This window comes from Bacillus sp. 11C, from assembly GCF_055486375.1.
The window spans coordinates 1-56976 of sequence record NZ_JBUPVZ010000011.1 but is presented as its reverse complement, the minus strand read 5'-3'; the positions used below and the strand labels follow the sequence as shown (position 1 = coordinate 56976).

At 45.3% G+C, this 56976-nt stretch carries 58 protein-coding genes and 2 pseudogenes (1 of these 60 only partly in view); 28 read left to right on the top strand and 32 right to left on the bottom strand.

Annotated elements, in window-relative coordinates; translation table 11 throughout:
• Positions 1–240: the start of an SDR family oxidoreductase gene (locus tag ACY3LV_RS15385; protein WP_464864109.1), read on the bottom strand. The gene continues 618 nt to the left of window position 1, outside the view; 240 of the gene's 858 nt are visible here — the first part of the coding sequence; it begins with the start codon at positions 238–240; the stop codon falls past the left edge of the window.
• A 111-nt stretch (positions 241–351) separates the two neighbouring features.
• Between ACY3LV_RS15385 and ACY3LV_RS15380 the strand changes: the two genes are divergently transcribed.
• The 7 genes and pseudogenes from ACY3LV_RS15380 (at position 352) to phoE (ending at position 7206) form a co-directional block, all read left to right on the top strand.
• Entirely contained in the window at positions 352–1881 is a 1530-nt protein-coding gene (locus ACY3LV_RS15380) for an FAD-dependent oxidoreductase (RefSeq protein ID WP_464864108.1), read from the top strand.
• Between the two features lie 13 nt (positions 1882–1894).
• Positions 1895–2563: pseudogene (locus tag ACY3LV_RS15375) on the top strand (protoglobin domain-containing protein); the annotation flags it as partial.
• A gap of 240 nt (positions 2564–2803) precedes the next feature.
• Entirely contained in the window at positions 2804–3319 is a 516-nt protein-coding gene (locus tag ACY3LV_RS15370; protein WP_464864126.1) for a methyl-accepting chemotaxis protein, read from the top strand.
• A gap of 134 nt (positions 3320–3453) precedes the next feature.
• Positions 3454–4014: a biotin transporter BioY gene (locus tag ACY3LV_RS15365; RefSeq protein WP_087991277.1), complete on the top strand. Its 561-nt coding sequence runs from the start codon at positions 3454–3456 to the stop codon at positions 4012–4014.
• 4 nt (positions 4015–4018) lie between these two features.
• Positions 4019–5458, top strand: coding sequence for an acyl-CoA synthetase (locus tag ACY3LV_RS15360; RefSeq protein ID WP_464864107.1), 1440 nt, complete (start codon positions 4019–4021; stop codon positions 5456–5458).
• Position 5459: 1 nt separating this feature from the next.
• Entirely contained in the window at positions 5460–6554 is a 1095-nt protein-coding gene (locus tag ACY3LV_RS15355) for an acetyl-CoA C-acyltransferase (RefSeq protein ID WP_464864106.1), read from the top strand.
• Positions 6555–6624: 70 nt separating this feature from the next.
• Positions 6625–7206 carry a phosphatase PhoE gene (phoE, locus tag ACY3LV_RS15350; RefSeq protein ID WP_148964194.1) on the top strand — a complete coding sequence of 194 codons (582 nt, stop codon included), beginning with the start codon at positions 6625–6627 and terminating at the stop codon, positions 7204–7206.
• 31 nt (positions 7207–7237) lie between these two features.
• On the opposite strand, the gene ACY3LV_RS15345 is transcribed toward phoE, so the two are convergent.
• The 3 genes from ACY3LV_RS15345 to ACY3LV_RS15335 form a co-directional block, all read right to left on the bottom strand.
• The gene (locus tag ACY3LV_RS15345) at positions 7238–8209 is read right to left on the bottom strand and encodes an ABC transporter substrate-binding protein (protein ID WP_148964193.1); all 972 of its coding nucleotides are present in this window, start codon (positions 8207–8209) and stop codon (positions 7238–7240) included.
• A gap of 257 nt (positions 8210–8466) precedes the next feature.
• Positions 8467–9459 carry an NADPH:quinone oxidoreductase family protein gene (locus tag ACY3LV_RS15340; RefSeq protein WP_464864104.1) on the bottom strand — a complete coding sequence of 331 codons (993 nt, stop codon included), beginning with the start codon at positions 9457–9459 and terminating at the stop codon, positions 8467–8469.
• Between the two features lie 68 nt (positions 9460–9527).
• Entirely contained in the window at positions 9528–9977 is a 450-nt protein-coding gene (locus tag ACY3LV_RS15335) for a GNAT family N-acetyltransferase (protein WP_148964191.1), read from the bottom strand.
• A gap of 443 nt (positions 9978–10420) precedes the next feature.
• On the opposite strand from ACY3LV_RS15335, the gene aprE reads away from it, so the two are divergent.
• Positions 10421–11566, top strand: coding sequence for a subtilisin AprE (gene aprE, locus ACY3LV_RS15330; protein ID WP_464864103.1), 1146 nt, complete (start codon positions 10421–10423; stop codon positions 11564–11566).
• A gap of 52 nt (positions 11567–11618) precedes the next feature.
• Here the strand turns inward: aprE and ACY3LV_RS15325 are convergent, their stop codons facing one another.
• A complete protein-coding gene (locus tag ACY3LV_RS15325) occupies positions 11619–12881 on the bottom strand; it encodes a M48 family metallopeptidase (RefSeq protein ID WP_464864101.1) in 1263 nt (420 codons plus the stop codon).
• Positions 12882–13029: 148 nt separating this feature from the next.
• Here ACY3LV_RS15325 and ACY3LV_RS15320 point away from each other — a divergent pair, with 148 nt between their 5' ends.
• Positions 13030–13425 carry a YhfM domain-containing protein gene (locus tag ACY3LV_RS15320; protein ID WP_087991268.1) on the top strand — a complete coding sequence of 132 codons (396 nt, stop codon included), beginning with the start codon at positions 13030–13032 and terminating at the stop codon, positions 13423–13425.
• 39 nt (positions 13426–13464) lie between these two features.
• Here the strand turns inward: ACY3LV_RS15320 and lcfB are convergent, their stop codons facing one another.
• The 4 genes from lcfB to ACY3LV_RS15300 form a co-directional block, all read right to left on the bottom strand.
• Positions 13465–15006: a long-chain-fatty-acid--CoA ligase LcfB gene (gene lcfB / locus ACY3LV_RS15315; protein ID WP_464864099.1), complete on the bottom strand. Its 1542-nt coding sequence runs from the start codon at positions 15004–15006 to the stop codon at positions 13465–13467.
• Between the two features lie 117 nt (positions 15007–15123).
• On the bottom strand, positions 15124–15768 hold the full coding sequence (locus ACY3LV_RS15310; RefSeq protein WP_333561971.1) for an SDR family oxidoreductase: 645 nt from the start codon (positions 15766–15768) through the stop codon (positions 15124–15126).
• A gap of 64 nt (positions 15769–15832) precedes the next feature.
• The gene (lplJ, locus tag ACY3LV_RS15305; RefSeq protein ID WP_148964185.1) at positions 15833–16828 is read right to left on the bottom strand and encodes a lipoate--protein ligase LplJ; all 996 of its coding nucleotides are present in this window, start codon (positions 16826–16828) and stop codon (positions 15833–15835) included.
• Between the two features lie 12 nt (positions 16829–16840).
• Positions 16841–17575: an MBL fold metallo-hydrolase gene (locus ACY3LV_RS15300; RefSeq protein WP_464864098.1), complete on the bottom strand. Its 735-nt coding sequence runs from the start codon at positions 17573–17575 to the stop codon at positions 16841–16843.
• A 157-nt stretch (positions 17576–17732) separates the two neighbouring features.
• Between ACY3LV_RS15300 and yhfH the strand changes: the two genes are divergently transcribed.
• Positions 17733–17867: a protein YhfH gene (gene yhfH / locus ACY3LV_RS15295; RefSeq protein WP_333561974.1), complete on the top strand. Its 135-nt coding sequence runs from the start codon at positions 17733–17735 to the stop codon at positions 17865–17867.
• Positions 17868–18136: 269 nt separating this feature from the next.
• Positions 18137–19426, top strand: a complete 1290-nt coding sequence (gene gltT, locus ACY3LV_RS15290; RefSeq protein ID WP_148964182.1) for a glutamate/proton symporter GltT — start codon at positions 18137–18139, stop codon at positions 19424–19426.
• 36 nt (positions 19427–19462) lie between these two features.
• On the opposite strand, the gene ACY3LV_RS15285 is transcribed toward gltT, so the two are convergent.
• The gene (locus tag ACY3LV_RS15285; protein WP_148964181.1) at positions 19463–19870 is read right to left on the bottom strand and encodes an ASCH domain-containing protein; all 408 of its coding nucleotides are present in this window, start codon (positions 19868–19870) and stop codon (positions 19463–19465) included.
• Positions 19867–20922 (bottom strand): M42 family metallopeptidase, encoded by a 1056-nt coding sequence (locus ACY3LV_RS15280; RefSeq protein ID WP_148964180.1) that lies wholly within the window; start codon positions 20920–20922, stop codon positions 19867–19869. Before ACY3LV_RS15280 ends, ACY3LV_RS15285 begins: the two co-directional genes overlap by 4 nt.
• Positions 20923–21060: 138 nt before the next feature.
• Between ACY3LV_RS15280 and ACY3LV_RS15275 the strand changes: the two genes are divergently transcribed.
• Positions 21061–21246: a hypothetical protein gene (locus tag ACY3LV_RS15275; RefSeq protein ID WP_148964179.1), complete on the top strand. Its 186-nt coding sequence runs from the start codon at positions 21061–21063 to the stop codon at positions 21244–21246.
• A gap of 83 nt (positions 21247–21329) precedes the next feature.
• Here the strand turns inward: ACY3LV_RS15275 and ACY3LV_RS15270 are convergent, their stop codons facing one another.
• Positions 21330–22106 carry a YhfC family intramembrane metalloprotease gene (locus tag ACY3LV_RS15270; RefSeq protein WP_148964178.1) on the bottom strand — a complete coding sequence of 259 codons (777 nt, stop codon included), beginning with the start codon at positions 22104–22106 and terminating at the stop codon, positions 21330–21332.
• 129 nt (positions 22107–22235) lie between these two features.
• Here ACY3LV_RS15270 and fabHB point away from each other — a divergent pair, with 129 nt between their 5' ends.
• Positions 22236–23213: a beta-ketoacyl-ACP synthase III FabHB gene (gene fabHB / locus ACY3LV_RS15265; protein WP_464864096.1), complete on the top strand. Its 978-nt coding sequence runs from the start codon at positions 22236–22238 to the stop codon at positions 23211–23213.
• A 43-nt stretch (positions 23214–23256) separates the two neighbouring features.
• Here fabHB and ACY3LV_RS15260 read toward each other — a convergent pair whose 3' ends face one another.
• From ACY3LV_RS15260 to ACY3LV_RS15235, 6 genes are all read right to left on the bottom strand, one after another.
• Entirely contained in the window at positions 23257–25584 is a 2328-nt protein-coding gene (locus ACY3LV_RS15260; RefSeq protein WP_464864095.1) for a YhgE/Pip family protein, read from the bottom strand.
• A gap of 70 nt (positions 25585–25654) precedes the next feature.
• Positions 25655–26230 (bottom strand): TetR/AcrR family transcriptional regulator, encoded by a 576-nt coding sequence (locus ACY3LV_RS15255; RefSeq protein ID WP_148964175.1) that lies wholly within the window; start codon positions 26228–26230, stop codon positions 25655–25657.
• Positions 26231–26365: 135 nt separating this feature from the next.
• Entirely contained in the window at positions 26366–27778 is a 1413-nt protein-coding gene (gene hemY / locus ACY3LV_RS15250) for a protoporphyrinogen oxidase (protein WP_333518292.1), read from the bottom strand.
• A 14-nt stretch (positions 27779–27792) separates the two neighbouring features.
• Positions 27793–28725 (bottom strand): ferrochelatase, encoded by a 933-nt coding sequence (hemH, locus tag ACY3LV_RS15245; RefSeq protein WP_464864094.1) that lies wholly within the window; start codon positions 28723–28725, stop codon positions 27793–27795.
• A gap of 71 nt (positions 28726–28796) precedes the next feature.
• Positions 28797–29858, bottom strand: coding sequence for a uroporphyrinogen decarboxylase (hemE, locus tag ACY3LV_RS15240; protein ID WP_148964172.1), 1062 nt, complete (start codon positions 29856–29858; stop codon positions 28797–28799).
• A gap of 120 nt (positions 29859–29978) precedes the next feature.
• Positions 29979–32123, bottom strand: a complete 2145-nt coding sequence (locus tag ACY3LV_RS15235; RefSeq protein WP_464864093.1) for a transglycosylase domain-containing protein — start codon at positions 32121–32123, stop codon at positions 29979–29981.
• Between the two features lie 121 nt (positions 32124–32244).
• Here ACY3LV_RS15235 and hmoB point away from each other — a divergent pair, with 121 nt between their 5' ends.
• The 4 genes and pseudogenes from hmoB to sndC all read left to right on the top strand — a co-directional run bounded on the left by hmoB (position 32245) and on the right by sndC (position 35829).
• Positions 32245–32745: a heme-degrading oxygenase HmoB gene (hmoB, locus tag ACY3LV_RS15230; RefSeq protein WP_333561983.1), complete on the top strand. Its 501-nt coding sequence runs from the start codon at positions 32245–32247 to the stop codon at positions 32743–32745.
• Positions 32746–32788: 43 nt separating this feature from the next.
• Positions 32789–33109: pseudogene (locus ACY3LV_RS15225) on the top strand (hypothetical protein).
• Between the two features lie 68 nt (positions 33110–33177).
• Positions 33178–34569, top strand: a complete 1392-nt coding sequence (locus ACY3LV_RS15220) for a hypothetical protein (protein WP_464864092.1) — start codon at positions 33178–33180, stop codon at positions 34567–34569.
• Between the two features lie 69 nt (positions 34570–34638).
• Positions 34639–35829 carry an N-acetyl amino acid acetylase SndC gene (sndC, locus tag ACY3LV_RS15215; protein WP_464864091.1) on the top strand — a complete coding sequence of 397 codons (1191 nt, stop codon included), beginning with the start codon at positions 34639–34641 and terminating at the stop codon, positions 35827–35829.
• 16 nt (positions 35830–35845) lie between these two features.
• Here the strand turns inward: sndC and ACY3LV_RS15210 are convergent, their stop codons facing one another.
• The 3 genes from ACY3LV_RS15210 to ecsA are packed head-to-tail and all read right to left on the bottom strand — an operon-like array spanning position 35846 to position 38540.
• Positions 35846–36556, bottom strand: a complete 711-nt coding sequence (locus ACY3LV_RS15210; RefSeq protein WP_464864089.1) for an EcsC family protein — start codon at positions 36554–36556, stop codon at positions 35846–35848.
• 21 nt (positions 36557–36577) lie between these two features.
• On the bottom strand, positions 36578–37804 hold the full coding sequence (gene ecsB, locus ACY3LV_RS15205; protein WP_464864087.1) for an ABC transporter permease EcsB: 1227 nt from the start codon (positions 37802–37804) through the stop codon (positions 36578–36580).
• Positions 37797–38540: an ABC transporter ATP-binding protein EcsA gene (gene ecsA / locus ACY3LV_RS15200; protein ID WP_333518300.1), complete on the bottom strand. Its 744-nt coding sequence runs from the start codon at positions 38538–38540 to the stop codon at positions 37797–37799. The genes ecsB and ecsA overlap by 8 nt, the downstream gene beginning before the upstream one ends.
• Positions 38541–39023: 483 nt before the next feature.
• Between ecsA and ACY3LV_RS15195 the strand changes: the two genes are divergently transcribed.
• From ACY3LV_RS15195 to trpP, 3 genes are all read left to right on the top strand, one after another.
• Complete coding sequence (locus ACY3LV_RS15195; protein WP_464864086.1) at positions 39024–39461, top strand: HIT family protein; 438 nt, start codon at positions 39024–39026, stop codon at positions 39459–39461.
• 148 nt (positions 39462–39609) lie between these two features.
• Positions 39610–40689, top strand: coding sequence for a phosphoserine transaminase (gene serC, locus ACY3LV_RS15190; protein ID WP_464864124.1), 1080 nt, complete (start codon positions 39610–39612; stop codon positions 40687–40689).
• 123 nt (positions 40690–40812) lie between these two features.
• Complete coding sequence (trpP, locus tag ACY3LV_RS15185; protein ID WP_087991243.1) at positions 40813–41331, top strand: tryptophan transporter TrpP; 519 nt, start codon at positions 40813–40815, stop codon at positions 41329–41331.
• A 73-nt stretch (positions 41332–41404) separates the two neighbouring features.
• Here trpP and ACY3LV_RS15180 read toward each other — a convergent pair whose 3' ends face one another.
• On the bottom strand, positions 41405–41596 hold the full coding sequence (locus tag ACY3LV_RS15180) for a hypothetical protein (protein ID WP_333561988.1): 192 nt from the start codon (positions 41594–41596) through the stop codon (positions 41405–41407).
• A gap of 130 nt (positions 41597–41726) precedes the next feature.
• Between ACY3LV_RS15180 and ACY3LV_RS15175 the strand changes: the two genes are divergently transcribed.
• Together ACY3LV_RS15175 and ACY3LV_RS15170 are read left to right on the top strand one after the other, a co-directional pair.
• Entirely contained in the window at positions 41727–42083 is a 357-nt protein-coding gene (locus ACY3LV_RS15175) for a YtxH domain-containing protein (RefSeq protein WP_148964162.1), read from the top strand.
• 178 nt (positions 42084–42261) lie between these two features.
• A complete protein-coding gene (locus tag ACY3LV_RS15170; protein WP_148964161.1) occupies positions 42262–42873 on the top strand; it encodes an HTH-type transcriptional regulator Hpr in 612 nt (203 codons plus the stop codon).
• Here ACY3LV_RS15170 and ACY3LV_RS15165 read toward each other — a convergent pair.
• Positions 42870–43211 (bottom strand): YhaI family protein, encoded by a 342-nt coding sequence (locus ACY3LV_RS15165; RefSeq protein WP_087991240.1) that lies wholly within the window; start codon positions 43209–43211, stop codon positions 42870–42872. The genes ACY3LV_RS15170 and ACY3LV_RS15165 overlap by 4 nt on opposite strands.
• Before the next feature lie 207 nt (positions 43212–43418).
• On the opposite strand from ACY3LV_RS15165, the gene ACY3LV_RS15160 reads away from it, so the two are divergent.
• A complete protein-coding gene (locus ACY3LV_RS15160) occupies positions 43419–43937 on the top strand; it encodes a DUF3267 domain-containing protein (protein ID WP_148964159.1) in 519 nt (172 codons plus the stop codon).
• Between the two features lie 341 nt (positions 43938–44278).
• Here the strand turns inward: ACY3LV_RS15160 and yhzE2 are convergent, their stop codons facing one another.
• The gene (gene yhzE2 / locus ACY3LV_RS15155; protein ID WP_032681524.1) at positions 44279–44365 is read right to left on the bottom strand and encodes a sporulation protein YhzE2; all 87 of its coding nucleotides are present in this window, start codon (positions 44363–44365) and stop codon (positions 44279–44281) included.
• A 124-nt stretch (positions 44366–44489) separates the two neighbouring features.
• Complete coding sequence (yhzE1, locus tag ACY3LV_RS15150) at positions 44490–44576, bottom strand: sporulation protein YhzE1 (RefSeq protein WP_003327753.1); 87 nt, start codon at positions 44574–44576, stop codon at positions 44490–44492.
• Between the two features lie 159 nt (positions 44577–44735).
• Between yhzE1 and ACY3LV_RS15145 the strand changes: the two genes are divergently transcribed.
• Positions 44736–45602 (top strand): peptidylprolyl isomerase, encoded by an 867-nt coding sequence (locus tag ACY3LV_RS15145; protein WP_333561990.1) that lies wholly within the window; start codon positions 44736–44738, stop codon positions 45600–45602.
• 40 nt (positions 45603–45642) lie between these two features.
• On the opposite strand, the gene yhaL is transcribed toward ACY3LV_RS15145, so the two are convergent.
• The 6 genes from yhaL to ACY3LV_RS15115 all read right to left on the bottom strand — a co-directional run bounded on the left by yhaL (position 45643) and on the right by ACY3LV_RS15115 (position 53388).
• Positions 45643–45855, bottom strand: a complete 213-nt coding sequence (gene yhaL / locus ACY3LV_RS15140; protein ID WP_148964157.1) for a sporulation protein YhaL — start codon at positions 45853–45855, stop codon at positions 45643–45645.
• A gap of 126 nt (positions 45856–45981) precedes the next feature.
• The gene (gene yhaM / locus ACY3LV_RS15135) at positions 45982–46926 is read right to left on the bottom strand and encodes a 3'-5' exoribonuclease YhaM (protein ID WP_333518307.1); all 945 of its coding nucleotides are present in this window, start codon (positions 46924–46926) and stop codon (positions 45982–45984) included.
• 78 nt (positions 46927–47004) lie between these two features.
• Positions 47005–49902, bottom strand: a complete 2898-nt coding sequence (locus tag ACY3LV_RS15130) for an ATP-binding protein (protein ID WP_333562013.1) — start codon at positions 49900–49902, stop codon at positions 47005–47007.
• Positions 49903–49906: 4 nt separating this feature from the next.
• The gene (locus ACY3LV_RS15125) at positions 49907–51133 is read right to left on the bottom strand and encodes a DNA repair exonuclease (protein ID WP_333561991.1); all 1227 of its coding nucleotides are present in this window, start codon (positions 51131–51133) and stop codon (positions 49907–49909) included.
• Positions 51134–51239: 106 nt separating this feature from the next.
• Positions 51240–52499 carry an ABC transporter permease gene (locus ACY3LV_RS15120; protein ID WP_148964145.1) on the bottom strand — a complete coding sequence of 420 codons (1260 nt, stop codon included), beginning with the start codon at positions 52497–52499 and terminating at the stop codon, positions 51240–51242.
• Positions 52492–53388, bottom strand: a complete 897-nt coding sequence (locus tag ACY3LV_RS15115) for an ABC transporter ATP-binding protein (RefSeq protein WP_148964144.1) — start codon at positions 53386–53388, stop codon at positions 52492–52494. Before ACY3LV_RS15115 ends, ACY3LV_RS15120 begins: the two co-directional genes overlap by 8 nt.
• A 133-nt stretch (positions 53389–53521) precedes the next feature.
• On the opposite strand from ACY3LV_RS15115, the gene ACY3LV_RS15110 reads away from it, so the two are divergent.
• Positions 53522–53707, top strand: a complete 186-nt coding sequence (locus ACY3LV_RS15110; protein ID WP_148964143.1) for a YhzD family protein — start codon at positions 53522–53524, stop codon at positions 53705–53707.
• A gap of 20 nt (positions 53708–53727) precedes the next feature.
• Here the strand turns inward: ACY3LV_RS15110 and ACY3LV_RS15105 are convergent, their stop codons facing one another.
• The gene (locus ACY3LV_RS15105; RefSeq protein ID WP_464864084.1) at positions 53728–54495 is read right to left on the bottom strand and encodes an enoyl-CoA hydratase; all 768 of its coding nucleotides are present in this window, start codon (positions 54493–54495) and stop codon (positions 53728–53730) included.
• Between the two features lie 177 nt (positions 54496–54672).
• Between ACY3LV_RS15105 and ACY3LV_RS15100 the strand changes: the two genes are divergently transcribed.
• The 3 genes from ACY3LV_RS15100 to khtU are packed head-to-tail and all read left to right on the top strand — an operon-like array spanning position 54673 to position 56769.
• Positions 54673–54990 carry a hypothetical protein gene (locus ACY3LV_RS15100; protein ID WP_148964141.1) on the top strand — a complete coding sequence of 106 codons (318 nt, stop codon included), beginning with the start codon at positions 54673–54675 and terminating at the stop codon, positions 54988–54990.
• A 56-nt stretch (positions 54991–55046) separates the two neighbouring features.
• Positions 55047–55544 carry a K(+)/H(+) antiporter subunit KhtT gene (gene khtT / locus ACY3LV_RS15095; RefSeq protein ID WP_087991231.1) on the top strand — a complete coding sequence of 166 codons (498 nt, stop codon included), beginning with the start codon at positions 55047–55049 and terminating at the stop codon, positions 55542–55544.
• Positions 55545–55551: 7 nt separating this feature from the next.
• A complete protein-coding gene (khtU, locus tag ACY3LV_RS15090; RefSeq protein ID WP_464864083.1) occupies positions 55552–56769 on the top strand; it encodes a K(+)/H(+) antiporter subunit KhtU in 1218 nt (405 codons plus the stop codon).
• The last annotated feature ends 207 nt before the right edge of the window (positions 56770–56976 follow it).

The window sequence follows — 56976 nt, the reverse complement described above, 5'->3', positions numbered from 1 at the left end:
CTCGGCGTCCTGATGCTCATTCAAATACACAATGACCACATTAGCCCCTTCTTTTGCGAATAACACCGATACAGCGCGTCCGATTCCGCTGTCTCCTCCGGTAATAATAGCGGTTTTGCCCTCTAATTTTTTCGCTTTCTTCGGCTTATCAAAAACCGGACGCGGGTCCATGAGATATTCTAAGCCCGGTTGATGGTTCTGGTGCTGAGGCGGCAATGTTTTCTTTTTTTGATTCGCCAATGAAATCACTCCTTTTCAACCCTATTATGTTATGAACAATGCCTGCTCCCTATGTATGAAAAGATAGAAAATGGAAAAATTAAGAATAAATCTGATTGGAGGTATAATGGCTTGGCTAATCAATACTTTGCAAAGGAAGCACCTGAAACATACTGGAAAACATCAACTGACCTGCCTTCTTTTCCGGCGCTTCAAGAGGATACTGAGTGTGATGTCACCATAATCGGCGGCGGGATTACGGGAATCACAACGGCATATGAACTCACGAAGAGAGGCTTCCGTGTCGTTTTGATTGAAGCAAATCAGGTGCTCAATGGCACCACTGCCCATACAACTGCTAAAATTACCGCCCAGCATGACATGATTTACGATGAATTTATCCGCAATTTCGGATTGAACCACGCAAGGCTTTATTATGAAGCCAATCAAAACGCAATAGATTACATAAAAGGAATTGTGGATGAACATCAAATTGATTGCGAATGGAGCGAACAAGACGCATATCTTTACACAGCAAACGAAGACGCTGTACAAAAAATCCGCACTGAGCACGAGGCATACACAAAGCTTGGCATTGAAAGAGACCTTATCAAGGAGCTTTCGATTCCCTTAGGTTCTAAGCTGGCGCTTGTCATGAAAAATCAAGCCCAATTTCATCCGCTTCAATACTTAAAAGCGCTTTTGGAGCAGATTGTTCAAAAAGGCGGACGGATTTATGAAGAGACCGTTGCGCTTGATGTCAAAAAAGGCGAAAGGCCTGAAGTGGTAACAAAAAGCCGGCACGCCATTAAGAGCCGCTTTATCATATGCTGTTCCCACTTCCCTTTTTATGACGGAGGCGGATTATATTCTGCGAGAATGTACGCTGACAGATCCTATGTCCTCGCCATCAAGCCAAAGATCGACTATCCCGAGGGCATGTATTTGAGTATCGATCAGCCGTCAGTGGCCCTCCGCTATACAAACGTAAACGGAGAAAAACTGATTCTCTTTAGCGGAGAAAGCCATAAAACCGGCCAAGGAAAAGACATGTCGACACATTACGAAACACTGAGACAAATGGCAGAAAGCACGATCGGCATCAAAAGCATCCCATATTATTGGTCCACACAGGACCTCGTGACAATTGACAAAATTCCCTTCATCGGACCGATGTCGGAACAGGAGGACAATATTCTTGTAGCGACCGGATTCAAAAAATGGGGCATGACGTCATCAGCTTTCACGGCCACTCTATTGTCAGACCTTGTGGAGAAAAAAGCCAATCCATACGAAAGCATATTCACGCCGTCCCGTTTCCATCTGAACCCCGGACTGCAGAAAGTGATTTCTTACAATGCCGATGTCGCCAAGCATTTCATTAAAGGAAAGCTTGAAAAGCCTGACGTCCAATTTGAAGAGATCGCGCCGGGTGAAGGAAAAGCCGTCACCATCAACGGCAGACGTGCGGGGGCATTCAGAGATGAAAAAGGCTGCCTTCATCTCGTCGATACGACGTGCACCCATTTAGGCTGCGAGGTCGACTGGAACGACGGCGAGCATACATGGGATTGTCCGTGCCACGGATCCCGCTTTAAGCCAACCGGCGAAATTGTTGAAGGTCCTGCCATCAAGCCATTAAAACAAATTGACCTTGATTAAACCGTTCATTTTAGTGAACGGTTTTTATAAATATTTTTCATCTGTATCTTCATTCACGTTCCCCTTGACCGATAAAAAAGAAAAAGGCTTAAAAAGCCAAAAGGTAAACATTATATTTTTCCCAAGGGGGATCACAGTATTGTTATTTAAAAAAGATAGAAAACAAGAAACCGCCTATTTTTCTGATTCAAACGGACAGCAAAAAAACCGCATTCAGCTCACAAACAAACATGCGGATGTTAAAAAACAGCTCAAAATGGTCAGATTAGGAGATGCCGAGCTTTCCGCTTTAGAGCAGCTTCAGCCATTAATACAAGAAAACATCATATTCATCGTCGATGCGTTTTATAAAAACCTTGACCACGAAAGCTCTTTAATGGACATCATCAATGACCACAGCTCAGTTGACCGCTTAAAACAAACGCTAAAACGGCATATTCAGGAAATGTTTGCAGGCGTTATCGATGATGAATTTATCGAAAAGCGAAACCGAATCGCCTCCATTCATTTAAGAATCGGCCTTCAGCCAAAATGGTATATGGGCGCCTTTCAAGAATTACTTTTGTCAATGATTAACATTTACGAAGCGTCTATTACAGACCATAAGGAACTGTTGAAAGCGATTAAAGCGACAACTAAAATCTTGAACTTGGAACAGCAACTTGTCCTTGATGCGTTTCAAAGCGAGTACAATCAAACCCGTGATGAACAAGAGGAAAAGAAAAACCTTCTTCACCAGAAAATTCAAGAAACCTCTGGGTCGATTGCAAATCTATTTTCAGAAACGAGCAGATCTGTTCAAGAGCTTGTGGACAAATCTGAAGGCATTTCTGAAGCATCCAAAGCCGGCACAGTGACATCCGGCACCGTTGAAGAAAAGTCGATCGGCGGGAAAAAAGAGCTTGAAATCCAGCAAAAACAAATGAACAAAATCGACACAAGCCTTGTCCAAATCGAAAAAGAAATGGTCAAGCTGGATGAGATCGCCCAGCAGATTGAAAAAATCTTCGGCATCGTCACTGGCATTGCTGAACAAACAAACCTCCTCTCGCTCAATGCTTCTATTGAATCTGCCCGCGCCGGTGAACACGGTAAAGGCTTCGCGGTAGTGGCTAATGAAGTGCGGAAGCTTTCTGAGGACACGAAAAAAACGGTCTCTACCGTGTCTGAGCTTGTGAACAATACGAATACACAAATCGAAATCGTCTCAAAGCATATCAAAGACGTGAATGGGCTAGTCAGCGATAGTAAAGAAAAAATGACGCAAATTAACCGCCTATTCGATGAAATCGTCCACAGCATGAAAGTCAGCAAAGAGCAATCAGGCAAAATTGACGTCGATTTGCAAGCCTTTCTCGGAGGGCTTCAGGAAGTCAGCCGCGCCGTTTCTCACGTGGCCGCATCTGTTGATTCGCTTGTTATCCTGACAGAAGAATAAACATCAAAAACCGGTCTGCCAAGCAGCCGGTTTTTTCACGTTTATTATGTTAACTAAAATTAAAATTAAGTTGACATAATAATTTTCTACATTTATTGTATAACCATATTTTATTACTGTTTGGAGGATTTCACATGCTGAGATTAATAGACATGATGCATATTGCCATTTTTACCGCACTGATGGCAGTGCTTGGCTTTATGCCTCCTCTCTTCTTATCTTTTACACCCGTTCCGATTACATTACAAACGCTTGGTGTCATGCTTGCAGGCAGCATCCTCAAGCCTAAGTCTGCTTTCTTAAGCCAGCTTGTCTTTTTGCTGCTCGTTGCCTTCGGAGCGCCGCTTTTGCCCGGCGGACGAGGCGGGTTTGGCGTTTTTTTCGGGCCGAGCGCGGGCTTTTTGATCGCTTATCCCTTCGCTTCGTGGCTGATCAGTTTAGCCGTTTCCAGACTGCGAAAAGTGACTGTATTGCGTCTCTTTTTCACACATATTGTATTCGGCATCATCTTTATTTATCTGCTCGGTATACCAGTACAAGCTTTTATCATGCATATCGATTTGTCACAGGCCGCCTTCATGAGCCTTGCATATGTGCCTGGTGATTTGATAAAAGCAGCTGTATCTGCGTTTCTGGCGATAAAAATCACCCAAGCCTTGTCTCTTTCTGATACGATGTTTACGAAAGGAGGCTGATTCCATGACAATTACTCATACCTATTCATCTATTGCCGAAAGATCGCCCGGCCGTGTGGCGATCCATACTGAATCGGAGCAAATCACATACCGAGACTGGGCTCGGCTAGTCTCTCAAACCGCAAATTGGCTGCGGTCGCAGCCGAACATGCCAAACCGTGTGGCGATCCTGCTCCCGAACAGCCTGGCGTTTTTACAGCTGTTTGCCGGAGCTGCAGTGGCGGGGTGTACGGCAGTTCCCATCGACACACGCTGGAGCGCGGCTGAATGCAAGGAGCGGCTGTCCATAAGTGATGCGGATCTTGTGGTTACTTCAGCCTTTTTCAAAAACAAACTGATAGATAACAAGATACCTGTTGTTTTGCTGGATAACTGTATGGCAGATATTTCGGAGGCATCCGCTGATCCCGTGCCTATCATTGATCCAGAGCACCCTTTTTATATGGGATTTACGTCTGGCTCGACAGGAAAACCGAAGGCCTTCACACGATCTCACCGCTCATGGATGGAGAGCTTTACGTGTACGGAAACTGATTTTTCGATTTCATCAGATGACACAGTATTGATTCCCGGAACGTTAATGTCCTCTCACTTCCTATATGGGGCTGTCAGCACCTTGTTTCTCGGGGGAACCGTTTGCTTGCTGAAAAAATTCTCCCCTACTCAAGCGAAGAAATGGCTGAACGGTAAATCTGTCAGCGTTCTCTATGCCGTACCGACGATGACAGACGCCCTTTCCCGAATTGAGGCGTTTCCCAACAGTCCTGTCAAAATCATTTCATCAGGTGCAGACTGGCCGGCAGAATCTAAGAAAAAGCTGGCCGCAAAATGGCCTCATCTCAAGCTATACGATTTTTACGGCACATCAGAGCTTAGCTTTGTGACATATTCCTCACCGGAAGACAGCAAACGGAAGCCGCATTCAGCTGGCCGCCCTTTTCACAACGTCCAGATTGAAATCCGCAGCGCTGCGGGAGAACGCTGTCAGCCCCAAGAAATCGGAAAAATATTTGTCAAAAGCCCGATGCGGTTTTCCGGCTATGTCAACGGCAGCGCACTAGATGAATCCGGCTGGATGACAGTGGATGATATGGGCTGTGTCGATGAGGATGGCTTTCTATACATATCAGGAAGAGAAAACGGGATGATTGTGTACGGAGGGTTAAATATTTTCCCAGAAGAAGTTGAACGTGTGCTTCTCTCCTGTCCAGAGGTTGAAAACGCGGCTGTCGTTGGAATCACGGACGAGTATTGGGGAGAAATCGCTGTAGCTGTCATTCACGGAAACACTGATGCCAGAAAGCTGAAAGCCTTGTGCAAACAGAAACTGGCATCCTACAAAATCCCGAAAAAATGGGTGTTTACAAACTGCTTGCCGGAAACGAGCAGCGGAAAAATTGCCCGTTCCAGCGTGAGGAAATGGCTAGAAGAGGGTGCAGTGTAACTTGAATGCGGTTATTGTTGATGCAAAACGAACGATCTTTGGAAAACAAAACGGGCTGCTGAATCACTTTCTCCCGGAGGATTTGGCGGCTCCTATCATCAGCTGTCTCAGCCGAAAGCTAGAGGATCAAATCAACGAGGTGATTCTCGGAAACGCGACCGGAAGAGGCGGCAATCTCGCCAGGCTGTCAGCTCTGCAAGCCGGACTGCCTTTATCGGTTCCCGGGATGACGATTGACAGACAGTGCGGCTCCGGCCTTGAAGCTGTGCGCTATGCCTGCAGTCTCATTCAAGCGGGAGCCGGCACGATGTATATCGCGGGCGGCTCAGAAAGCAGCAGCCAATCGCCCTTTTCAGAACGGGCCCGGTTTTCTCCAGATGCAATCGGTGATCCCGACATGGGTATCGCAGCGGAATATACGGCAGCACGCTATTCCATCAGCAGAAAAAAGCAGGATGAATATGCGCTTCTCAGCCATCAACGCAGCAGAAACGCACATGATGGAGGATTTTACCGTCAAGAAATTGTTCCTTTCGGAGAATTAGAGATGGACGAAGCATTTCTGAAAAAGCGGCCGATAGAAGCGATTATTTCCCGTGCAAAACCGGTTTTCGACACCAGTTCCGGAACGGTTACAGCAGCCAACAGCAGCGGCATATCAGACGGAGCGGCTGCTCTCCTTGTAATGGAAGAAGAAAAAGCGGCAGCCCTAGGGCTTAAGCCAGTGCTCCGGTTTATCGGCAGCGCCGTCAGCGGGATTCACCCAAACTATCCGCCCGCTGCACCGGTTGATGCGATCCGTAATCTCTTAATCACACACAATTTAACACCTGATGATATCGATTTATATGAAATCAATGAAGCCTTTGCCGTCAAAATTTGTGTCTGCTCTCAAGAACTCGGCATCCCCTTTTCAAAAATCAATGTGCGCGGCGGCGCGTTAGCTCTCGGCCATCCGTACGGCGCATCAGGAGCAGCTCTGGTAACCAGATTGTTTTATGAAGCGCAAAGACGGACAGACTGTCAATATGCCGTTGCGGCCATCGGAATCGGCGGCGGAATCGGTCTTGCTTTATTATTTGAAATTATGGCATAGGCTTTTTCATAGGATGCGTGCTTTTGATTTAGTATAATAGCGTTATGACCAAAGTCAGGAAGGGGATTTTATGACAGCCGTTTGCTTAGTAAGACATGGAGAAACCGATTGGAACCTGCAGCAAAAATGCCAAGGCAAAACCGATATTCCGCTGAACGCGACAGGTGAACGCCAAGCAAGAGAAACCGGAGAATATGTAAAGGATTTTTCTTGGGATGTCATTGTGACGAGCCCGCTGAAAAGAGCGAAAAGAACCGCGGAAATCATTAATGAATACCTGCATCTTCCGATTGTCGAAATGGATGACTTTAAAGAACGCGATTACGGCGATGCGGAGGGCATGCTGCTGGAAGAACGGACAAAGCGCTATCCGGATAAAATCTATCCGAATATGGAAACGTTAGAAGTACTCACTGACAGGCTGATGGGCGGTTTGGTCAAAGTAAATCACGCGTATCCAAACCAGAAGGTGTTGATCGTCGCTCACGGTGCAGCGATTCACGCACTGCTGACGGAAATTTCCGGCCGGGACCCAGAGCTTCAAAGCACGCGCCTCGTCAACGCCTGCCTCAGCAACATTGAATTTGCAGAAGAGAAATGGCGGATTAAAGACTATAACATCAACAGCCACTTATCCGGCTTTATCAAATAAGAAAAGACAGGCGTTTGCCTGTCTTTTCCTTTTATTTCTTCACAGTCGGCATCTCTCGCTGAAGCTCATCCAAAATGGCATCCGCTCCGTCCACACTGCGGCGCAGAGACCATACCGCACGGTCCACGTGGTACACATGGCCGTTTTTCACTGCCTTCAGCTTCTTCCAAAGCACATTTTTTTCGATCGGGCGTTTGCCGTCCGCGTCAATGTCATCTGTTTTTCCTGTCATCAGGATGATGACATCCGGATCTGTTTTCAGCAGCTGCTCAAGTGTCATTTTCATGTTCACTGAGTCGCCGCCATTGCTTGATTCGCTGTTATCTGACGTGCTGATCGCATATTGATAGCCGACCTGTGTTAAAAGTCTGGATGTAAAGAAATTTTCATCTCTGGCCATAATTGTATCATTTGTATTTCCAATTAACAGCACGGATTCGCTGTTAGCACTGATTTTTCGTTTTGTCTCATTGAGCTTTTCCTCATGCGCCGTCAGCTTTTTCTCCATTTCCTTCTCCTTGCCGACCGCTTTTGCAATCGTAAGTGAAGCGTCAATTGTATCCTGATAATCCGCATTTAAATTATCAAGCGCAATCGTCGGTGCGATGTTTTTGAGCTGATCGTATACCTTTTTATGCCGGGTCGTATCGGCAATAATTAAATCCGGTTTTAATGAAGCGATTTTTTCCACGCTTGGCTGTGAGCGGGTGCCGACAGATGTGTAGCCGTCAATTTTCTTCAAGACATCCTTGTTAATCAGCTGCTTCGCTTTATTGTCATCGGCCACCCCTACAGGTGTAATGCCGAGATCAAGCAGCGTGTCGATAAAACCAAGTTCAAGCACAACAACCCGCTTCGGATGCTCAGGCACATTTGTCTTCCCTAAATCGTGTGTTACCGCTACTTTATTTTCTTTGCTGTTTTGATTGCTGCTTGAAGACGAGCAGGCCGCTGTTAAAACAGAAAGAAGCAAAACTGTAAGAACCATCAGTGCTTTTTTCATATGTCCATGTCTCTCCTGTATGTAGTTTCTAAGGGTAAGATATCCAAGAGATAGTATAACACGGAATGAGAATCATTATCACTAACTTTTTTGAAATGAGAAGAGAAAGTTTAGCTTACAGGAAAAACTTGTTTTTCACTGTAATGAAGCAGGACGATAATGGCAAATGAAAGATTGTTTTCAGGGCGCAGCAGTACAAACCCATGTACATAAAAAAGCTTGCAGAAAAACATAGCTTTCTCTGCAAGCTGATCCTGTTAAAGCTTCACAATGACTCTTCCTTGAATGCGATTTTGCAAAATATCTTTTAGCGCAGCCGGCGCTTCCGCCAACGATACTTCCCTATCCACGATAGCCAGCAGCTGATCAGGTTTAAGATCAGAAGACATACGCTCCCACACAGCGGTTCTGACATCCATCGGACAGTACACTGAATCGATTCCGAGCAGGCTGACCCCGCGAAGAATGAACGGATACACCGTTGCAGGCACTTCCCCCCCGCCGGTTAAACCGCTTACCGCGACAGATCCGCCATATTGGATTTTGCTTAGAAGCGAGGCAAGCGGTTTTCCGCCGACAGGATCAACCGCTCCCTGCCATTGCTGCTTGGACAGCGCCTTAAGCGTTCCGTCATAGACATCTTCCCTGCTGATCACTTCGCTTGCACCAAGCTGCTTCAAATAATCAGCCGCCTTCGGGTTTCCGGTGCTTGCCGCCACATCATAGCCCCGCTTGTTCAGCATCGATACTGCAATTCCGCCGACACCGCCGGTTGCTCCAGTGACAAGCACGCTCCCTTTTTCCGGAGACAGGCCGTTCAGTTCAAGCCGATGCACCGATAACGCCGCGGTAAATCCCGCCGTTCCGTACACCATCGCTTCTTTTAACGAAAGATTCTGCGGCAAAGGCACCAGCCAGTCACCAGGCACTGAAGCATATTCACTTAATCCGCCATCGCGGGAGACACCGAGCTCATAGCTTGTCGCAATGACCTCATCCCCCTCGGCAAAACGCGGGTCATTGGAAGAGACGACCGTACCCGCGGCGTCAATGCCCAAAATAAGCGGATACTCTCTGACGATATTGCCGCCGGTTTTTCCAGCCAGACCATCCTTATAATTGATGCCGGAATAAGCCATTTTAATCAGGACACCGTCTTTCGGCAAATCCTCTGTTGACATGGTTTTCACATGGACTGAAACATCATCGGCATTTTTCTCTGCCAGCAATGCTTGAAATAACGTTGACATTCGGTACACTCCTTTTCGTTTCTATTGTAACCGAAGAACGTTAAAAACCAAATCATCAAGCTTCAATTTTACTTCGCCGGCACATTGAGACGATAATGGACAAATGCAGTATCCTCTTCATAGCCGTTTTGCTCATATAAGCTTCTTGCCGTCAGGTTGTGGTGTTCAGTCTGAAGCGATAAACGACTTGCCCCGTTTTCCGCAGCATAATCCTTTGCGGCAGACAGCAGCTGCCCGCCAGCTCCCTTTGTTCGCGCATGAGGAGCGACGAATAAGTCATTTAATATGTAGATTCTTTTCATTGACACAGAAGAAAACGTTGGATAGAGCTGGGTAAAACCTATGAATTCTCCATTTTCTTCAGCTATCAAAATAATAGACTCGTGATTTTCCAGACGCGCTTTCAAAAAAGCCTCTGCCCCTTTCAGATCGGACGCCTGCTTGTAAAATTCCCGATACTGGTTAAATAACGGCGAGATAGCTGCTGCATCTGATGTCTTTGCTTGGCGAATGTTCATCTCATTTCTTCCTCTCTATCTATAATCGTTTCATTTTAACTTTAATAGAATTTTCTGTAAAGTTTATTTTTCAGAATACTTTTATCAGCATACATAGAAAAAATATCACGATAATATCCATTGATCTCAAGGAAACACATGCAGGTCATTTGAAGGATTTTTTTCGACAGGAATTTGCTAGGACTCAGGAGCATTTAACCTGAAAAAGCTTGGCATTTCAACATAATGAACATTTACTCATGTCTATTTTCATTCTTTTCTGTATGAAATTAGTTGTTTCGAGACTCTACAGAAATAGCGAGAGATGATATACCTAAATAGAGATAAAATCATCGCAAAAAAATAGGTCTACTAAAATATTATTCCATCTATTACAATAAATTCACAGAATAGTCTTTTAAGTAAGTCTAGTCTGAATTTTTGAAAAAGGGAGAGTGTAAAGAGTGAGAAACAAAAAATTGTGGATCAGCTTGTTGTTTGCGTTAACGTTAATCTTTACGATGGCGTTCAGCAACATGTCTGCGCAGGCCGCCGGAAAAAGCAGTACAGAAAAGAAGTACATTGTCGGATTTAAACAGACAATGAGTGCCATGAGCTCCGCCAAGAAAAAGGATGTTATTTCTGAGAAAGGCGGAAAAGTCCAAAAGCAGTTTAAGTATGTTAACGCAGCCGCAGCAACATTGGATGCAAAAACAGTAAAAGAATTGAAACAAGATCCGAGCGTTGCATATGTGGAAGAAGATCATATTGCACATGAATATGCGCAATCTGTTCCTTACGGCATTTCTCAAATTAAAGCGCCGGCTCTTCACTCTCAAGGCTACACAGGGTCTAACGTAAAAGTAGCTGTTATCGACAGCGGAATTGACTCTTCTCATCCTGACTTAAACGTCAGAGGTGGAGCAAGCTTCGTACCTTCTGAAACAAACCCATACCATGACGGCAGTTCACACGGCACGCATGTAGCCGGTACGGTTGCCGCACTTAATAACTCAATCGGTGTTCTGGGCGTAGCGCCAAACGCATCGTTATATGCAGTAAAAGTTCTTGATTCAACAGGAAACGGCCAATACAGCTGGATTATTAACGGCATTGAGTGGGCCATTTCCAACAAAATGGACGTGATTAACATGAGCCTTGGCGGACCTTCTGGTTCTACAGCGCTGAAAACAGTCGTTGATAAAGCCGTTTCCAGCGGTATCGTCGTTGCTGCTGCAGCCGGAAATGAAGGCACTTACGGCAGCTCAAGCACAATCGGCTATCCTGCAAAATATCCTTCTACTATCGCGGTAGGTGCGGTAAACAGCAGCAACCAAAGAGGTTCATTCTCAAGCGTAGGTCCTGAGCTTGATGTGATGGCTCCTGGCGTGTCCATCCAAAGCACACTTCCTGGAGGCACTTACGGTGCTTACAACGGAACGTCAATGGCGACTCCTCACGTTGCCGGAGCAGCCGCGTTAATTCTTTCTAAACACCCTAATTGGACAAACACGCAAGTCCGTAACCGTTTAGAGAGCACTACAACATACCTTGGAAACTCTTTCTATTATGGAAAAGGGTTAATCAATGTACAAGCAGCTGCACAATAATATCAAAAAGAAGCAGGTCCTCCATACCTGCTTCTTTTTATTTGTCATGATTCTATTCTGGTTCATTCTCTTCTTTTTCCGCGTGTTGAATCCGTTCCATGATCGAAGGGTGGCTGCCTCTGAAAATTTTTACAAGCACCGGAGGATCAACCTGGCTCAGTCCCGTCACGGCTAAATCCTGAAACGTTTTAACAGCTGCTTCTCTGTTCTCGGTCAGCTCGATCCCATACTGGTCAGCCTGATTCTCCTGATAACGCGAGACAGCATGAGAAAAAGGCGTGACCGCAAAGCTCAAAACAGACACCAAAAGCAACAACAGCGGCAAGGCTGCAAGGTCATGCCGTCCCTCCAAATGAAACATACTGCGGGTAAAGCGGACCGTCCGCTTATAAAGCTTATCAATGACATAAAATCCAGCGAGCGACACGAGCAAATAGCCAGCCAATCCGATATAGACGTGCTTCATGACATAATGGCCCATTTCGTGGCCCATAATAAACAGAATTTCCGAATCGTCAAGTTTGTTCAGCGTCGTATCCCACAATACAATCCGTTTGTTGGCTCCGATGCCTGTGACATAGGCATTAAGCGCATTTGTTTTTTCAGACATATTCACTTCATATACATGATCAGCCGGAATCTCGGCTTCTTCTGCCAGCTCTAAAATCTTGCTTTCAAGCTCTTTGTTTTTCAGCGGATAAAAATCATTGTATAAAGGATCGATAATGACAGGCTGAATAAAAAACAGAAACAGCGAAAACGGTACTGTTAACAGCCAAGCGTATAACCACCATTTTTTTTCATACCGTTTGATCAGCCAATAAAACACAACAACGCAAAGCGTAAAGATCGGAAAGCTGATCCAAAAGTCTATAACCTGATCCTTAGCCCAGCTGGCCGCTGTCTGTGTGGAAATGTTGTAATCAAGCGATACTTGATAGCCTATCCAATCTAAAGGCAGCGTCACCAACGTTGTGATTAGCGTAAGCACAAACACAAAACCAATGATCTGCAAAAATCGAAAAGGCACGGCCGCTTCCATCCATTTCTTTATTTTCTTTGAAACGCCGCTGACCAGCAATACAAAGAACAGAAACCAATCAAGAGGAATCCCGATAAAAAATAAAAAATTCTTTACATTTGAATACTGCTCCGCCACTGCCAATTCAGACGGCTTCATGAAAGAAGCCGGGTCAGCCTGCGTCCCTTTCACAGCCTCCGGTACTGCGGAATCACCGGACAGAAAAAAATACCAATAAAAAAACAGCCCGTACAGCACGTAAGCAAGCCCTGCCGCCGCAATCCACTTGCGCATAACGCCTCACTCCTCACATCAACCCGTTACTTCTATTGTAATCATAAATTCAAATTCTTAGAACCAAGCTATGCGCCGTACTTTTCCGCCCTTTTAAGCATGGAAAGCCCGATCACTGGGAAAACTAACAATGTTTGGAGTGATGCAAATGAAAAAATTAGTGGCAGCCATCGTGGTTATCGGTCTTGTGTTTCTTGCATTTTTCTATCTTTACAGCCGGTCAGGCGATGTGTATCAATCGGTAGATGCGGATTTGATCACGCTGTCTTCAAGCGGCGGGGAAGATATCGAGATCGAAAGAAGGCAGAACGTCAAAGATATGCTGGACATTATGAATCAGGGAAAACAGCTGAAGACAGACAAAACATCAACCCCTGATTACGAAGGGACAATCAAGTTTCATAAAGACCGGTACGACTCATTCAGACTATGGATTGACGGCAGCCAGCAAGCCGTTTATTTGAAGGACGGCACGTACTACAAATTAAATAAAAGCGACACAAAGGCGCTGCTGAACATTGTGAAAAAAGAAGCAAAGGATTGAAAATGAAAAAGCGAAGCATCGCCGCTTCGCTTTTTCATATTATTGAGGCAAAATATCTCTCAGCGCCCGTCTGAGCATTTTCCCCGTCGCGTTTTTCGGAATGTCGTCAAGAAACGTTATGGCGGCAGGCCGTTTGTATTTTGCCAGATGTTTTTCACAGTGCTGCATGATGTCTGCTTCTGTTACGCCAGAGTGTTTCGGTACAACATACCCTTTTACCGCTTCCCCGCTTTGGGCGTCCGGCACGCCGATGATAACCGCCTCCTTGACATCCGGGTGGCGGTACAGCACTTCCTCCACCTCACGAGGATACACGTTGTATCCTCCTACAATGATCATGTCTTTTTTCCGGTCAACAATGTAAAAATAGCCGTCCTCATCCCGTCTCGCCAAGTCCCCCGTATAAAGCCACCCGTCTTTTAACGCATGCTTTGTTTCCATCGGCATTTTATAATAGCCCTTCATCACATTGGGGCCTTTTACGATCAATTCGCCGACCTGATGATCGGGCTGCTCGCGTCCGAGGGGATCTACGACCTTGTTTTCGACATGTAAAATACTTGTCCCGATGGAGCCCGGTTTTCTGCCTCTGTCAAACGGGTTAAAGCATGTAACAGGTGAGGCTTCCGAGAGCCCGTAGCCTTCCAAAATGGTAACGCCGAATTTTTCTTCAAACGCCGTCAGCAGCGCGACTGGCATGGCCGCGCCTCCCGAAATGCACAGCCGGACGGAAGAAAAATCATCTTTCTTGCTGTTCTCATGCTGAAACAAATAGTTATACATCGTAGGAACACCTGCAAAAATGGTCGCCTGCTGCTGCTTAACGAGCTTAAAAACAGATGCCGGACTGAATTGAGGTTCAATTAAGACAGTTGCGCCGCTCATCAGCGGAGCATTCATGCAGACCGTTAAACAAAACACGTGAAACATAGGAAGAGCGCAGACGACATTGTCCTTCTCATCCATTCCCAAATAGCCGGCGACATCGTTGGCATTGCTGTACAGATTCTGATGGGTCAGCATCGCGCCTTTCGGTTTTCCGGTCGTTCCTGACGTATATAAAATAACCGCGTTATCATCAGGGACAAGCTTTGGGCTTTGTTTAGCGGCAGATGTCGGGCGCGCTATTTTTGCAAACGTTGTCATTTTCATTCTGACCTCTGGGTCTGAAGCTTCGGGCTCGGCATCTCCCGTCTTACATAAAATGACGAGCTCAACCTTCGGCAGTGATTCATGCATGCTTTCATAAAGCGGCAAAAGCTGATCAACACCCACGATCGCTTTTACATCGCCATTTGTCAGCATATAACCGATTTCTGTCGGTGTATACATCGGATTGATAGGCACGGCCACGACCCCAGCCTTTAACGCACCAAAAAATGCGATGATAAAATCCGGCGAATTGCCAAGCAGCAAAGCAAGATGGTCCCCTTTCTCCATACCGGCTTCCTGAAGGCCGTCCGCAAATCGCTGAATTCTTTCATTCAGCTCCTGATACGTCATCATGTGATCCTTAAACCTGCATGCGATGCTGTCGGGCTTCTCAGATGCTGTCTCTTCCAATTTCGAAACGAGATTCATTCTCCCACCCCTTATAGTGAATGAACAGTCATTCATTATTGAAGATAAGCTTTCTTCTTCATTATAGAGAAACACAAAAAAACACTCAAGAGCAAAAAGCCCCGAGTGTCAGTTCTGTTATAGTTTCTTTAATGCTTCGGCAATCAGTGTATCTCCTTCTGTCAGATCAAAAGCCCGATTTTCCGTATTGGTTTCATCTAAAGAAGCAATGACCGTTTTCGCCACGTCATCACGGGAAATGAATCCCCGTTCCAGATCAGCGGCTGCTGAAACAGTTCCCGTTCCAGGCTCATTGCGAAGGCCTGCCGGACGGATAATTGTATAAGTTAAACCGCTGGATTCTAGAATTTTATCAGCGTAATGCTTGGCCACATAATAAGGTTTAAGTGATTCATTCCAGTTTTCACGGTTGTGGGCTTGCAGGGTACTGACCATAATAAACCGTTTGATGCCCGCGATATCCGCAGCTTCAATGGCTTTTGCCGCTCCGTCCAGATCAACCAGCAGCGTTTTATCATAGCCAGTGCTGCCGCCGGAACCCGCTGTGAAAATGATCGCGTCGCAGCCTTTTGCCGCGGCGGCGATTTCATCCGGGCTGCCTTCCAGATTCGCAAGCACAGCTTCTGCACCGGCAGCTTCGAGAGACGCTTTCTGTTCTTCTTTTCTGACCATCGCTCTGACGGAATGGCTAGGGTTATCTTGGAATAGGGAAACGAGTCTTTGTCCGATTTGTCCGTTCGCTCCGATTAACAACACTTTCATGTGAATCCCTCCTGCCTCCATTATTTCAAAAACACAATCGCTCTTTCAAACAATGTGTTTCGCCTTAATAAATCAGATCAAGGAAATCCTCTTTCGTAATGTTCCCAAAGTAATGCTTGAGATTCACACCTTCCAGCACATCAGCAATGGCGCTGCGTTCATATTGTTTTCCGACCAGCAGGTTTTCAATTTCAGATACATCACCGACACCGAAGAAATCTCCGAAGATTTTGCAATCCTCAATTTTGCCTTTCTTGACTTCCAAGCGTAAATCAATTGACCCGATCGGATAACGTTTTGAATGATTAAGGTTAAATTTCGGTGAGCGGCCGTAGTTCCAATCCCAATTCTGATAGCGCTCTTTCGAAATTTGATGAATAACCTCCCAATCTTTTTCTGTCAGCTTATACTCCGGCACGTTTTGAATGTCATTTGTGTTGAAAATATGCCGAAGCAAATGGCTGCGGAATTCCTCCGTGGTCATTTTATCATCAAGAAACTCACTGATGTTTGCCACGCGGCTTCTGATTGATTTGATGCCTTTTGATTCAATTTTATCCTTTTTCACCTTTAATGCTGACACAACATGATCAATGGCAGAATCAAACATGAGGGTGCCATGGCTGAAAATGCGTCCTTTAGTCGAAAACTGGGCGTTTCCGGATATTTTCCGGCCACCCGCTATAATGTCGTTCCGGCCGCTCAATTCCGCTTCAACCCCGAGCTGATGTAACGCCTGAATCACCGGCTCAGTGAACTTTTTGAAGTTATGAAAGCTGTCCCCGTCGTCCTTTGTAATAAAGCTGAAGTTCAAATTCCCCAAGTCATGATACACAGCGCCTCCGCCTGATAAACGGCGGACGACGATAATCCCGTTTTCTTCTACATATTTTGTATTGATTTCTTCTATTGTATTTTGGTTTTTGCCAATGATAATAGACGGCTGATTCACATAAAAGAGCAAGTATGGCTGTTCAGGGTCTAAATGCTTTACACAATACTCCTCGATAGCAAGATTGATCCGCGGATCATTGATATTTTGATTGTCAATAAATAACATGGTGCTCCTCCTTTATCCTTCCCACACAAAACCTGATGCTGCAATATTGACTTCGCCGTTAAAAACGGTTTTCACTTCTTTGCGAAGATTGTCATGAACGCCGAAGTGAGGCAAATGCGTCAGCAGCAGCTCTCCCACTTTCGCTTCTTTTGCAATTCGCCCGGCTTCCAGGCTGTTCATATGGCCTGCGCTTGTCCCGTCTTGATCGGCATAAAAATTGCATTCTGAGATCAATAAATCGGCTTTTTCCGAAAACGGAATAAATGAATCCTGATAGCTGGAATCTGCCGTATAAACGACAGTATGGCTGCCATCAGTAATCCGCATGGCATAGCACGTCACCGGGTGAATCGTTTTTAAAAAGGTGATCGTAAACGGACCGGCAATCAGCGGCTGATCCGGCTGATAGGCAATTCCTTTCGTATGTGTTTTATATGTAAGCTTTTGAAACTGTTCTAGATCAGCATCATGTCCGTAAATCGGGAGCGTATGCTCTCCTTTGCCGAGAAATGAACCGACCTGCTTGGCAAATTGCAGCGGTCCGATGTCTGCGATATGGTCATGGTGATAATGAGACAGAATGACCGCATCCAGCTTTTCCGCCGGTACATATCCCAACAGCTTCGATAATACGGCACTGCCGCAATCGATAAGCAACGAGTAATCACCTGACTGAAACAAATAACCCGACGTCGCTTCATTTGCGGCCGGAAAACCCCCATAGCATCCGATAACTGTAACTTTCATAATGTCCTCCTATCTTCTCAAGAAAATTGATCCTCCTTCAATATACCCATTTTTCTTAAAAAAAGCATGTTTTAAACATTGTATCAAAACAGTTATTGATTTTTTAAATCTGTTATATTACAATGAAGACACTACAAAGGGGAAAGAGGGATTGGTTATGCTTGGGAAAATCACTGAATTTTTTAGAAACCTGCCTTCGAAAAAGTGTGCGGAATGCGGAAAAAAGATAGAAGAGCAACATGAGTGTTATGGAAATACCTGCAATGACTGTATAAAAGTTAACGATTTATAATGAGTGTGAAAATCCCGCGCGTGATGCGCGGGATTTTCTTTTAATTCATAAAACTTTATTTCGAGATAATAGTCAGGTTGGGTCAAAGATCACTCGTTTTTAGCTAATTATGGTGATTTTAATTCTGATTTACAATATTATTTATTTTCTAAATATAATTTACTATAGACGAATTCATTTCTTATCTATTATAATTTGATCTAATAGTGAGATTAAATATATGTCAATTCATGATATATGTTGATACTTTGTTTTTTGGGAGGTAATCTATGAAAAGAATAAAGTTTGGATTAGCCACACAAATATTCGTTGGACTTATTCTAGGTGTTATTGTTGGCGTTATTTGGTACGGCAACCCAGCATTGCCTGCTTACCTGCAGCCAATCGGGGATCTCTTTTTACGCTTAATCAAAATGATAGTGATTCCTATTGTTGTCTCCAGCTTAATCATCGGTGTAGCCGGCGCAGGAAATGGAAAGCAAGTCGGTAAATTAGGCTTCAGAACGATTCTGTACTTCGAGATCATTACGACTTTTGCCATCATTCTCGGACTAGCACTTGCAAACATCTTCCATCCGGGTACAGGAGTTAATATACACGAAGCTCAAAAATCAGACATCAGTCAATATGTCGAAACTGAAAAAGAGCAAAGTAATAAAACAGTAGCTGAAACGTTCCTACATATTGTACCGACAAACTTCTTCCAATCCTTAGTCGAAGGAGATCTTCTTGCCATCATCTGCTTTACGGTGCTATTTGCATTGGGTATTTCTGCGATCGGTGAAAGAGGCAAGCCTGTATTAGCCTTTTTTGAAGGTGTGTCCCATGCCATGTTCCACGTTGTAAACCTCGTGATGAAAGTGGCTCCATTCGGTGTTTTCGCGCTTATCGGAGTGACTGTGTCTAAATTTGGACTCGGTTCTCTTCTTTCTCTCGGAAAGCTCGTCGGATTGGTGTATGTCGCACTTGCTTTCTTCTTGATTGTCGTGTTTGGAATTGTCGCAAAAATTGCCGGCATCAACATCTTCAAATTCCTTGCTTACATGAAGGACGAAATCTTACTGGCGTTCAGTACGTCCAGCTCTGAAACAGTTCTTCCTCGCATCATGGAAAAAATGGAGAAAATCGGTTGCCCGAAAGGCATTGTTTCATTTGTCATTCCAATCGGATATACGTTTAACTTAGACGGTTCCGTTCTCTATCAATCTATTGCCGCGCTGTTTTTGGCACAGGTATACGGTATTGATTTGACGATTTGGCACCAAATTACGCTTGTGCTCGTCCTAATGGTCACATCTAAAGGGATGGCTGCCGTGCCTGGTACTTCTTTTGTCGTCTTGCTTGCGACACTTGGCACGATCGGCGTTCCGGCTGAAGGACTTGCCTTTATTGCCGGCGTAGACCGCATCATGGACATGGCACGTACAGTTGTCAACCTGACTGGTAACGCGCTTGCTGCCGTTGTGATGTCTAAATGGGAAGGCATGTTTAATCCTGCGAAAGCAGAAGCCGTCATGTCCCAAGCCAAAGCAGACCAAAACGCAACCATTTCCGGTTAATGAAAAGCCTGCGGGGTTCTTGCCCCGCAGGCTTTTTTAATCATGAACAAGCTCAAACAGCTCTGTAATCAAAACTGTATCCTCATTCAGCTCTAATTCACCGTTTTTGATCAGTTCCGCCCATGCCATCCGGTGGTCTTCCTGAAATTTCTCAATTCGATCTCCATTGCCCTCTCCTTTGACTAACCTCATATCAGGTGCTCCAAAGGTCGTTTCAAACACATCTGTCACTTTTATATTGCATCTCGGATTGTCATGCTTATCATAAACGGTAACAAGCTGCCCCGCCGTTTGATACACTTCACTCAATTCATCTTTTGAATATAAAGATTTCGGGGCGCACGTGGCTGTTTTTTCTCCGGCGAGGATTTGCTGAATCAGCTGTTCTCCTAAGCCGCCATCTCCCTCCCAGCCGAATGTGCTTTTCATCTCATAAATGTTCATTCGCCTTTCTCCTCTGCCATCGGTGACTGTACATAATAGTACAGAAGCTTGGCTGTATGGCGAAGAGATGATTGATGAGTGCGTTCAAATGCATGCGAAGCGTCAATTCCCGGCCCGACGAGGCCATGAACAATATCATGCCCGGATTTGATCGCTGCTGACGCATCCGACCCATAGTATGGATAAATATCAAGCTTATAGTCGATATGATGCTTCTCGGCTAAATGGACTAAATGCTTTCTCAGCTGATAATGATACGGCCCGCTTGCATCCTTCACACAGATGGATACTGTATATTCATCTGTCGCCTGCCCGTCACCGATTGCCCCCATGTCGACCGCCAAATATTCGACTGTTTCAGGAGGAATATTCGAGTTCCCGCCGTATCCGATTTCTTCATTATTTGAAATAAGAAAATGAGTTGTATACGGAAGTTCAATTTCTTCTGTTTGAATTTGATGTATTAAGCGCAGCAATAAGGCGACGCTTGCTTTGTCATCCAAGTGGCGTGATTTAATAAATCCGCTTGATGTGATCTCGGCACGGGGATCAAACGATACAAAATCTCCGACGCCAATGCCAAGCTCTTCCGTATCTTTCCGGCAGTGAACAGGTTCATCAAGGCGGATCTCCATATTCTCTTGATTCCGCTCAGCTTTTCCCGCGTCTTTGTATACGTGCACGGATGTTTGATGCATTAAAATGGTTCCTGTATACGTTTTTCCCGATGCGGTTTCAATTTGGCAATATTCCCCTTCAATCGAGTTGTAACGGAAGCCGCCGATCAAATCGATTTTCAGCCGGCCGTCAGCTTTAATTTCTTTCACCATAGCGCCGAGCGTGTCAACGTGTGCCGTCAGCATGCGATGCCGGGATGTGTCGCGTCCGTGGAGCGTTGCAATTAAGCCGCCCTTATGGTTCCGAACCGTTTCTACCTTCCATTCTTTTAAAAGGCTTTCAATATAATTGATCACCTCATATGTATTTCCTGTCGGGCTTGGGATTGATACAAGTTCTTTAATGAGCTCCATTGTTTTACGTACGGACGTCATAGGACATTCCTCCTTTTATTTTTCTATTTAAAATATACTCTTTTCCCGAGGGACCCGTCCAATCTTTTCCTATCAGACTCTCATATGCTGTAGAGAGCATGGGAAGAGGAGGGATATCTATGTGCTGTCGTCATTCACATGAACGGAAACATCACTGTCACGATTGGTTCGATGAGTTTTGGTTCTTTGACGAGTGGTTCGATAAAGATTTCCATTGCAAAAAAAAGAAAGAATGCCATGACCCTTGCGAGAAGAAGAAAAAGAAACACCATTGTTTCTCTTGTAAAAAACACAGATGCTCTTGCTGTCATTGCTAAAGACTGAATCAGAAATATTCTGATGACCCATGCTTTATGAATATTTCCATTCACATTTTTCCAAGCGGGCTGTACTGCTGCTTGGACTTTTTATTGAAACAGCCTATTTGCTTTTACAATCCAATAGACTGATACGGCCGCTATGAGAGCAACAACGATTTCAACAACAGCAGCATGTTCTATTATTCTTTTTTGGTATAAAACCGCCGGTACATTAAAGAGCGCATGTAAAAGGATAGAGTACAGCAAAAACTGCGGCCGGCGGTTTTTAACCGCATACAGGACAAGCAGGGACAGCCCGATTTGGACAGCAATGGCACTGATTCTTTCTATTCCGCCCAGCAGCCATTCATACGAAGGCGTATGCAGCAGCTGTTCCTGAATCGGCAGAAGCGCCTGTCTGATATCGTCATTGATTAAAAGCTGTTCAAATGTTCCGCTATTGACCGCAAATGCGTATACAATAAGAGAGATAGAGGACAAGCCTGTTATCAGTATAGCCTCAAGCCCGCCATGGCCTGCCCCAAAAGCCAGTCCATCCGCCCAAGCATGATGGCGCTTCATAAAAAACCGCATCATGATATACCTTCCGCATTCCTCAAAAATCCCGGCCATCAAGCAGCCGTAAATGCCATACCACAATGGATTCTGCATGGCTTCTTTCGTCATTTCATTTACTTGCAGCACATAAACATGAACGCCGCCCTCCAACAGCTGGGCAAAGACAAAAAACGTGAGAGCGCCAATAAAGAACACCTTAAGCGAGGCGCCATACTTACGCTTAAACCATACAATCAGCCCGATTGGCAATAAAAACGCAATAGCCCCTGATACCGCCATAAAGACTACCGCTCCTTGACTGACCATTTTTCAGCCTCCTTTTTCTATTTCATAGATTCTCTATTTCACATTTTCTCTTTTTTTGCGAAAAACCCTCTTTTTTAGTACCAGATACTAATATCTAGTGTTATAATCTGATCACAAGGAGTGATTCATATGTCAAAAGCGAAAATTACAGCTATCGGCACCTATGCGCCGAGCAGATGCTTAACCAATGCTGATTTAGAAAAGATTGTTGATACGTCTGATGAATGGATTGTTCAGCGCACAGGAATGAGAGAACGCCGGATAGCGGATGAACAGCAGTTCACCTCTGATTTATGCATCGAAGCGATAAAGGATCTCAAGAGCCGTTATGGAGGGTCACTTGATGATGTCGATATGATCCTTGTTGCCACAACAACATCCGATTATGCCTTTCCGAGTACGGCATGCCGCGTGCAGGAATATTTCGGCTGGGAAAACACAGGCGCTCTGGATATTAATGCGACGTGTGCCGGGCTGACATACGGCCTTCATTTGGCTAATGGATTGATCACATCTGGCCTCCATCAAAAAATTCTCGTCATCGCCGGAGAGACATTGTCAAAAGTTACGGATTATACCGATCGAACGACATGCGTGCTGTTCGGTGACGCTGCGGGGGCGCTGTTAGTTGAACGAGATGAAGAGACGCCTGGATTTCTTGCGTCTGTCCAAGGAACAAGCGGGAACAGCGGAGATATTTTGTACCGTGCCGGGCTGCGGAATGAACTAAATGGGGTTACCCTTGCTGATTCCGGTAAAATGGTTCAAAATGGCCGTGAAGTGTATAAATGGGCAGTGAGAACCGTCCCCCGCGAATTTGAACGCCTTTTGCAACAGGCAGGGCTGACAAACGGCGAGCTCGATTGGTTTGTCCCTCACAGTGCCAACTTGCGCATGATCGAATCGATATGTGAAAAAACACCGTTCCCGATTGAAAAAACGCTCACCAGTGTCGAATATTATGGAAACACGTCTTCTGTTTCGATTGTTTTGGCACTTGATCTCGCAGTCAAAGCCGGGAAGCTGAGAAAAGATCAAATCGTGATGCTGTTTGGGTTTGGCGGCGGATTAACCTATACAGGATTGCTTGTTAAATGGGGAATGTAACAAAAAAAAAGAACTTGTTTCCAAGGAAACAAGTTCTTTTTCATTATGAAGCCGGCTGTTCTTCCGATGTTTCTTCCTTCCGGCTTAGCATCATAAAGTAAATAATGCTCAGCAATATCATAAAGAGGGCGATGCCGATTAAGACGCCGGCCATCTGCCACATGTAGCCAAAATCGCCGTTTGAAATGACCGCTCTGAATCCGTTAATGCTGTAGGTCATCGGCAATGCGCCGTGGATGACTTGATAGAAATTCGGAAGCAATTCCAGCGGGAATGTTCCTCCGCTCGCTCCCAGCTGCAGCACTAAAATAATGACTGCGATAAACCGTCCCGGATTGCCCATCGTTGTGGCCAAAAATTGAATCATCGCCAGGAAAGCAAGACTCGTAATGATCGTAAACACGTAAAATCTCCACGTGCTCTCAACCTCGAGACCGATTCCCAGAAGAAGAACCGTCGCCACAATCAGCGATTGAATGATTCCAACAAGCATCATGACATTGAACTTACTGAAGAACCACTCAAAACCGTTTCTCGGACGTCCTGACGCTTCCTTCAGCGGAAAGACAACCGTCAGCATGATGCCGCCGACATACAAGCCCATTGACAGGATATAAGGTGTCAGCCCTGTTCCATAGTTAGGAACGGAATGAATGGCGTCATCATTCGTTTTAACAGGATCGGCAAACATGCCGTATGTTTGATCGTCAGCATCGATATCTCCTGTTTGATCTGCCGCGTCCTTCAGCTTACTAGACAGCTCTCCTGTGCCGTCCAATAGCTTGCCTAAACCTGTATCAAGTGATTCAGATCCATCTGCAAGTTTTGATGATCCGCTTTGGACCTTTTTAGACCCGTCTAACAGTTTCAGTAAGCCGCCGGATACTTGGCTGCTTCCTGTCACCAATTGCTCTGAGCCTGCTTTTGCTTTTGCGAACTGCTTATTATATTCACCGATACCGGCTGTCAATTTATTTTGGCCATCTGTCACTTGCTGTGACGCATTGTATATTTTCTCAGATCCAGCAGTTAATTTGTCAATCGCATCTTGAGTGGCTTTTGCGCCGTTATAAAGCTTAGAGGTAGCTTCCGGTAATGCCTTCACCTGTGCAACCTCTGCTTTCACATCTTCCAATGAGCTTTTTATCGTTGCAATGTCAGGCAGCTGATCAGCAGCAGGAAGCTGGCTTAACATTTGATCAAAATCAGGCGCATCAACTTGCGGAAGCTTCTTTTCAACAGAATTGATCAGCTGGCTTTTTTGCTCCGCTGTTAAGAAATCACTCGAATTGATGAGATTTTTAAATGCCTGATCACGGTTTTTCAAACTGTTTTCAAAGTCAGTCAGCTGCTTTTGGAATTCCTTCATCGCAGTTTCTGATTTTTCCAGGTTGTTCACAGCTGTTTCAAGCTTCGATAAATCGAGCGCATTGATGAGCTTTTCCGCTTTTGCTGCTTTCTCAGAACCTTCTTGGGCTTTACTGTTGAGCTGATCCAGCCCGTTTGTAATTTTAGGCAAGCCCTGCTGTACTTTTTGAAGGCCGGCATTCAGTTCATTCAGCTTGCCCGTTATCTTGCCTGATCCTGCCGCAAGCTTGTTAGAATTATCATAAATCTGATTGCTGCTGTCCTGGAATTTTCCAAGCGAGCTGTCAAGTGATTGGATGCCGCTCGTTACCTGTGCCGCTCCATCTGCAAGCTGCGCCGTTTTGTCACTGATGGTGGCGGTGCTTTCCTTCAGCTTCGCCAAATTTTCTTTCAGCTGGGCGCTTCCGTTTTTCGCATCCTTCGTGCCGTCATCAATTTTTTTCGCGCCAGTGCTCGCGTCGCTCAAACCCTTGGCGATATCTTTAAAGTTATCAAAAATGACTTTCGTATATTGCTCGGTCACTTCTTTAGAAACAGAGGCTTTCAGTTTATCGATCGCTTTTTCACCGATCGTTGCCCCTACATAGTTGGATCCGGCATTTGTATGGTATTTCAGATCCAGCTTTTTCGGATTTTTGTCCAATACCGTGCTGGCATTCTTAGAAAAATCCTCGGGAATCTCGACAACCAAATAGTATTTTTGATTTAATAAGTCCTTTAACGATTGGTCGAGATCACTGGAAAAATGCCAATCAAAGTTGTTATTATCCTTTAATTCTTTGACCAGATCATCACCGATTTGGAGTTTTTCTCCTTCATAGGTTGCTCCTTTGTCTTTGTTGACGACAACGACAGGGAGCTGGTCAACTGTGCCGTATGGGTCCCAATAAGCCTTTAAGAACACGCCGCTGTAAATAAGCGGGACAAACAAAATGGCAATGATGGGAATTAATAATGTTTTACTCGTTACGATGTCTTTCCACTGACTTCGTATTGTGTTCATCCTGATGCCTCCATTCTAAAACTGACTCATCATGAAAAATGGTCATTTTCTTACAAAAAGAAAGGATTATCTAGTTAGCTGACAATCCTTTGACAACATACAATTCAAGCAGTTCCGCAATTGTCTGTTTATCAAGCGGGGGATGCTGTTTTTCCCAATCAAAAATGAGTGCGATATAAAGCTTCAGCATCACGAAAGCTGTCAGCTCAGGGTCGCACGGCTTGATTGCGCCGCTTTCGATTCCGTCCTCAATCTTATCTTTCATATAAGATAGAAGACCACGCTCCATTTTTTGGATGACGTCCTGAACGGCCATTGTACCAATTTCAGCATTTTCTTGGAAAATCTTAATCGTCAGCTGATGTGTTTTCCTGAACTCGAGAATGGCAAACAGCGCTCTGTGCACATTTTCATGGAAAGGAAGGTTCGGCTCCATCGCTTCGTCCGCTTTCTGCTTCATTTCCTTTAATAAAGTTGTGAAAATCTCGTCAAACAGCTCTTCTTTGTTTTTGAAAAAAGTATAAATAGTTCCCTTCCCCACGTTCGCAAGCTTTGCCACAAGTTCCATTGTCGTCGCTTTATATCCGAACTGCGTGAAAGACTTTGTGGCAGCCTCCAAAATGAGCTTTTTTCGATCTATTGACATTGTATATCACCTCAAAACTGACCGTTTGAACATTTTAGTCATTAAGTACATATGCAAATGTATCATAATCCATTGATCAATTCAATCATTTTTTACAATTCCACACCAAAAAAACCTCCGCCATAGCGGAGGTTTTCAGCTGAATAAATAGGTAAGCGCGTCAGACACGGCTGCTTTTCCTTGATCGATGCAGTCGGGAATTCCGACACCTTCAAAAGAAGCGCCTGTCATGTAGACACCCGGATACGCGGAGGCCAGTGCTTCGCGCAGCTCTTTGATGCGCTGCTTATGGCCGACATGGTACTGCGGCATGCTTTCATGCCAGCGGGTGACACATGCCATTTCCGGCTCCCCGTTTATGTTCATGACTTTCTTTAAGTCTTCTAACACAATATTGATAATGTCGTTATCTGAGAGATCGACAATCGATTCGTCTCCGGCTTTTCCGACATATGCCCGAAGCAGCGTTTTCCCTTCCGGCGCTGCGTGCGGCCATTTTTTGTTCGTCCACGTACAGGCTGTGATCGCGAAATCACTGTTTCTTGAGATCACAAAGCCCGTGCCCTCATGCTCCATTTGGACGGCGCCTTCAGGGAAGCCCAAGGCGACATTTGCCACGGATGTGGAGTGCATATTTTTCAAATGAGAAATGGCAGGAAGCTCTGAAAGCATTCCAGCAGCCGCTTTATGCGGAGCAGTCACAATCACTGAATCAGCACCAAGTGTGACGCCGTTATCCAGCTCGAGTGAGTAGCCAGCGCCGCCGCGGCTGATCTTGGTCACTTTTGTCCCTTTGTATATCTTCGTCAGCTTTAATTGCTTTTCGATCTCTTCGACAAGAGTCTGCAAACCGGTTGACAGGGTCTGGAACTGCCCTTGCTTTTTAGCCGTCACCTGCTGGCCGGCGCCTTGAGGCCTTGTTTTTTTCATGCCGAGAATTAAACTTCTGTGCTTTTGTTCCGTCTGGTAAAATTGCGGAAAAGTCGACATTAGACTGAGCTTGTCAATGTCGCCAGCGTAGATGCCTGATAGAAGCGGCTCGATTAAATTCTCAACCACTTCATCTCCGACACGTCTGCGGAAAAATTCTCCCAATGACTGGTCGTCTTTTGATTTGCTTGCAGGCAGGATGAAATCCATAGCGGCTCTTGCCTTCCCAGACAGAGAAAACAGACCGGTTGAAACGAACGGCGCGATTTTTGTCGGTATCCCCATTACGGCGCCTTTCGGCATTGGATGCAGGGTGCGGTTTACAAGCACATAGGATTGTCCTGTCGCATTGTTGACAAGTAAATGTTCAAGGCCTAAGTCTTTGACAAGCTCCGGAGCGCTTTTCTTCCGCTCCAAAAATGAATCAGGCCCTCTTTCGATGATATAGCCGTCTTTCTTGACAGTTTGGATTTTCCCGCCGACTCTCGGACTTGCCTCAACAAGCGTCAGCTCAAGCGGCAGATCTTTTTCTTTGATTTCTTTTTCCATATAGAAGGCGGCGGCTAAACCGGTAATGCCGCCGCCGATGATGACTACATGTTTTTTGCCGTCACTCATGTTCATCGCCTTCTTTAACGTCCTAATTTTTTTAATACAACTGTTGCTAATGCATCAATAAATTCCGGCTTTGCATTCGGCATTTCCGGGCGGTAGTAGCTTGCGCCGATATCGTCAGTGACCACTTTGCATTCATAATCATTATCGTAAAGCACTTCTAAATGATCCGCTACAAATCCGACAGGGACATATACAAATGCCTGATAGCCTTTTTGTTCGAATAAATCACGTGTTAAATCCTGTACATCGGGTCCGAGCCAAGGATCAGGCGTGTTCCCTTCGCTTTGCCAGCCGACAGCATATTCGGAAACGCCTGCGCCTTCAGCAATCAATTTCGCCGATTCATGAAGCTGGTCCGGGTACGGGTCTCCAAATTCTTTGATTTTTTCCGGCAGACTGTGGGCGGATACGATGAGCATCGCCTTTTCTCTTTCATCCTCCGTCATTGAGGCATATGTTTCCTTCACTCGGTCAACCCAGTATTTCACGAACTTCGGTTCATCGTACCAGCTTTCAACAGACGTAATCGTTAAGCCGCCAAGTTTTTCAGCCTCTTCTTTGGCACGTTTGTTGTAGGACTGCACGCTGAATGTGGAGAAATGCGGTGCCAGCACGATGCTGACTGCTTCTGTGATGCCGTCCTTATGCATCTCTGCCACAGCGTCTTCAATAAACGGCTCGATGTGCTTCAGACCGATATACGCTTTAAATGTAATCTCGTCCTGAATCTCATTTAAGTGCTGTTCAAGCTTGTGCGCTTGCTCTTCTGTGATTTTGGCAAGCGGTGAAATGCCGCCAATTGCTTCGTATCTGTCTTTCAAATCTTGAAGCATTTCAGGCTCAGGCTTTCTGCCTCTTCTGATATGTGTATAATAACGCTCGATATCTTCTTCTTTATAAGGCGTGCCGTACGCCATAACGAGAAGCCCCATTTTCTTTCTACCCACTGTTTACACCCTCTTTAATGATCTGATACAAACATTTTGACAGGATATCATCATGATACCAAAAGATATGCTTAGGAATATTGACCCGTTTTTTTGTTTTGTGAATATTTATGGACAAATGCTGTCAGTTTTTTCAAAACCTCAGGACTGACGTCAGGAAATACCCCATGTCCAAGGTTAAAAATGAAACCGTCCGATTTCAGGCCCTGATCCAGTATATCCGCCGTTTTTTTCTCAATGACTTCCCAAGGCGCCAGCAAAATGGCCGGGTCCAGATTGCCCTGCACTGTTTTGGCGATGCCTTTTGATCTGGCCTCCTCAATGCCGAGTCTCCAATCGAGCCCGACAACATCGAGGGGAAGGTCATGCCACTCACCTGCCAGATGGCTTGCGCCGACACCAAACATGATCAGCGGCACATCCTCCTGTGCAAGCTCTGTAAAAATCCGGTTCATCACGGGTTTGATGTATGTTCTGTAGTCCGCCTGATTCAGCGCGCCGACCCACGAATCAAAGATTTGAATCGCTTTTGCGCCTGCTTTAATTTGCGCTTTTACGTATACGATAATCATGTCGGCAAGCTTATGCATCAAAAGGTCCCATGCATCCGGCATGCTGTACATGAAGGCTTTTGTTTTATTGTAGTTTTTCGAAGGACCGCCTTCGATCATGTAGCTGGCAAGCGTAAAAGGCGCACCTGAGAAACCGATGAGCGGGACGTTGAGCTGCTCATTGACAAGCAGTTTAATCGTCTCTAGCACGTACGGCACGTCCCGTTCCGGATCAATCTGTCCGAGTTTTTCAATGTCCGCCAGAGACCGGATCGGCTGATCAATCACAGGCCCGATCCCGTTTTTGATTTCAACATCCACTCCGATTGAAGGCAGCGGGGTCATGATATCTTTATAAAGGATTGCAGCATCGACTCCGTATTGCTCAACCGGAAGTCTTGTGACATAAGCACATAGTTCGGGCTGATGGGTAATCTCGAACAATCCGTACTTTTCCTTCAGCTTACGGTATTCCGGCTGTGAGCGCCCAGCTTGTCTCATGTACCATACAGGCGTGTGATCCGCTTTTTCTCCCCGTGCAGCTTTTAAAAACGTCTCGTTAAACGTTTCTTGTTTACTCATCTGATTTCCACCTTTCATACTGCAACCATACGTTCGTGTTTCTTGACCATTACACTATACCTCGTTTTGGGCAAATGGTATAGAAATGAGGCTCAATGTTCAAAAAATCGCCGAATTCCATTAAGAGGAAAACAATTTCGGCTGAACGTAATCGGTTCCTTCCCCTTCTCTTTTTGTCTGTGTATTATAAGGCACAACTTTATAAGAAGCGCCTGAAAACAAGTTGGCATAAGGGATTTCATAGCTGTCTTTTCCTTCGACTGAATCAAGGAGCGACTCCTTGCCATCCTTATTTACATAAATTCTGTATACGGTCCGATCATCCTCTTGAGCATCCCAGTTTAATTCAATGGTAAACAGCCCCGCTGCTTTAAATGTGTAATCTGCTGCCAGCGTTTTGACCGGCTCCAGCTTAATCGGGCTTTCCAGTTCTTTGACGTTTTTAGGCTTCGTAAACACATCACCGGTTTCTCCAGCCTGTGTCAAAATATCTTTAAACAGTCTCGTCGAATACGCGCTGCCGCCTTTTAAATAATGGTTTTGGTCTGTTTTATCATAGCCCATCCAGACAGCCCCGGTTATTTTCGGCGTATAGCCGGCAAACCAAGCATCCTTTGTCGCGCCGGAGACGCCTGTATAAGAAGTAGAGCCGGTTTTTCCCGCCAGATCGCCGTGATAAGTTCCTGACACGGCCGTTCCCTTTTTGACCACCTGCTGCAGCATTCTCGTCATATTCCAAGACGTCTGCTTGCTGAATACCCGTTTTCCTTCTTCTTTATGGCCAGCTATTGTTTCTCCGTCTTCATCCTCTATGCTGGAAATAAAGAACGGTTCAGTATACATTCCATTCGCGGCAAACGTATGAAACGCGCCTGCAAGCCGGAGCGGGGAAACGCCTTTTTCCAAACCGCCGAGAGCGAGGGCAAGGCCTTCATCAGGGATATCGATGCCGTTTGCTTTCAAATAAGATTTTCCTGTTTCGACGCCGATCTCATTCAGCGTCCAGACAGCCGGTGCGTTTTTGCTGTACGTAATGGCGTCAGACATGGTCACTTCGCCCTCATACTGGCTGTCATAGTTTTTCGGTGTATAATCTCCGTAGGATTGCAGCTCATCCTTCAATAGAGAATATGGTTTAAATTTCTTTTCCTGCATCGCCGGCCCGTATACCGCAAGCGGCTTCAATGTGGAACCCGGCTGGCGGGCAGCTGTGACGCGGTTGTATCCTTTGGATGTGTATTCTCTTCCGCCGATCGCCGCTTCCACACCGCCTGTCTTGTTATTGATAAAGACGGCGCTTCCTTCAGCATTCTGGTCTGTTCCGGGATAGTAGCTTCCCTGCTTCATCACCTGATAAGCCGTCTTCTGAAGCTTAGAATCAAGCGGAACCTTGATCGTGTATCCGCCTTGAAGAAGCTGCTCTCCGGAAATCGAGTACTTGTCTTCCGCCTCTTCAATCACAAGATCAATATAGCTGTCAAACCAAGGTGTTTCCGACTGTTTCTTCACGTTCAGACCGAGCGTCCTCCCCTGCGCGCTGACAGCCTCTTTCGCACTGATGTAGCCTTGGTCATTCATCATGCCGAGAATCGTATCACGCCGCTCCTTACTTTTATCAGGATGCAAAACAGGAGAATACGTAGAAGGCGCCTTCGGAATAGCGGCCAAAACCGCGCCTTCGGATACAGTTAAATCTTTTACTTCCTTATTAAAATAATAGTGGGACGCCGCTTGTATGCCGTAGACCCCATGCCCGAAGTAAAGCTGGTTCAAATACATTTCCAGCAGCTTGTCCTTGCTGTAATCCCGTTCAAGATTAATCGCAATGATCACTTCTTTTGTTTTTCTTAAAAACGTTTTGTCGTGTGTCAGAAAAATATTTTTGGCAAGTTGCTGGGTGATCGTGCTTCCGCCTTCCACCTTTCCACCTGCTAATATATCGCGGTATACCGCCCTTCCGACAGATTTCGCATCAATGCCGTGATGCTCATAGAACCTTTTATCCTCAACAGCGATAAACGCTTCTCTGACCCGCTCCGGAATCTCATTAATCGAGACCGGCTCACGATTTTCTGTATACAGGCTGGCAACCTCCACTCCGTCTTGATCGACAATTTTTGAAGAGGCATGAAGAATCAGCTTCTTTTCATCTATGACATAATGCCCGAGAAAAATAATTGAAATATATCCTATTAAAGCGAGAAAAGCAGTTAACACTAAAATAATGATGGGTATAAATAGTTTCTTTTTCTTCACCTTAAACATAAACTCACCTCGCCTTTCTAAAGGTAGTATGGGAAAAATTGTTTGGAATTATGTTTGAAGCACTCGCCAATAGAAACTTATACCATTGTTTTGATATACTAGCAAGCAGGAGGTGGCTGATATGAATGTTTATATTACATATGGGACAGCCGATTTTTTAAAAACGCTCGTAAAGAAGCATCCGTCGGAAAATATCCTTTTGATGCAGGGCCAGGAAAACGCGATTTTGATCCACGAAACAAGCGGAGATACCGTTTTTCAGGCACCCCATGCTTATGAAGCGATTGACCAAGCCGGCGAGATGAAGAATCCCGGTTTTGCCGTCTTGAACAATATTGCCGTCACTCAGGAAGGACGTCCGCTGTTTGAAAACAGATTCAAAAACAGAGCGGGAAAAGTAGAAAACGAGCCCGGTTTTGAAGCAATTCGTGTGCTCCGCCCGCTTGACAGTGATACGTACGTCATTTTGACCTTGTGGGAAACGGAAAGAGCCTTTCAAGACTGGCAGCAGTCAGGTTCATACAAAGAAGCCCACAAAAAACGCGGCACGTCTGCCGGAATTGACACCACGTCGATCTTCTCCCGGCCTTCGTATGTCACCACATATTCCGCTGTCGAATAGCTGCCGGCATCTCCGGCAGCTTATTTATCGGGGGGAAAGCAAAATGAAGTACACTTGCCCAGTCTGCGGGTTTAAGGGACTGACTGAACCGGCATATGATAAGCAAGGGAATCATTCTTATGAAATTTGTCCGTGCTGCGGTTTTCAGTTTGGATTTGATGATTACGAGATGCGGCGCGAGGATGGTTCATTTTTAAAACCATCGGAAAGCATCATCGCCTACAGAAAAAACTGGCTGGCTGATGGCGCCGTTATTTTTTCTCCTGAATGCTTCCCTGAGCATCAGCAGAAAGCGAATAGAGTGTTAAAGCAGCATTTGCTTGAGCAGCTCAAACAGATCAATGTTCATCTTCTTCTATCATAACCCTGCCTTCTGTCCCCGCACCTTCCGCCTGCCTATGAATAATCTGTAGGAAGCGGAAGGAGTGATCAATGATGGAAGTCGGGATTTTTTCTGTCCACATTCTGTATGTGTTTTTTATCGGGGCGATTATCCTATTTATGCTGCTGCGGAAAGATACGACCTTTATTTCCTTATTCGGCATTTTCATGATATCGCTTTGGACCAGCCATTCACTTTCAGCTTCTGTCAGCAGTTTATTCCACAGCTTTATTTACGCGGCCGGCGAACTGCTGCCCACGATTTTCATCATTTGTTTTATCGTTTCGATGAGTGATTTGTTAACAAAAACAGGGATAAATGAAGCAATGATTTCTCCCTTTGCAAACCTTGTGAAAGGCCCTGTCACTGCCTATTGGCTGATTGGCGGCCTGATGTTCGCCATTTCTCTCTTCTTCTGGCCTTCTCCGGGTGTCGCTTTGATCGGCGCCGTCCTGCTCCCGGCGGCGGTCCGCGCCGGGTTGCCGCCTATTGCAGCAGCCATGGCCATGAACTTGTTCGGCCACGGTTTTGCTTTGTCAGGGGACTTTGTCATTCAGGCGGCGCCGAAACTGACAGCTGATGCGGCAGGCCTTCCTGTCGGTGATGTCGTCTCGGCGAGCATTCCCCTTGTGCTGATTATGGGTGTGACCACAACAACCGCAGCTTTTATCATGATTCAGCGCGAACGCAAAAAACAGCTGGGTCCAGCTTCTTTTTCCCCTATGCTTTCTGACGAACTAGACACCTCGCTGTATTTGCCAAAACGCCTGCGGTCCATATTGGCTTTTTTGATTCCGCTTGTCTTTCTTGGGGATATCGCCTGCATGCTCTTGTTTAATCTACAGGGAAATGATGCAACCGCGTTAATCGGCGGGTCTGCCATCTGCATCCTCCTGACTGTCCATTTTCTCGTGTATAAGCAAAAAGGGCTTAAAAAAATCACCAGTTATTTTATTGATGGGTTCCAGTTCGGCTTTAAGGTTTTCGGTCCCGTCATCCCGATTGCCGCTTTCTTTTACCTTGGCGGCTCAGGTTTTGAAAGCATACTGGGCACTGCACTCCCTAAAGGCTCCCAAGGCATTGTCAATGATCTCGGCATTGCTTTATCCGGCATGATGCCTATGTCAAAGGAGCTTGCCGCCGTTGCTCTAACTGCCGTTGGAGCGATAACCGGCCTCGACGGATCAGGGTTTTCAGGAATTTCTCTCGCAGGCTCTATCGCACACCTCTTTTCGTCCGCTCTTCATACTGATCCCGCCGTTCTGACCGCACTCGGCCAAATAGCTGCCATCTGGGTGGGGGGCGGAACACTGGTCCCATGGGCGCTGATTCCCGCTGCGGCCATTTGCAAAGTTGATCCTTTTGAGCTTGCCAGAAAAAACTTCATTCCCGTCGCGATTGGCCTTTCTGTGACAGCTATCGCAGCCATGGTATTGCTTTGAAATTAAGTTGAAATATTCAGATTTTTTCTATACAATCATGGAAAAGCATAGAAGAAGGGGGAAGCGGCTTTGTCCATATTTACACTGCAGAAAGAGATAAACAAACAGCTCGACAGCTGTTTTGAAGAAATGGTCGAGATCAGGCGCCATTTTCATATGTATCCTGAGCTCTCGTTTCAAGAAGAAAAAACCGCCGCATTTATTGCTTCCTATTATGAATCATTAGGCGTCCCGATCCGCACGAATGTTGGCGGCAGAGGGGTTTTAGCATATATAGAAGGCAGCGAATCCGGCCCAACAGTCGCGTTGCGGGCCGACTTTGACGCCCTCCCCATTCAAGATGAAAAAGATGTTTCTTACGCCTCCAAAGTGCCGGGTGTCATGCACGCATGCGGCCATGACGGCCATACGGCAGCTCTTCTCGCAGTGGCAAAGGTCCTTCACCAAAACAGACATGAACTGAAGGGAACATTTGTGATAATCCATCAGCATGCGGAAGAATATTATCCGGGAGGCGCAAAGCCAATGATTGATGACGGCTGTCTTGAAAATGCAGATGTGATATTCGGCACGCACCTTTGGGCGACTGAGCCGCTCGGAACCATTCTCTGCCGCCCCGGCGCCGTGATGGCGGCGGCGGACCGATTTACGATAAAAATCCGCGGTAAGGGCGGCCACGGCGCTCACCCGCACGATACAAAAGACGCCGTCCTGATCGGCTCGCAAATCGTTTCCTCTTTACAGCACATTGTCAGCCGCAAAGTTAATCCGATTCGTTCCGCCGTCATTTCGACAGGCTCTTTTATCGCCGACAACCCGTTTAATGTCATTGCAGACCAAGCCACACTCATCGGCACAGCGCGTTCATTTGACGAAAGTGTCCGCAACGTTCTGGAGAAAGAAATTGAAGCAGTTGTAAAAGGAGTGTGCAGCATGCACGGCGCGTCCTATGAGTACAACTATGAACGGGGCTATCCGGCTGTTGTGAACCATCCTGCAGAAACGAGCCACTTGGTCAGAAGCGCAAAGAACACGGAGGGCGTTCAGCAGGTCATTGACGGTGAACCGCAAATGGGCGGCGAGGATTTTGCTTACTACTTACAAAACGTCAAAGGCACTTTTTTCTTTACTGGTGCCGCTCCTGAACAGCCAGAGCGCGTCTATCCCCACCACCATCCGAAATTCGATATCAATGAAAAAGCAATGCTGACAGCAGCAAAGGTGCTTGCGGGCGCCGCGATCACCTATCATACACTATAAAAAACAGCCGGAGTGTTTATTCTCCGGCTGTTTCCTTTGTAATTCTCATATGAAAAACGTGTCTTGCCGTCTCGCCAAGCTGAGAAAGCAGCTTATAATTGGCAATGCCGCCGACTGCCGCACCTACTCCGGGCAAAAGCTGCAAAAGCTTTACGACGTCGATATAATCGCGATATTCCTGCTGGAACACTCTCCAGTCGATACTCTTTTTCTCCGTCTCCCAATTGTCGATGACACAAAAAAGCGATTTGCGGCAGTCATCACTCGAAAACGCGAGCTGAAATACAAGCAGCAAAAACATTCTTTCTTGTGCATCCTTCACATCAAAGCCATAAATTGAGGATAAGGTAAATAAACACTTCATCTTAATCGAAAGCAGCAGCGGGAAATCGGCAATCCCTAAAAAAATGCCGCCCGCTCCGATACCGACTCCCTCAGCAGCGGCCACTTTCTGATAAGAAGCAATCGTTTTTTTCGCCAGTTCGTTTTTTTCGCTGAGCGAAAGTGCGCTTGTATCCTTCTTATAGGCGATGATATTGGAGCCGGCCATCGTCGCTTCCACCATTTTTTTCACACTTTCGGTGACGGCCGCATGAATTTTTTCCGGAATCCGCTCATTCACCTTCGTTTGCATACGCTTTGAAAAGCGTTCAAACATGGAATCTTTTCGCAAAAAATGCATTTTCCATTGAAGGGCTTCATGCATCAGCAGCTGGTTGTCTGTCATTTGACCTACCCCTTTTTAAGCTCACAGCTTTCCATGTTTTTTCAGTCTGGTTGTCATATAAGAAGGCATAATAACAAAAATCAAGACGGCAGAACCGATCAGCGCGTACAGAAACCCTGTCAAGCCGGCAGCATAGGCAGAAGCAGCAGACATCAGCAGCGCTTGTACGCTAAGTGCCGTTTTTAATAAAGAGAAATAACTTTTCAGCTTCGTTTCTGTTTTCACAGGGTAAAGCTCTTGAAGCGCCAAATGGTCAAAGTGGCCGAACAGCGGCAGAAGCTGAACGCCCGTAATAAAAATGGTAAACACGGTCAAAACCCCTGCAATGAGCGGGCTTGCCGACACATACATAATGATCAGCGCGAAAATGACCGTCAATCTGACGAGGATGCCCAAATAATCACTTGAACGTAAAAAGGCCCGGGTGAACATGTAGGCAAACGTTTTGCGCTGTTCAAACGGCACGAGACGCAGCAAAAAGTCGAGATACGTCCTGCGTTTCGCTTGCTTTCGTAAATGCGGCACATCAGTGAACAGGTTGGCAATTCGGTAGAAACGCTGCTTGCGTCTCAATTCGGACTCAATATGGCTCTCCCATTTAAACGTTTTCCGTTTTGCTGAGGAAGACATATAGAGATAAAGACCTGCCATAATGACATAAACCACAAGCGCATACATATAGACAGATTGGAAAACAAAATAAAGAACGAGCGTATTCGCCGCAAAGCGAATGATCACATCCATCGGTTTTAAGCTTCGGTCATTCTGAAAGGTCGTGCGCCATTCCATCACCTGATTCCACGCTTTCAGCAGCAAAAGCTGGGCAAAAACTGCCGCATACGATGCGAGCGAAGCCCCCGGTGCGACAGCGAAATAAAGCGGCATTGCAACAATGCTCAGTGCAATCAGCGGAAACAGCTGAGACACATAACTGTAGACAAACGCCTGCTTCAAGTAAGGCTCCATTTTTGCTTCAAGCGGCAATAAGAAGACAAGGTCAGCCTCTTTCAACAGCGTCCGCACATAAGAGCTTGTCAACACGAGCGAAAACAGTACGGCCATCACCCAGAAGGACGGAAAGTGAGCGGGAATGTCACGTATCCATTTGCTGTACCAGCTTGCAGCGCCCGCGAGAAAAAAGATCAAAACAATGACAAGGTGATCGTTGAGCATATATTTCATATACGTCCTTGTTTCTTTGATATGCTCCTGCAGCCGCGACTGCCAAATATCAAGCATATTATTCATGGCCAGCGTCTTCCTTTGTGAGTTCAAGATACAAATCGTCCAGCGCCGCGTCCTTCATTCCAAACTGCTCTCTGAGTTCGGACAGCGTGCCGCGCGCTCGCACCTCGCCGTTATGTAAAATAATAAACGAATCACAATAGCGCTCTGCGGTTGCCAAAATGTGCGTTGACATCAGCACGCTCGCCCCGCTTTTTTTCGCTTCATTCATCCGCTCAAGCAGCGCGTTAATCGCAAGCGGATCAAGTCCTAGAAAAGGCTCATCAATGATGTAGAGCGCGGGCTCTGCCAAAAATGCGCACATAATCATAACCTTTTGCTTCATTCCTTTAGAAAAATGAGCCGGGAACCACTTCAGCCTCTTTTCCATTCGGAATTCCTTTAAAAGCGGCGGCAGCCTTTTCTCCATCGTTTCTTTTGAGATACCGTATGCCATCGCTGTTAACTCCAGATGCTCCATCAGCGTCAGCTCTTCATATAAAACAGGTGTTTCAGGTATATAGGTGAATTGTGAGCGGTAGCCTTCCGGATCCTCAGCAAAGGTTTTCCCATTTAATTCGATTGATCCTTTATGCGCGTCCATCAGCCCGATGATATGTCTGATTGTTGTACTTTTACCCGCACCGTTCAGCCCGATTAAACCGACAATTTGATTCGGTTCAAGGGTGAATGATACGTTTTTCAAAACCGGATTTCTTGTATACCCGCCGGTCAAGTTCTTTACCGATAGCAGAGACATAGTTTCTCCCCTTATATTGTTTTCTTCATAGTACCAAAAACAAAGCATGATTTGAAACAATTCCCTTTTAACAAATGATGAATTTGCTGTCATAAAGAGACAGGTTTCCGGACATCATAATGGTTGTAGAGGAAAAGCATATCAACTGAAAAATGAGGTGTTTGTCAAAGACGTCTTAGATACAGTTGGATAGAAAATAAACATGTCCAATGCTCAAACCTTTTCTCTTCACTGAACTTGATGAATTCTTCTATGAAGCAAATTGTCAAATGAGGTGTTTATCGCAGGAATCGTTAGGCATTAAACAAGTCTTCATTTTATCGACAAATGAGGTGCTTACCAAAGGCATATCACATTTTCTTCACAAAGCTCTTCCTCTGCATTCAGGGTGAACGCTCGCCGTTCATCCTGTTTTCTATTTCCAGCATTTCTGTGGTACGATGAGTGTATACATACGAAACAATTTCATAAGGAGGAACTTTCATGCATAATGCAGAGAATTGTATCTTTTGTAAAATTATTGCCGGTGACATTCCATCCGCAAAGGTGTATGAAGATGAACACGTGCTGGCCTTCCTTGATATCAGCCAAGTGACAAAGGGACACACGCTTGTCATTCCGAAAACGCATATCAAAAACGTGTATGAATTTACGGATGAATTAGCAAAACAATATTTTCACGCTGTTCCGAAAATCGCCCGCGCCATCCGGGATGAATTTGAACCGATCGGCTTAAATACGCTGAACAATAACGGCGAAAAAGCAGGACAATCTGTTTTCCATTATCATATGCATATTATCCCGCGCTACGGAAAAGGAGACGGATTCGGAGCCGTTTGGAAAACACATGCTGATGATTACAAACCGGAGGATCTGCAGACCATCTCTTCCTCTATCGCGAAACGCCTGGCCTCATCATAAGATGGGGTTATTTTATTTGTGAGCATTTATAGCAAACATCCGTCAATTTCTTTTGATTATTCTAATTTTTTATCAAAAAACTGCATTTTTGTGATAGGATAATTGTATTATTTTATACATTAACGTGGAGAACAGGGAGAGGATCATGATGGAACGCACAACAAATTTTAACGCAGGTCCTGCAGCGCTGCCATTGGAAGTTCTGCAAAAAGCACAGAAAGAATTTATTGATTTTAACGAATCCGGCATGTCCGTTATGGAGCTTTCCCACCGCAGCAAAGAGTACGAAGCGGTGCACCAAAAAGCGAAAAATCTTTTAATCGAACTGATGGGCATCCCGGAAGATTACGATATTTTGTTTCTTCAAGGTGGGGCAAGCCTTCAATTCTCAATGCTTCCGATGAACTTTTTAACACCTGATAAAACCGCGCATTTTGTAATGACTGGGGCTTGGTCAGAAAAAGCCCTCGCTGAAGCAAAGCTCTTCGGGAACACCTCTGTGACAGCGACAAGCGAGGCAGACAATTACAGCTTTATTCCTGAAGTTGACCTTACAGATGTAAAAGACGGCGCGTATTTACATATCACGTCCAACAATACGATTTTCGGCACACAGTGGCAAGAATTCCCGAATTCCCCTATTCCGCTTGTCGCTGACATGTCCAGCGATATTTTAAGCAGAAAAATCGATGTGCCCAAATTTGACGTGATTTACGGAGGCGCCCAAAAGAACCTCGGCCCTTCCGGTGTGACAGTTGTCATCATGAAAAAAACGTGGCTGCAAAATGAAAATGCGAACGTTCCAAAAATCCTGACATATTCAACACATGTCAAAGCGGATTCACTTTACAACACTCCGCCGACATTTGCGATTTATATGCTGAGCCTTGTTCTGGAATGGCTGAAAGAAAACGGCGGTGTTGAAGCTGCTGAACAGCGCAATGAACAAAAAGCGCAGGTGCTCTACAGCTGCATTGATGAAAGCGGCGGATTCTATAAAGGACATGCCAGAAAGAACAGCCGCTCACGCATGAATGTTACCTTCACGCTTCGTAATGACGAATTAACGAAAACATTCGTTCAGGAAGCAAAAGAAGCAAAGATGATCGGCCTTGGCGGACACCGTTCAGTAGGAGGCTGCCGTGCTTCTATTTATAACGCGGTGTCTCTCGAAGACTGTGAAAAATTAGCTGCGTTCATGAAGAAATTCCAGCAGGAAAATGAGTAAAAAGTCTGGCTATGCAAACCGTTCGTTTGGTATACTGTTTGCATATCACATTCTTTAAGCCTTCGCAATAAATGACGAGCATATTATTGGAGGGCAAAAAGCTTAGCAGAGGAGAGCATAGATATGAAAACAAAAGAGTTAGTCATTATGGCTCTGTTTGCCGCAATCGGCGCAGCGCTTCATTCCATTATTCCGCCCTTTTTAGGCGGCATGAAACCAGATATGATGCTGATCATGATGTTCATGGGCATCCTTCTGTTCCCGCGGGTGCAAAATGTACTCGTCATTGGGATTGTGACCGGAATCATTTCCGCACTTACAACCGCATTTCCAGCCGGACAGATTCCTAACATCATCGATAAACCCGTGTCAGCGTTTCTGTTCTTCATCCTGTTCCTTTTGTTCAGAAAGAGCCAGAAAACAGGTGCAGCCGCAGTTCTGACAGCGATCGGGACCATCTTATCGGGCATTGTATTTTTATCGTCAGCTTTATTGATCGTCGGTTTGCCTGGCGGTTTCGCCGCATTGTTCGCGGCTGTTGTTCTGCCGGCCGCTGTACTGAACACAATCGCAATGATTATTATTTATCCGATTGTGCAAACCATTTTAAAACGTTCAAGCTTTATGGAAGCTGCTGAATAATTGTCACCCAAAACCTCTTCCGCTTCCGGGAGAGGTTTTTTTCGACAGAGAGTCCGCAGCCTGTCAGCATGTTTTAAACAAAGAGTTTTGTGAAAAAGATAAGACATAGTGTAAAGGCGGTTCCGGTTGAACAAACAAGCGCTTTCTGCCGGATGACCTTCTTGGGCGGATAAGAAGCAGCCTGGCTGAGGAGTCTGATATAGTAAACAGCGCCTGAAGCGAAGGCAAGGGTGATGCAGGATAACACAATTATAAAGACAGACAACCTTCTCCCTCCTTTTCACTTAAAAAATATGCTAAAATAAAGCAAGCTATGTATAGAAGTTCAGGCTTTCAACAAAAAACGAAAAATACTGAATGAATCCTATTTTCAAGAAAAAGACGGGGTGATTGTAATGGCGGACGGACGTTCTCTGCTAACAGGACTATTCGTAGGCGGCATTATCGGAGGGGCTGCAGTTCTTCTTACTGCACCTTCCTCAGGAGCGCAGCTGCGTGAAAAAATGAAAACCAATTATGATTCTTTCGAAGAAACGATCAAACGCTTAAAATCAGACGGACTTGCGTTAAAAGACCAGCTGATCAAAGCGGCCAAAGAAAGTACAGAAGTCATTAAAGATGTGAGCGGCGAGCTCCAAACGTCAATTAAAAAATGGCAGGAAGAGATCAAACCTCACCAGCAGGATCTGCAAAAAGAAATCGCTGATATTGAAGAGAAGATCAAACAGCTGGAGAAAACCTTACAAAACTAATATCCTATTCAAAAGAAAAAAATGCGGGCTAAAACTGGACCCGCATTTTTTTTTGACCGAAAAAGCCTCTCACCGCAACGGATTGTGAATTTATTAAAAAATTCTTACATTTTCATCTTTATTAATCTTTATTTTATTGGCATAATAGAGAAAAAGAAAAAGAGAAGCAGGTGACGTAATGAATCGAGTGGAACCGCCCTATGATGTGAAAGAGGCTCTGGTCTTCACCCAGAAAATGGCTCAGCTTAGCAAAGCTCTTTGGAAATCGATCGAGAAAGATTGGCAGCAATGGCTTAAACCGTATGACCTGAATATTAATGAGCATCATATTTTATGGATTGCGTATCAATTGAATGGAGCTTCCATTTCTGAAATCGCGAAATTCGGGGTCATGCACGTATCAACCGCATTCAACTTTTCAAAAAAGCTGGAAGAGCGAGGATATTTAAGATTCTCCAAACGGCTGAATGATAAACGGAACACATACGTCCAATTGACTGAGGAAGGGAATGAAGTATTCTGGAGCTTGCTCGAGGAATTCGATCCGACTCGCAACGCGGTTTTTAAAGGGTCACAGCCACTTTATCATTTATTCGGAAAATTCCCTGAAGTGGCAGAACTGATGTGTATGATACGCCATATTTACGGCGATGATTTTATGGAAATTTTCGAAACGTCACTCACCAATATTGACAATGACTTTGAAAGCGCAAACGGAAAACTGAAGAAAAAAGCAAAGGACAGTGCTGCGGATGAACCGGCAGAAGAGCTCGAACCTGTAAACAGTTAATCAAAGTGCTTCATGATGCCGATAAAGACTTCCATCAGCTCTTGATAAAGCCCTTGCTCATACAAGGAAAAAATGGTTTCATGAACATCTAATTTTTCATTCAGCTGTCCGGCAAAAAGCGCAAGGAGCTTATCGAAGGTTACAAATCCTTGCGCTTTTTGTGCTGCCAGCTCATCCGACAATTCATCGCATATCCTCATAACCTCTTCCCCTTCTTCCCTGCTCAGCCCTTTGTCAATGAGAAGCGCATAGAAAGGGTACCTGTCCATATCTACTGTTTTCACTAATAATTGTATGTAATATTCTAATCGCTCAATGCGATGATCCATCGAATCCATCCACACCACTTCTTTCTATCTTTAATCTTATTTTAGCTGATAATTCACTGAGAAGAAAGTTCTAACCCCATATTTCGCAGTTTGTTTGCTTGTTTCAAAAAAATACCTGCCGGATGATATTTTTTCTTAAAAAAGCATTGATTTTTTCTCTTAGGAGGAGTAAATTATTTTGAGATTCTAATCAAGATGTATGGAAGGATGACTTTAATGAATTGCTGGAAGACCATAAATCTCATGAAGGATTATGGCGCCGTTCGCATCATATTAATTGCTGTATGTTTTATGATTTTGGTTTTTATATCTACCTTTTTAGCATTTGAGCTGCTGCGGCCCGGCACAAGCTTAAGCGATGAATATGTACCTGTATTCGGCGGATTGCTCGTCTTTATTTTATTTGCACATAAAGTCATCCATGTCCTGCCGATCATCTGCAAAAAAAGAAAATCAGAAAAAAAGTTTTCCATATTGCGCATGCGCGCATGGAAACGGATACCAAAAACGACTATGCTGATTTCACTGGTAAGCCCGTTTTTGCTGATAACGCCTGTATTGTTTTACGCTGCGCTGGCTTTTCCAAATCATGCCCATTATTTCTGCATGATTTCGGGCATTCATGCCGGCTACTGTCTCCCTGACTTCTTGCTGGCCCTCAAGTTGATACAAGCGCCGAAAGCCGCTTTTATTGACCAGGAAGCAGACGGCTTGGATATTCTTGTTGAAAAGTAGCCAAACCTTGTCCCTAGTAGCGATTTTTCAATTTGCATTCTATCTTTTTTAATAAATATTTGGTAATGTAATATGGGACAGTTCAGAGAGAGGGGGAATCTCCCATCATTTTATTCTATTTTATCGTGGCTGCCATGTTTATTTTATATTTCATAAACAGGCTCACCAATACACTATGCCTTGTCAGAGAGATTCCTGAAGAGCGGCAGGATAAGGTATTCCGATTTATCAATGTATCTATATTAATTTTACTGATCTCTTCATTTGTGGAGATCTCCTTTACTGTGTAAATATGAAAGAAAGCCTAGCTGCTGATTCAGCAGCTAGGCTTTTTATTTTGATTAGCACAGCCAAGAAGCGCCGATGATAATCAATAAAATAAATAACACAACCAATAAAGCGAAACCGCCTGCAAATACTTCACCCATCTTAAAAAGCACCTCCTGTAAAAAGCTTTATTTTCCAATTACATCTTATGCAATTCATGATTGAAACGATTAGGCGCTAGTGAAAATAAAGGATCGCTTATCTTGCAAGCGATCCCCGGGTTGCTTAGTAGATGTAAGCTGCACCTACGATGATAAGCAAAATGAACAGTACTACAAGCAATGCGAAACCGTTAGAGTATCCTCCGCTCATGTTACATACCTCCTTTTCTTGATCAATATATAAGTATGCCATCAGCAAAAGTTTGACTAGACGAATGCCCTTTATTTAAAATCTTTTTACAGAAAGCCACAATGTGTTATGATACGCTTAGGTAATTTAATTTGGAATGATTAGGAGTGTTTGAAAACAATGAAAAAAATCGCAATAGCAGCTATCACCGCATCAAGCATCCTCGCTCTCAGTGCTTGCAGCGGCGGCGACAAAGAAGTCATCGCAAAAACAGACGCAGGCGATGTAACGAAAGGCGAGCTTTACACAAACATGAAGAAAACAGCTGGCGCAAGCGTCCTGACACAGCTGGTGCAAGAAAAAGTATTGGACGAGAAATATAAAGTGACAGATAAAGAAATTGACAACAAGCTGAAAGAATACAAAACACAGCTTGGCGATCAATATACTGCCCTCGAAGATCAATATGGAAAAGATTACCTTAAAGAGCAAGTAAAATATGAATTGCTTACACAAAAAGCGGCTAAAGATCAAATTAAAGTAACAGATGCTGATACCAAAGAATACTGGGAAGGCTTAAAAAACAAAATCCGCGCAAGCCACATCCTTGTCGCTGATAAAAAGACAGCTGAGGAAGTAGAGAAAAAGCTGAAAAAAGGTGAGAAATTTGAAGACCTTGCAAAAGAATACTCTACAGACACTGCTTCATCTTCACAAGGCGGAGACCTTGGCTGGTTCGCAAAAGACGGTATGGTGGAAGAATTCAGCAAAGCTGCATTTAAATTAAAAACAGATGAAGTCAGTGACCCTGTCAAATCACAATACGGCTATCATATCATCAAAAAGACAGAAGAACGCGGCAAATACGATGACATGAAAAAAGAACTGAAATCCGAAGTTCTTGAACAAAAACTAAGTGACAACGCAGCCGTTCAGGAAGCTGTTCAAAAAGTTATGAAGAAAGCTGATATCGAAGTAAAAGATAAAGATCTGAAAGACACATTTAATACTTCTTCAACAAGCGAGAGCACTTCTAGTTCTAAATAATAAAAAAAGCTGTGCAAGCTCATTGAGCTGCACAGCTTTTTTATGCGATAGAATGGTTTTGATTCTCTTCTTCAGGCTGCTGAGAACTGCGGCGTTCTCTCTCCTTTTCCATCCTTTCCATATATATCTGACCTTCTTTTTCAATAAAGGACTGGTCTGCTTTTTCTTCTTCTTTGGCTGCCGCCACAAGTTTATATGCACTGAAAATGATGCCTACAATACAAAGATACACCCACCATGGAAAAAATAACACGGGCTTCCCCCCCCCTTTTACATAGATTCTTTATTCTTAAATCTATGCGGGAATGAGACGAGTTATGAGCGGCAAAAGCGCATAAAAAAGGACTGATCTGAATGGTTCAGCATCAGTCCTTTTTTATTATTTATGAAAAGTCGGTTTGTAAAAGGAACGGTTTTCCAGTGCAAATACACGTTCAGTGTACTCGCCCGGCTTCACGCGCTCAAGCGCTCTGTCCATCATATTCATTTTGGCATCCAGGTTGTCTATATAGTGTAGAATTTCCGCTTCTTTCACCATCGGCGGCTTCGGGCTTCCCCACTCCGCTTTGCCGTGGTGACTCAAAATCAAGTGCTGAAGAATTAACACCTCTTCAGAATCAATTTGAAGCTCTTCAGCCGCTTTTGACAGCTCTGTGACCATAATCGAAATATGGCCGAGCAAATTGCCTTCGACCGTATACGAAGTGGAAACAGGGCCGGACAGCTCTTTCACTTTTCCGAGATCATGCAGGATAACACCCGCATAAAGCAGATCGCGGTCAAGAGACGGATATAAATCCGCAATGGATTTCGCCAGATTCAGCATAGAGACAACATGATACGCTAAACCGGAGACAAACTCATGGTGATTTTTTGTAGCCGCCGGATAATCCATAAATTCTGCTTCGTGTTTTTTGACTAAAAACCTTGTAATCCGCTGGATATTCGGATTTTTCATTTCAAATATATATTGAGTGATGGTGTCCATCATTTCATTTTTCGGAATGGGCGCGGTTTCTAAAAAATCATCAATATTGACGTCTTCATGCTCGCTCACTGGTCTGATATTTCTCAGCTTCAGCTGGGTGCGCCCGCGGTAATGGTGGACATCCCCCACGACTTTCACAATCGTCTGCGGCGCATAGGTCACTTCATCACTTTGCTTGGCATCCCACAGCTTCGCTTCAATATCGCCTGACTGGTCTTGCAGCATCAGCGTTAAAAATGGTTTCCCGTTGCTGGCAATCCCTTTCGTCAAGGATTTAATCAATAGATATTGGTCCACCTGTTCGCCAACCTCATGTAGCATAATCCCTTTAGCCATTCTATTAAAGCTCCCTCCGTATCTTATCTTACATAATACCAGTATATCACATACCGATTTACAGCTATAGAACCTCTTTTATGACACCAAATGAATGATTTGGCTGCTTTTAAACGCATCCTTTACATGATCATGACATGTAAAATACAAAATCTGCCTTCCGCCTTCACATAAATCATAAAGAACGTCTAATACACGTTTGAGCCTTTCCTGATCAAAATGAACAAAGCTGTCATCAAGCTGGAATGGAAGCCTTGACCCATCCTGACGCATAACGGCCAGAGCAAATCGGATCGCTGTATACAGCTGCTCACACGTCCCCTGTGACAGCTCTTCCGCTTGATAAACCGTTCCATCACAATGCATGACCATAATGGAATCATCCGTTTCGGAAAAATAAATCGTTTGGTAGCTTCCGTCAGTCAGCGGGCGGAAAAATTCTCCGGCCGTCTCCAGAAGGCGCGGGAGCTCGACTTTTTTATGCCGCTCCAATTTGTTTCTGATCACTTGTTTGATCATTTGGATCGAGGCCCATTTTTTAGCGGTGTCTTTCACACGTTCTTTTTGCATTTCGGTTTGAAGCTTGAGGTCTGATACCAACCCTGAAGCCTCTAACTGTTCCTGTTTAACAAAGAGCAATGCGATTTGGCTGCGAAGCTGTTGGATCTCCTCGGTCAGCCGCTCTTTTCTTTCCTTCTCAATTAATTGCTTGTTTTTCAATTCAGAAAGCGTATTGGAATCCGCCAGTTCAAGCTCAACCGGGTGTCCGCTTTGAAGCTGCGCGTTTACATGATGGAGCTTGTTCTCCGTATCCTTCAGTTGCCTACAGACCTCAGCTATTGCGCAAAACTCATTTCTGTCTTTTGTAGCCGCCGCGGCAAATAACTGTTCGATCCGGGCTTCAAAATACTGGATTTCTTGTTCCAGCTCCAACAGCTGTTCCTTTGTATAATGAATATCTGTTTCAATTCCTTTTCTTTGTTTCTCGATTTCTTTTTCACGTTCAACGTTTTTCCTCAGTGTGTGAAGGGCTTCCGAGATGGACATATTCTGACTCTGATCTGCAGGATGAACCATGCTGACGCGTTCTTCGAATGTTCGCCGGCGCTTTTTCAGCCTGCCTGCTTCAATTGTCAGCTCATGCTTTTTCTTCACTTCTTTTTTGACATCCTTCATTAAGCTGTATGCATCAAGCAAAAAAGACGGATCTTCCATGAATCCGAGCTCCTTCATAAAACGCTCGACCTGAGTAAAGGACGGGGCCATATCGGTTTCCCACTGTTCAAACTGCTGGATGACCCTTTCATAAGCCGCTTCTTTTTGCTGGAGCACTGCCCGCTGTGTGATGAGATGCTGTTTATTGCGGTCATCCTCCCATAACGCTTCTCTTAGTGCTTCGGCTTCTACCGGCGACATGTCCGTCACTGGCTGTCTCGTCTCCCGGCTGTTTCGGGAAGACGGTGTTTTTTTACCTAATGCAAGCCAATACACAATCAGTGCAGCGCCGATGCTTATGGCGGGAATCCATTGCTGAAGCAGCAGAAAGAGAACGATGAACAACATACCAGCTGCAATGACAGTCTTTTTCTGTTTAACCTGCTGCCTTTCAAAAAACTTCAGCTGTTCTCGCAGCTTCGCTTGCTCTTGATGCTGCCCCTGTGCTTCATCATATGCTTTAAGGGCCGCTTCTTTATCTTTTCTATCGCTGTTTTCAAGAATGGCGGACGAAGCGGCATGAACGGCCTTTTCTGCGTCTTCCAGCTCTTGCCGAGCAAGTTCAAACGTCTCATCAAGCTGCCGTTTTCTGTCTCTTGCCTGCACATATTGCTGCACCGCCTGCTGTAGCTGCCATTCATAGTCATAAGACGTGTTCATATTCAGGAGTTCATTTTCATCCGTTTTATTGAGCTGTTCCAGCCCTGCCGCTGCCTGTGCGGACGACTGGCGCAGCTGTGCCTGAATGGCGGCGAGCTGTTCTCCGCAGGATTGGTACATATGAAACGCTGCGGAAAGCTCTTGTATCAGCGTTTCTTTCGCCAACATTTCTTGATCCGGATTAAGCTTTTGCACCTGTTTGTCCAGCTCCGCCATCTTCACTCGAAGCGCCTCCGCCTGTGCGGATTTCGGGTGAAGATGAAATTCATATTTTTCCAGCTGGTGCAGCCCGTCAGCCGGAAATTGTCCCGCCTGTTCCGGATATTGTGCCATCGCCTGTTCGAGCGCAGCTTTTTCATTTAGCAGCGGCTTCAGCTCAATCGCTCCCTCAAACGATCGGATATGTCCTGCCGCCTCTTGCAATTCGGTTTCTGCGGCTGCAAGACGGGATTCGAGCGTTCTTTTTTCTTCAAGAAGCTGATGATAACCCGCTTCCTCTGCTTCAGCCTGTTTTAGCTTCGCTGCCAGCTGCTTAAGCGTTTCCAGCTCTTGATTCAATTGAGGATTTCGCCCGTTTGGTTTATAGAGGCTTTCGCTTTCCTTTGTCAGCCGTGAATCAAGCTTAGATACGGCTTCAGCGCCAAACAAGCTGGAAAACAGCAGAAATTCCCCAATCTTGTCCCGATTAAAGGCGTGAATTTCCTGCAGCCCGAATACATCAAATGAATAAATGGCTTTGTACAGCGCCCTGTCCGTGCCTTGAAACAGCTGCTTTAAAACATCTCCCTGCTTCACTTCGCCGTTTTCTGTGTACACTCTTAGCTTTTCGGCAGTCCCTTTCGTCCGTTCGATCCTCAACACCCCATATTCGGGATGTTCAGCTTCAAGAACACCTCCGTAGACACCGCCTGTTTTCGGTTCATATTTTTTCGTTTTCGGAAAACCAAACAGCATGCTTTCAATAAATGACATCATCGTCGTTTTTCCTGCCTCATTTAATCCGTAGATTAATTGGACAGGCGAGGCGGAAAAGTGAAAGGTCCGATTGGAAAATTTCCCGTATTGGTAGATATGTAAAGATTTAATTCGCAAAGCTTTCACCGCCTCATGTTTCAAGCACCTTAAGCTGTCTTTTCAATAAAATCTGTGCCTGCTCTTTTATTTCCTTTAGCTCCTCTTGGCTAAACCGGTCCGCGTGCCTTCTATACACAGGATGTCGCTCAAGCCCCTCCAGCACATCTGACAGATCGCCGCGATCAATGTCAGTAAATAAACCGCCAAAAAAAGGATCCAGGCTTGTAAGGTTTGTTTCATGTTCTGTCTCGTCCTCCAATGAGAGAGGCCAAATGAAGTGTTCTTCCTCCGCCTCTTGCTCCTGAAACGCTTCAAGAAGCTCATCCAAAGTGCCTCTCGGCGCCTCCAGCAGCCATTGTGGTGCGGCCCCTTGCAACACGAGTCTGACACAAACAGGGCTCCCCTTTATCCGCAGCTTCGAAAACGCGTCCTCAATCATTTGGAAAAGGGCGGTCACATTCTTTACCTCCGTCACATCAACTGCCGCTTTTTCCCACAAGACATCATGCGCTTTCTGGAAGTCATACGAAATGTCTCCGCTGGCCACACGAACAAGATAATAGCCTTTGTCTCCCGTCTCCTTCATATGGCGAGCTTGCGTATTTCCCGGATAGATGACCGCCGGGTGCTCGGCAGAAAGAATCTGGCGTTTATGAATATGGCCAAGCGCCCAATAATCCATCCCGCTTTTCACGAGATCATCATGTGTAAACGGGCAATACGGATCGTGTCCTTCAGCTCCTGACAGCGTGCCGTGAAGCATACCGATATGAAACGGCGCGTCAGTCGACCTCCGATAGCGGACGGCTTGGTTTTCCGTCACGGCTCTCTCCTGATAACTGAAGCCGTAAATGCTTGCCATGCGCCTGCCTTCCTTATAAAACGATTTTTCTTCAGGTACAGCGGACGAAAAAATATGGACATTCTCAGGCCATTCAATCGGCGTCCACTCCCCGCCAAGATGATCGTGGTTCCCAAAGATCACATAAACTGAAATCCCGCACTCTCTGAGTCTTTCAAACTGCTTTCTTAAAAAGAGCTGGGCCTTTAAACTTCGATTGGCTTCATCAAACAGGTCCCCCGCCAGCAAAATGAAATCAACGTTTTCTCTCACTGCGGTATCTATCATATGTCTCACGCTTGCAAACGTACTTTCTTTGATCCGGGCAAAAATCGGTTCCGGCAGATGCGATATCCCGTAAAACGGGCTGTCGAGATGTAGATCTGCCGCATGAATAAAGGTTAGATCCGTCAACATTCTGCTCCTTTCCAGGATGAAGTACCCTTATTTTAGCACCGAATTCTGGCGAATGCACGTTCTGTCAATAAAGAAACAGCCCGAGGATCCCCAGGCTGTTTTTCAATCAGTTTTTCGCTAAACGAAGCGCTTGTTTGATCGCTTTGAACGCGCTTGAATTGCCGTAAATCAACACACCGCCTTTGTAAATTCTGGCGCCGATGACAGCCAGTATGACAATGGTGAGCAGTGTGATTCCGATACCGGCAGCAGCCTGCCAGAACGGAATATCAAGCATGCCGACGCGCAAAAACATAATCATTGGCGTAAAAAACGGAATAAACGAGGTTACCGTAATAAATCCTGCGTCAGGTGCATTCAAGCCGAACATCGCGATCATAAAACCGGCGACAACCAAAAGTGTCATTGGCGTGATCGTTTGCTGCACGTCCTCTATTCTGCTGACGACACTGCCGAGAAACGCGGCGAGTGTCGCGTATAAAAAGTATCCGAGCAAAAAGAAAATCACAGCATAGATGACAGTGGCTGCTGAAACGTCGGTCAGATTAAGGAATCCTCCGACAGATGAAGCTGTTTCGCTCGTTTTGTTCAGCTTTAGCGACAATGAGCCAGCGGCTATGATGACAGCAAGCTGCGTCATTCCGACGAGCCCGATGCCAAGCAGCTTTGCAAACATCTGCTGGATCGGCGGCATGCTTGAGATCAGGATTTCCATGACACGCGAGGATTTTTCGGTTGCGACCTCCATCGCAATCATACTGGCATACATAATGACTGAGAAATAAATGACAAACAGCATAATGTAAACAAGCCCCGCTGTCTGGCCAAGCTCTTCCTCAGACTTCGCCCCCTCTTTCAGCGTCTCCTGTCCGACAGTAACGGGCGCATAAAGACTGCTGATCGTTTCCTGCGAGACACCGAGATCCGCTGTTCCGACAGCCGTTTTGGTTTGCGTCAGCGCCTGCTGCAGCGTATGGTACGTGCTATCATCAGAAATCGTTAACGCTTTATAAGTTCCTGAAATGGCCCCTTTTTCATCTCGTTTGATGATAAGCATGCCATCGAGCGCTTCATCTTTGACTTGCTTTGTGACCTCATCCTCCGATTGCTTCGACTGCTTCACATCTAGACCGCCGTCTGTATCCACCGCTTTCAGCTGCTTCGAGAAAATCGGATATAATTCGTTTGTTTCATCAACAACGGCGATTTTTTCTTTCGTATCATCACCTTGAAACATAGAAATGATCGACTCCATATTCGTTACAACTAAAACAAGCAGTACCGTGATGACAGTCGAGATAATAAAGGATTTTGCCATTATTTTATTTTTATATGTATGAGAAAGCATGAGCCAAAATTTATTCATAGACGGCACCCACCTTTTCTATAAAAATATCGTGCAGTGACGGCTCTTCAAGCTCAAACTTTCTAATAAACCCTTTCCCTTGGAGCATGGCAAAGATCTCTTGAGAAATATCTTCATTAGCGATCTGCAGCTTGACGCCGCCAGCCGTTTCCTTCCATTTGAGAATGCCTTCATGAGACTGCAAAAAACGCAGATCGTCATCGGAGTGGATCGTGACATTTTTCTTGCCGAAGGAACGCTTGATCTCCTTCAGCCTTCCTTGCACAACCGGCTTTCCTTTCTGTAATATGCACAGGTGCTCACAAAGCTCCTCCACATGCTCCATCCGGTGGCTGGAAAATAAAATAGAAACACCGCTGTTTTTAAGAGAAATCACAGACTCTTTTAACAGCTCAACATTGACAGGGTCCAGACCGCTGAACGGTTCATCAAGGATCAGCAGCTCCGGCTTATGCAAAACAGCCGAAATGAATTGGATTTTCTGCTGGTTTCCCTTCGAAAGCTCTTCCACCTTCTTATTCTCGTAATCTGTTATATTGAAGCGTTCAAGCCATGTGCCGAGCTCTTTTACAGCCTCCTGCTTCTCCATCCCTTTTAATCTGGCAAGATAGACAAGCTGATCTTTCACCTTCATTTTCGGATAAAGGCCCCGCTCTTCCGGCAAATAACCGATTTTGTTGCTGATATTGTAATTCACAGGACGGCCTTTCCAGCTGATTGAGCCCTCCGTAATGCTTAATAAACCAAGGATCATGCGAAACGTCGTCGTTTTTCCCGCTCCGTTTGCGCCTAAAAGACCGAACATTTGCTGCTCCGGAATGTCTAAGTCCAATCCGTCAACAGCTTTATAATCTCCAAATGTCTTCGTTACGTGATCAATCTTAAGCACCAAATCTCCTCCTTTCCTGACCCATTATATACTAATTTTGGATCAAACTTAATAAAGGATTTTGAATTCTTTTTTAGAATATAAATATAAATGAAGAAAGACTGATAAACCTTGAAAATGGAGGGGAAACCTGATGGCTGATTATTTCCTTACAGCTTTTGATCCTTCGGGGGAAACACTGGTTAACGAGCGATTTGAGGCAGAAAATGAAGAAACGGCTAAAATGCGTGGTGAAGCCCTATTAAAAGAAAAAGAGCTGCACAGTCACACCCATCGTGTAGTCAATGCAGCCGGAAAGCTGATTTTGTTTCATAGATGATCAGCTTTCCGGCTGATCTGTTACGCTTGAAACTTCGGCTCTCGTTTTTCCAAAAAGGCACGGATTCCTTCCTGGTGATCCTTGGTCCTTCTCATTTTCTCTTGGGCGCTGCGTTCAAGTGCAAGCACCTTTTGCAGTTCTTCAAGCTGGAGGCTTTGAAAGATGGCTTTTGTTTCGATCATCGCCAAAAGAGGCGAGGCCAAAAGGGTTTCAATAAAGGGTCTTGCGCCTTCCGCAGGGTCTCCGGCAAATGTCCCGTCAAGGAGGCCCATATCGGTGCCTTCCGCGGCGGAAAGTTTTTTCCCGCTCCAAATGAGCTTTTTCGCCTTCGCTTCCCCAATTCTTTTCTTCAGCAAATAATGCCCTCCGCCGTCCGGAACAAGCCCAATGCCAATAAAATTCATCGCGAGAACGGCATTTTTTTCCGCGAGCACAATGTCAGCGCAAAGCGCTAAACTCAGACCCAGTCCCGCAGCAGCGCCGTGAATAGCTGTAATTGTCACTTTCTTCATCTGATATAATGACAGAGTGACAGCCTCAATCGTATCCATCAGCCGCTTAAATTGATCAGGGTCATGCTCTGATGTCATCATCCGAATATCTCCGCCGGCTGAAAAGCCTTTCCCGGTTCCTCTCAGGAGAACGATGAGCGCCTCGCTTGCAGCTGCCTTTTCAACCGCCTCCTTCAGTTCAGACAGCATCTGTTCATTCAGGGCGTGATGGGCTTCAGGACGATTCAAGATAATCTCCGCAACGGTTCCATTCGATTCATATTGAATAAACTCCATGTGAAGCACCTCCATGTATGCGTTTCCTTTTTTCTTTCTCCTATACATTCCCCGCCATCCTCCAATAAACCTCTTTATTTTTCAAGATCAATAGATACTGAAAAATGCATATTGTTTGAGTGGAAACATAAAGTTTTATATAGTGAAAGAGGGCTATTCGAAAGGAGGAGAGGAAGCATGGATAAATTGCTTGTCAGTTTACTGTTAAGTTTATTTGTGGTGTACTTTCCCCCTTCGGACGTCGTTCTGCCTTCCCAGCTTGAAGAAACCACTGACAGCTATGTGCCTATGTCCTCATATCCGCAGGAAACACAGTCGGCCAAAACGCCGTCGCCGGGCAGCCTGTACATCGCAGAGCTAATCAAAGAATACAGTCCGCTGGCGCTGTCTGTCAGGCAGCTGTCTGTCAAACCCCTTGACGAACCGCTGATAAACAGGCTGGAAAAGGTTTGCGCCGTCCCTGTCAAATACCAGTCTAATTACCTCCGAATATAAATGTTCTTGTTTGTAACTCACCCCATTAGCCAACACTACATTCGGAGGGATTTTCATTGAATATTAAAGAAAACGATCTGCCGGGCATCGGCAAAAAATTTGAAATCGAAACGAGAAGTCACGAAAAGATGACCATTATCATTCATGATGACGGAAGAAGAGAAATTTACCGGTTTCATGACCGGGACCCGGATGAGCTTCTTTCCAATATCTCATTGGATGATTCCGAAGCAAGGCAAATTGCGGCTATTCTCGGTGGCATGGTCTATAAACCACAAGCACTGGAGTCGATCGAAATGGCCTTCAGCGATCTCATTATTGAATGGTTTAAGGTTGAAAAAGGCGCCAAGTCGATCGGGCGAACACTCGGGGAGCTTGATGTCCGCCAGAACTGCGATGTCACTGTGATCGCCATCATCAAGCACAGCCGGGAAAAACTTTTAAACCCTGGGGCAGACTCGGTTATTGAAGAAAATGACACACTTGTCCTCTCAGGTGAAAGAAAGCATCTGAAGAAACTGATTCACGATTTTCTTTCTGGAGAGGGCGTGTAATCGGCCGATGGATCATCTTGTATTTGAAGTCGGGACTGCGCTTGTGCTTGTGGCGCTTGCCAGTGTGATCGCCAATAAAATTAAATTTTCGATTATTCCGTTTCTGATTGTGCTGGGCATGCTGCTTGGACCCCACGCTCCGAAAGCGGGGATTATTGACCTTACATTTATAGAAAGCAGTGAAATCATCGCGTTTTTCGGGCGGATGGGCGTGCTGTTCCTCCTCTTCTATCTCGGACTCGAATTCTCTGTTGGAAAATTAATCAAATCTGGAAAGTCAATCGCGGCCGGCGGAACGATTTATATCTTGATTAATTTCAGCCTCGGGCTGCTTTACGGGTTTATCACTGGGTTTTCTTTTCTGGAAGTCCTCGTCCTTGCAGGCGTCATCACGATCTCATCAAGTGCGATTGTCGCAAAAGTGCTCGTTGATTTAAAAAGAACGGCCAATCCGGAAACCGAGCTGATCCTCGGTATTATCATGTTTGAGGATATCTTCCTTGCCGTATATTTGTCCGTTGTTTCCGGCCTTGTGTTAGGTGATGCGACATCAGTCGGGAGTGCGTTTTTGTCCATTTTGATCGCCTTCAGTTATATGCTGCTGTTTTTTATCGCAGCCAGAAAGCTCCCGCCTCTATTGAATAAGCTGTTGGACATTCGCTCAAATGAAGTGTTTATTATCGTCATTTTCGCCGCGCTCTTTTTTATTGCCGGATTTTCAGAGACGATTCATGTAGCGGAAGCGATCGGCGCGCTGCTGCTCGGTTTGGTTTTTTCCGAAACAGAGCATTCCGACCGGATTGAACACCTTGTCGTTCCGTTTCGCGACTTCTTCGGCGCGATGTTCTTTTTCAGCTTTGGCCTCAGCATTGATCCGTTTTCGTTAGGTGAAGCGGTTTGGCTTGCTTTAGGAGCAGTCATTCTGACCATTCTCGGAAACTTTATCGCCGGAATGGCGGCCGGACGGCGCGCAGGGCTTTCTCATAAGGCGTCATCGAATATCGGACTGACAATCGTATCACGGGGAGAGTTTTCAATTATTGTTGCGAATCTCGGGATAGCCGGCGGCCTGTCAGCCACATTAAAGCCGTTTGCCGCATTATATGTTCTCATTCTGGCGATTTTAGGACCGCTTTTAACAAAGGAATCAAAACGAATCTACCGCCTGCTGAACAAGGTATTTAAATGGAAGCCAGGGGTTCAGCCTGCAAGAAAACAGGGATAAAAAAAGCAGCACTGTGATCAGTGCTGCCAGCTTGTAGAGAAAACGACGTTTTTTCTACAAGCTTTTTTTGTTTTCTGCTGTTTCTTTAGTTGTTCAGCTAATTTCAAAAGCAGAAAAAGAGCTCCCACAAACCTAGCCCTGCTTGGCTAGGTATGTGGCAATCTTCTTCATGTTCTGGCATGCGGCTGTGAGGAGAACTTGTTCACT

Coding starts and splice junctions, on each gene's coding strand:
- ACY3LV_RS15370 (WP_464864126.1), top strand. CDS start 2,804: ATGAACAAAATCGACACAAGCCTTGTCCAAATCGAAAAAGAAATGGTC.
- ACY3LV_RS15365 (WP_087991277.1), top strand. CDS start 3,454: ATGCTGAGATTAATAGACATGATGCATATTGCCATTTTTACCGCACTG.
- ACY3LV_RS15360 (WP_464864107.1), top strand. CDS start 4,019: ATGACAATTACTCATACCTATTCATCTATTGCCGAAAGATCGCCCGGC.
- phoE (WP_148964194.1), top strand. CDS start 6,625: ATGACAGCCGTTTGCTTAGTAAGACATGGAGAAACCGATTGGAACCTG.
- ACY3LV_RS15345 (WP_148964193.1), bottom strand. CDS start 8,209: ATGAAAAAAGCACTGATGGTTCTTACAGTTTTGCTTCTTTCTGTTTTA.
- ACY3LV_RS15340 (WP_464864104.1), bottom strand. CDS start 9,459: ATGTCAACGTTATTTCAAGCATTGCTGGCAGAGAAAAATGCCGATGAT.
- ACY3LV_RS15335 (WP_148964191.1), bottom strand. CDS start 9,977: ATGAACATTCGCCAAGCAAAGACATCAGATGCAGCAGCTATCTCGCCG.
- ACY3LV_RS15325 (WP_464864101.1), bottom strand. CDS start 12,881: ATGCGCAAGTGGATTGCGGCGGCAGGGCTTGCTTACGTGCTGTACGGG.
- ACY3LV_RS15320 (WP_087991268.1), top strand. CDS start 13,030: ATGAAAAAATTAGTGGCAGCCATCGTGGTTATCGGTCTTGTGTTTCTT.
- lcfB (WP_464864099.1), bottom strand. CDS start 15,006: ATGAATCTCGTTTCGAAATTGGAAGAGACAGCATCTGAGAAGCCCGAC.
- ACY3LV_RS15310 (WP_333561971.1), bottom strand. CDS start 15,768: ATGAAAGTGTTGTTAATCGGAGCGAACGGACAAATCGGACAAAGACTC.
- lplJ (WP_148964185.1), bottom strand. CDS start 16,828: ATGTTATTTATTGACAATCAAAATATCAATGATCCGCGGATCAATCTT.
- ACY3LV_RS15300 (WP_464864098.1), bottom strand. CDS start 17,575: ATGAAAGTTACAGTTATCGGATGCTATGGGGGTTTTCCGGCCGCAAAT.
- yhfH (WP_333561974.1), top strand. CDS start 17,733: ATGCTTGGGAAAATCACTGAATTTTTTAGAAACCTGCCTTCGAAAAAG.
- gltT (WP_148964182.1), top strand. CDS start 18,137: ATGAAAAGAATAAAGTTTGGATTAGCCACACAAATATTCGTTGGACTT.
- ACY3LV_RS15285 (WP_148964181.1), bottom strand. CDS start 19,870: ATGAACATTTATGAGATGAAAAGCACATTCGGCTGGGAGGGAGATGGC.
- ACY3LV_RS15280 (WP_148964180.1), bottom strand. CDS start 20,922: ATGACGTCCGTACGTAAAACAATGGAGCTCATTAAAGAACTTGTATCA.
- ACY3LV_RS15275 (WP_148964179.1), top strand. CDS start 21,061: ATGAACGGAAACATCACTGTCACGATTGGTTCGATGAGTTTTGGTTCT.
- ACY3LV_RS15270 (WP_148964178.1), bottom strand. CDS start 22,106: ATGGTCAGTCAAGGAGCGGTAGTCTTTATGGCGGTATCAGGGGCTATT.
- fabHB (WP_464864096.1), top strand. CDS start 22,236: ATGTCAAAAGCGAAAATTACAGCTATCGGCACCTATGCGCCGAGCAGA.
- ACY3LV_RS15260 (WP_464864095.1), bottom strand. CDS start 25,584: ATGAACACAATACGAAGTCAGTGGAAAGACATCGTAACGAGTAAAACA.
- ACY3LV_RS15255 (WP_148964175.1), bottom strand. CDS start 26,230: ATGTCAATAGATCGAAAAAAGCTCATTTTGGAGGCTGCCACAAAGTCT.
- hemY (WP_333518292.1), bottom strand. CDS start 27,778: ATGAGTGACGGCAAAAAACATGTAGTCATCATCGGCGGCGGCATTACC.
- hemE (WP_148964172.1), bottom strand. CDS start 29,858: ATGAGTAAACAAGAAACGTTTAACGAGACGTTTTTAAAAGCTGCACGG.
- ACY3LV_RS15235 (WP_464864093.1), bottom strand. CDS start 32,123: ATGTTTAAGGTGAAGAAAAAGAAACTATTTATACCCATCATTATTTTA.
- hmoB (WP_333561983.1), top strand. CDS start 32,245: ATGAATGTTTATATTACATATGGGACAGCCGATTTTTTAAAAACGCTC.
- ACY3LV_RS15220 (WP_464864092.1), top strand. CDS start 33,178: ATGATGGAAGTCGGGATTTTTTCTGTCCACATTCTGTATGTGTTTTTT.
- ACY3LV_RS15210 (WP_464864089.1), bottom strand. CDS start 36,556: ATGACAGACAACCAGCTGCTGATGCATGAAGCCCTTCAATGGAAAATG.
- ecsB (WP_464864087.1), bottom strand. CDS start 37,804: ATGAATAATATGCTTGATATTTGGCAGTCGCGGCTGCAGGAGCATATC.
- ecsA (WP_333518300.1), bottom strand. CDS start 38,540: ATGTCTCTGCTATCGGTAAAGAACTTGACCGGCGGGTATACAAGAAAT.
- ACY3LV_RS15195 (WP_464864086.1), top strand. CDS start 39,024: ATGCATAATGCAGAGAATTGTATCTTTTGTAAAATTATTGCCGGTGAC.
- serC (WP_464864124.1), top strand. CDS start 39,610: ATGGAACGCACAACAAATTTTAACGCAGGTCCTGCAGCGCTGCCATTG.
- trpP (WP_087991243.1), top strand. CDS start 40,813: ATGAAAACAAAAGAGTTAGTCATTATGGCTCTGTTTGCCGCAATCGGC.
- ACY3LV_RS15175 (WP_148964162.1), top strand. CDS start 41,727: ATGGCGGACGGACGTTCTCTGCTAACAGGACTATTCGTAGGCGGCATT.
- ACY3LV_RS15170 (WP_148964161.1), top strand. CDS start 42,262: ATGAATCGAGTGGAACCGCCCTATGATGTGAAAGAGGCTCTGGTCTTC.
- ACY3LV_RS15165 (WP_087991240.1), bottom strand. CDS start 43,211: ATGGATTCGATGGATCATCGCATTGAGCGATTAGAATATTACATACAA.
- ACY3LV_RS15160 (WP_148964159.1), top strand. CDS start 43,419: ATGAATTGCTGGAAGACCATAAATCTCATGAAGGATTATGGCGCCGTT.
- yhzE2 (WP_032681524.1), bottom strand. CDS start 44,365: ATGGGTGAAGTATTTGCAGGCGGTTTCGCTTTATTGGTTGTGTTATTT.
- yhzE1 (WP_003327753.1), bottom strand. CDS start 44,576: ATGAGCGGAGGATACTCTAACGGTTTCGCATTGCTTGTAGTACTGTTC.
- ACY3LV_RS15145 (WP_333561990.1), top strand. CDS start 44,736: ATGAAAAAAATCGCAATAGCAGCTATCACCGCATCAAGCATCCTCGCT.
- yhaM (WP_333518307.1), bottom strand. CDS start 46,926: ATGGCTAAAGGGATTATGCTACATGAGGTTGGCGAACAGGTGGACCAA.
- ACY3LV_RS15125 (WP_333561991.1), bottom strand. CDS start 51,133: ATGTTGACGGATCTAACCTTTATTCATGCGGCAGATCTACATCTCGAC.
- ACY3LV_RS15120 (WP_148964145.1), bottom strand. CDS start 52,499: ATGAATAAATTTTGGCTCATGCTTTCTCATACATATAAAAATAAAATA.
- ACY3LV_RS15110 (WP_148964143.1), top strand. CDS start 53,522: ATGGCTGATTATTTCCTTACAGCTTTTGATCCTTCGGGGGAAACACTG.
- ACY3LV_RS15105 (WP_464864084.1), bottom strand. CDS start 54,495: ATGGAGTTTATTCAATATGAATCGAATGGAACCGTTGCGGAGATTATC.
- ACY3LV_RS15100 (WP_148964141.1), top strand. CDS start 54,673: ATGGATAAATTGCTTGTCAGTTTACTGTTAAGTTTATTTGTGGTGTAC.
- khtU (WP_464864083.1), top strand. CDS start 55,552: ATGGATCATCTTGTATTTGAAGTCGGGACTGCGCTTGTGCTTGTGGCG.